This is a genomic window from Paenibacillus sp. TY11, assembly GCF_059772165.1.
Genome location: NZ_JCBAIQ010000006.1, coordinates 1 through 57,671, shown reverse-complemented (window position 1 = coordinate 57,671; position 57,671 = coordinate 1). Strand labels below are relative to the sequence as shown.

Below are 57,671 nucleotides of genomic sequence, written 5' to 3'. Positions count from 1 at the left end.
AAGCCTTTCCACGAATTCAGGCAACCCAAGTTTGAGCACTGATCCACCACCGTTGCAACGTCCATTTAGCGTATGCCAATACTTCTCTTGATTGATGAATTGGCATATTCAGCACTTTGGATTCCGTCAGAGCCATCTGGGGATGATTAAAATTCAAGAATTGAGCAATCTCCATCGCCCGAGGGCCATGATAGCTATGTGTGATGATCACGTTGGAGGTCCAGCCATACTCCTTCATGATGCGCTGGCTATAGAGCAGATTTTCGTAAGTACTGGTCGCATGGTTTTCCAACACAATATGCTGTACAGGGACCCCTCTGTCTACCAAATAGCGTTGCATGCCCTCGGCCTCCGTATACGGAAAATCTGGTTTATCCAGTCCCCCACTTACAATTAGACGCTGCACCGTCCCGTTGCGGTATAAACGCAAAGCTTCTTCCAGCCTTTCCCTCAATCCGGGACTGGGCTCAGCTCCCCACATAGAAGCACCTAGTACGATACCAATTTGCGCTTGCTGGAGCGGAGTGGTAGAGACGGCTGTATTCATGTTCCAAACTTGGATACCTGCCCATACCAATCCGACCAAAATGAAAATCATCAAACAAAGTACAAGACGCTTGGATACCATAAATATTTTCCCAAGGCGACTCTGCCTGCTTTTCAGCTCAGGGCGTTTGGGTCCAGTGTTTCTAATCCACTGCAAAACTTCACCGTTCTTTCTTGAAATCACCGTTGTGAAACCATTCTGCTCGGTGTTTCAGCGACATTTTAAAATAGGGGAACAAGTGGGCATCTATCCGATGTAACACATCAGCCGCCGTACGGTTAGCCAATTCTGCTTCCTGCGTTGAGATATGTCCCCGTTGTAACGCCTCCTCCAGTTCATCCTCATCCACCAGGAAGATTTCACCGTTTTTAAGCACCACAACATCCAAATACAAATCGTCAAACCAAGGGACCCCTTGATCGGTCACACCCTGATTTCGGCAGGTATCAATGTACCATTCAACGATTTGCTCCCGATTGTCAAACATAGCAGTCACCACATAGTGCTCACCTTTTGGATAATATTGCAGCCAGGAATAACCTTTATCGGCTATGCAAAACGTATGACCGCCGTAGCTTTTCCATAAGGGTTCTTTGAGGTTCAAAATAGTATACAGGGTCACATATCCTGTAAACGCGTCACTTTCTACATACCGGCAAGCAAACTTGCGATTCGTGATTCTGCGCCAGTTGGCCCGGTCTCCGAATTTGCGCTTCATAAATGATGTTCCTCTCCAACATTGGTAAAACCAGCTTACCATATTTAAACTGTACACTCAAAAAGAACCCCTCTATTACAGCAAAAAGGTATTCTCAGACCGTGAAACGGTCCGAAAATACCTTTTATTTGAAGCAAAATTCAACTTACATAAAGCAATACTTGCTAATCCCGATTGTGACGTCCACGATTGGAGTTCGAATGACCGTTGTAATTGCTTTCCTGACTTCCATCCGTTGTGGCTCCTGTGGTAGATGTATCCGTATTTTCTGGATTTACCATGGTATCTTCATCAGAAATACCTGCATCCGGTGTAGTAGTCTGACCATTTCCCTGATTCGTGTCACTTCCCGTGCCGGAGCTACCACTATTATTCTCTGGACTGCCATTTCCGCTAGTGTCCCCAGGAGTCGTCGGAACCTGTCCCGGGCTGGTGCCATTATCGGTACCTTCAGGAACTGTATTCCCCTGATCCGTGTCGTTCTGACCGTCTATAGTCCCGCTATTATCCGGTACTGTTCCATCCTGAGTCGGATCGGATCCTGGCTGTGGATCTACCGGAGTGGTCTCTGCTGGAACTTCCACACGGATCGTATTGGAAGCCTCGGATTCTTTTCCATCCGCTCCATAAGCTACTACATAATATTCATACGTGTTTCCAGCTATAGGAGACGTGTCTTCACCGCTCGTGCCCTTCATTGCCTCCATAATTGCCGTAAAGCCTGCATCAGAAGTCCCTTTGCGATATACACGGTACTGCACATTATCTCCCGCCGCCGCAGTCCAGGACAACGATACAATTTGGGTTTCCTGACTATAAGACCCGCTCAGTCCGCTTGGAGCGGTAGCCTGAACCGGCTCGTCTGGCTTCTGCTCAACGGGTGGTTCATATCCCTTCGGCTCGCTGAATTGCGTTACCGGGTGCCCCTTGAGGGCTTCACCCATGACCCTTCCGAAAAAGGCTGCGGACTGCCCACTGTAGTTTCTCAGCATATGCTTGCTGTCCGGCTTGTCATACCCCATCCATACCGCTCCGGTATATTCCGGCGTATAACCGACAAACCAGATGTCCCGGTTACCACTGTTACCGCTGATTCCACTTTGGGTCGTACCCGTTTTACCAGCTACAGGCCAGTCAATACGTGCTTTTCGACCTGTGCCGCTATTGACAACATTTTGCATCATTTGTGTCATTTCATAAGCTGTTTTCTCACTCATTACAGATTTAGTTTCCTCTTCATGAGTATAAACCACTTGATCGTCACTATTGTTAATTTGCTTAATGGAATAAGCCTTTTGGAATTTCCCTTTATTAGCAAAAGCGCTATACGCCTGCGCCATTTCAAGGGTATTTGTTCCTTTGCTTAATCCACCCAATGCGATAGCAAGCGAGTGATCATTTTTGTCCATCGGAATGCCTACGCTCTCGGCGAATTGAACCCCTTTTTCCACGCCGATTTGGTTTAGCAACCATACAGGCGGAATATTTTCAGACTTCGTAATTGCATCGAGCATGCTGATGGTCGACGAGTAACCATGCAAGTTTTTCGGACTGTATCCGTTAAAACTCTGACGTTCGTTACTCAAAGGGGTATCCATCGTAAATTTACCGGATTCGAGAGCTGGCGCATAGGCAACGATCGGCTTGAAGGCCGATCCTGGCTGTCTGCGGCTCTGTGTCGCACGATTGAAGGTTCCCTTTTTGTAATCCCGTCCGGGTGCCATCGCGGCAATTCCACCTGTCTGGTTGTTAATAATGACCATCGAGGCTTGAACAGGCTGATCGTCCGGACTTTTTTCGAACATATCATCATCTGCCATCGCCTGATCAAGTGCATTTTGAGCCTGGGCATCCATTGTGGTATGAATTTTGTAACCACCAATAATCAGATCATTGCCGCTAACTCCTGGGAGTGCATCCTCTGCCTCATCCATGACGTATTCCATAAAATTTTGATACTTTTGAACTTTTTCCGGTTGTTTGTAATTGTAATTTACAGCCTTGGCCTCTTCCATCTCTTGCTTTCCAATCATCCCCTGCTCAAACATCAGCTGAAGAACCACAGCACGCCGGGCCTTTGAGTTTTCCGGGTTACTGATCGGATTATACTTGGATGGCCCTTTCGGAATAGCTGCCAGTGTAGCAATCTGCCACAACTTTAAATCTTTTAAGTTCGTTTGCCCAAAATAGCCTTCCGACGCTGCTTTAATTCCAGAATACGAGCGTCCAAACCAAATCCGGTTCAGATAAAGCGTAATAATCTCATCTTTAGTCAACCTCCGCTCCAGCGCCATTGCGATGGATACCTCGGTCGCTTTACGGAAAAAGGTTTTGTCACGTGTCAAAAACAAGTTTTTGGCCAACTGCTGAGTTAGCGTACTGCCGCCCTCCACTGCAGAACGAGCCACGATATCCTTAACGGCCGCCCGACCGATAGACCAAATATCAACCCCTTGATGCTCCATAAAACGCTTATCCTCGGTTGCGATAAAAGCTTTTTTGAGCAATGGTGGAATTTCTTCACTTTTGACAGGATCGCTTTTTTGCACAGACAACTCACCCATGAGGACACCGTTGCGATCATAAACCTTCGATGTCTCGTTCACTGTAATTTTGTCCTTGTTGGCTTCGTAAATTTTTTCACCATTTACCATGACAAATAAATATCCACCAAGTGCGCAAAAAATGGCTAACGCCGCTGTAATAAACAGCGTCCACCCCACTCGCTTACCTGTTATTTTCTTTTTCTTGCCCTTCGGCTTCTCTTTAGGTGTGTTTCTATTGCGATTGCCGGATCTGGACAATGAATCGTTTGGCATTCCCCTGACTCCCTTTCGCGAATAATCATATGTTACCGAACATAAGCTTCAAGCTTGCTGTCGGCAGCATGAAAGTAAACGGAATGAAAAGAACAACCCTGATCAGGTTGCTCCCGGTCACATTCCTATACAGTTAGACGAGACGGACGCCTGAAAAGTTTCATGAACCCGGGCGACCGTCAAGCCGTAATCAGTTATCGCTAGCGTTATCCTGTTGCTGTACAAGCGATACATTGCGTTGCGGTGTAAAGGTGGAGATGGCATGCTTGTAGATCAGCTGTTGCTTTCCATCCGAGTCGATAACAATCGTAAAATTGTCAAATGCTTTAATCGTTCCCCGCACCTGAAATCCATTGATGAGGTATACCGTTACAGGTATAGAATCCTTGCGCAATTGATTCAGAAACGTATCTTGGATATTAATGGACTTGTTCATTTTAGCCGTACCCCCAATAATCATTTGGATTGTTTTGAAGTATATTCAAGGTCTGTCCGGAACTTTCCTGCTATAATTTCGTGTATTCGGGCTGCATGAGCAGAAAAATTTCCGAAATCAGTGACATCTACCCACTGGATATCCTTCATATGGCGAAACCACGAGAGCTGTCGCTTCGCAAAATGACGCGTATCCCGTTTTAGCCAAGTCACCGCCTCTTCCAAAGACACCTCTCCCCGCAGGTAGGAGGATATCTCTTTATAGCCTAGACCTTGCATGGAGATGGCATCGCTTCGCACTCCCCGTTCCAATAAGGAGGTTACCTCAGCAACAAGCCCTTGATCGAGCATCCCGTCAATTCGGTCTTCAATACGTTTATATAGCATTTGCCTATCCATTGTCAAACCTACGATGCAGAGTTGGTAGGGAGATTCCTTTTTTTGACTGGCAAGTTGAGAGCTAAGTGTCGTTCCGCTAACATGGTAAATTTCCAGCGCCCGAACGACACGACGACGATCATTAGGATGCAGACGAAGTGCACTTTCGGGATCAACCGCCTGTAGTCGCGCATGAAGCGCCTCGGCTCCAAACTGTTCGGCATAGTCAAGCTGTTCCTGACGAAAAGCTTCGTCAGCACCCACCTCGGAAAACTGGTATTCATAGCAGACTGATTCCACATATAGTCCCGTTCCGCCTACGATAAACGGTAGCTTTCCTCTGGAGTGAATGTCAGGTATGAGACGCCGACAATCTTCCTGAAATTGAGCTACTGAATATGGGTATTCAGGCTCATGAATATCAATTAAATGGTGCTTGATTCCTTCCATTTCCTGTTCGGAAATTTTGGCAGTTCCAATGTCCATATGACGGTATACCTGCATGGAATCCCCGGAAATAATTTCCCCGTCAAATTGTCGTGCCATCTCGATGCTTAGTTTCGTCTTGCCGACCGCAGTCGGGCCAACAAGAACAAGTAATTTAGGCTTAGGTGCCGCTGTCAATATCAATCACTCCGTACACTGTTTTCGTTGTGCCCCGTTGCTCCACACGGAAGCCGAGGCGGGCAAACTCCCCGCTACCTCGTTTTTCTTTCAATACTATTGTTTTTCGTGCAATCCGTTTCGCATGAACAATACTTTCCTCATTCAACGCGTCTGGGTTAGCCAGCCCTCTCAATGGACCGATTGCGCTGGAATCGAGCAACGGATCACGGAACATCGGGTCAAAATAAATAATATCTATACTGCGATCCGGCAAGCTACGCAAATAGTCCAAATGATGACCAAAACGAACGTCAATGTTAGAAAAGGCCTTATCTACTACAGCGTTGCCTGAACGGTAATGCCTCATTCCATCCTTGATTAAAGCATAGACGGGGAAAGAACTCTCCACAGCCGTGACTTGTCCAGAGCTTCCCGTTCCAATTGAAAATAGAAGAGAATCCGTACCGAGTCCTGCGGTGCAATCCAGTACGGTATCACCCGGGACGAGCCGGGCAGCCGTCAACATCGGGTCAGGTTCACCCTTTAATACCCGTTTGGCGCGAATGAAACCCATACTCGGGTGAAAAACCATCGGTGGCTGTTCCGGGCTAATCAGCCTCACTCCTCCCTGCACCAGTACCAAAGCCTGGTGGACTCTGTGAGCCGCGATTAGCTTAGCTACCGATATGCCGCGACGAGGGGCATACAGCACCCCCAACTCGGCTGCAAGCAGCTTCGCTCGCTCCACAACCTCAGCCGAGGGGGAATCCCCTGTCGTGACCAGTAATTCGACTTGCTTCTCCCGTAGCCTCGACCGTTTTTCTTTTTCACGGTTTTCCCGATCCTGCAACATAAATAAACTCCCTTACATTACTCTTTTAAACAGCTTCTCTAAATCATATGTGGAAAAGGAAACCACAATAGGTCGCCCATGAGGGCAAGTATATGGTTGTTTGCACGCTGCCAAACGCTCTAGCAGCACGACAGCCTGTCGGTCAGTCAGCTTCTGGTTTGCTTTAATCGAGGCCCGGCAGGAGCACATGATCGAGGCTGCTTCTCGCAGCTTAGCAAGATCAATGGCTCTTTCCTCCAGCACCCATCCTGCCATTTCCTCAATTACATCCGCTTCTTCTCCTTGGGGGAGCCAGTACGGATAAGAGCTGACACGGAAGGTTTGACCGCCAAAATGCTCCAAATACACCCCTGCCTGTTCAAACCAGTGCAGCCTTGTTTTCAACTTTTCCGTTTCGGAAGGCGTAAAATCCAGTGTAATTGGCAGTAGCAGCTCCTGCGATACTGACTCGGGATTGCCGAATTTTTCATAATAAAATTCGTAATTGACCCGTTCATGCGCGGCATGTTGATCAATTAAATACAAGCCCTGATCGTTCTGCGCAATCAGATATGTCCCATGGTGCTGACCGATTAAATTCAGCTCAGGAAAAGTAGGCAACTCTGGAGCTTCTCCCGACACCGCTGCCAATTGTCCGGCATTCAGACGTTGCTGACGCGGCTTCTGATCCGCGAAATGACGGGAATCAGTAGCGTTTTCTGCAATCGGCGACACAGAAGTTTGGTAAGCAGCAGAAGCAGCCGTTTCCTGTATCCCTCCGCTATACAAGGAAGATGTACCAATTGCGGCAATATCTCCTTCGGACGATTGTACAGCCGTCCTATCAGGGAGCGACATTCCCTCTCTAACTTCACTCCCGATGTTTTCTTCCACAAAATCTGCATCCAGTTCATCATCACTAACACTTTTACCTGAAAGAGTGTTTGCCTGTCCAATGGCTGAGAGGCTATCCCTGCTCGGACGTTGCTCACGCTCCTGGCTCTCCGACGAAGCCTCGGAAAGTGGCAGTGCTCCTTCCCGGTCTTTGCCGGAAGAAGTATCCCCTTCCGCACCATTTCCCTTCGAGAAGTGAAACTGCTCCTGCACGAACGAGCCACTATCCTTGGCGCCGATTTCGCGTTTGACTGCCTTGGGGATCAACACCTGCTGCCCTAAAACAGCTTTTACCGAATCCTCGACCAACTGAAACAGTTCGGTTTCCTTGCTGAACCTCACCTCTAGCTTGGCGGGATGAACGTTAACATCCACCAAAGAAGGATGCATTTCCAGTTGGATCACAGCCAGCGGAAAACGATTGATCGGCAATAAGGTATGATACGCCTTGAGCAACGCCTGATTGAGCCCGTAGCTACGCACAAAACGTCCATTCACTACCGTCGATATCGCATTCCGATTCGATCTGGTCCACTCTGGGCGGCTGATATAGCCGCTAATTCGGTAATCGAGGCTCTCTCCTTCCAGCAGTAGCATGGACTTCGCCGCAGAAGTTCCATAAATAGCGGCAATCACCTGGAGCAAATCACCATTACCCAACGTTTGCAACAATGTATTGCCATTATGCCGCAATGTGAAGGCAACTTCCGGGTGCGAAAGCGCCATTCGGTACAATACATCCGAAATGTGTCCCAGCTCCGTCTGGATTGTTTTCATATATTTCAGCCGTGCAGGCGTATTATAAAACAGCTCCCGTACGGTAAAATCCGTCCCTTGCCTACTAGCGGCATCCTCGTAAAGCACCAACTTACCGCCCTCAATCACCAATTTACGGGCACGCCCGTCATCTCCGGCTGCTGTAAGCAGCTCTACTTTCGATACAGCCGCTATACTTGGCAACGCCTCTCCCCGGAAGCCGAGACTTGTGATCTGAAACAGGTCGCGACCATGTCCGATTTTGCTTGTCGCGTGCCGATAGAATGCCGTTTCCACGTCTTCAGGCTCAATGCCACTTCCATTATCCGTCACCCGGATACTTTGCAGGCCGCCCTCTTCTACCCATACGTCCACCCGCGTACCGCCTGCATCAATCGCATTTTCCACCAGCTCCTTCACGACGGAGGCTGGACGTTCCACGACCTCACCGGCAGCAATCTGGTTCGCAATATGCTCATCCAGTACTCGAATTTTAGACATCCTTTTAACCTCCTCCTGACTTCAAAGTGTGATGAAAAATAGGAACGTCACTTATTTTTACTACAGGCCATTGGCCTTGTTTTTTAATTCATTTAACAGCTGCATCGCCTGTAAGGGAGTCATATTCATGACATCAGCGTTTTTCACCTTACGCAAAATTTGGCGCACAATCGGATTAGCCTCTACCGTCTCTGGGTGTAACTTGGAGGCGGTAAGCTCCTGCTCTCCGAAAATGGACAGCTGTACCACTTCGGTTGCTCCTTGCTCCAACGCGCTGGAATCTTCCACAGTCTGTAGAGTATCTTCTTTTACCAGAGTGGCCTGCTGTGATAAAGACTGGGCTTGTGATGCAGTTTCTCCGCTTTCTCGCAATGTCTGGCCTGAATTATTTTCGGTCAAAGAAGAAACATCTTCTGTCCCTGAAACTGTACGAAGGTCAGTCCCTTCCTTCCCTCCTGCTACTGTATCGGTGCCTGCCGTTACTTGAGCCGCCGCCTGCTCAAAACCATACAGCAGTCCATTCGCTCGCTCAATAATGTTATTTGGCAAACCTGCAAGCCGAGCACAATAAATACCGTAGCTACTACTAGCTGCGCCTGGTATGAGCTTGCGCAGGAAATTCACCTTGTCGCCGCTTTCCTGCACGGCCATGGAGTAATTTCGCAGCGAAGACAGACCTTGCTCCAAATGCGCCAGCTCATGGAAATGCGTAGATACCAGCGCCTTACAGCCGATTGTGTCATGGACAAATTCGATGACTGCCTGTGCAATCGCCATCCCTTCACTGGTGGACGTACCTCGTCCCAGTTCATCAATAATGATCAAGCTTCGCGGAGTTGCCTTGTCCGTCATTACTTGGATATCTGCCATTTCGACCATAAACGTACTCTGCCCGCCGATGAGATCATCCGCAGCGCCGATCCGTGTGAAAATGCGATCCAGCATCGGCACCTTGGCACGTGCAGCCGGGACAAAGCAGCCAATTTGAGCCATGATTGCAATGAGTGCGACCTGACGCATATACGTGCTTTTCCCAGCCATATTCGGACCAGTGATAAGTAGAATATGCGCGTCGGCTTCCTCCAACACCGTGCTGTTGGCGATAAAACCGCCATCTTTCATTACGGCTTCCACAACGGGATGCCGCCCCTGTTCCACTACGAAATCATATCCTGTTGTCAGCTCAGGCTTAACGAATCCTCGTTCCGCACTAACCGATGCCAACGACTGATACACGTCAATTTCAGCTACTTGCTCTGCCAGCTTTTGCAGACGGGGAATTTCAGCGTTCAGTTTACTGCGAAGCTCGGAGAAAAGCGAGTATTCCAGATCAACCATTTTATCCTCTGCTTCCAGAATCAGAGATTCCTTTTCCTTCAACTCCGGTGTGATATACCGTTCCGCATTCGCCAACGTCTGTTTGCGTTCATATCGACCTTCCGGTAATGAAGCCAAATTGGATTTGGTCACCTCGATATAATAACCAAATACTTTGTTGTATCCAATTTTGAGCGACCGGATGCCCGTTGCTACACGTTCCTTGGCCTCTAGCTCAGCGATCCAACGCTTACCATTCACACTCGCCTCGCGCAGTTCGTCCAGACGCTGATGGTAGCCTTCCTTAATAAGACCTCCATCCCTTACGGAAATCGGCGGTTCATCCGCCACTGCTTCCTCAATCAACGCGCACAGGTCTGTACAACTATCCAGTGTTTGTGCAATCCGTCTCAGCGTCTTCGAAGGAGATTCAGCGCACAGCTCGCGTAAAGACGGAATTCGGGCCAGCGACAGCTTGAGAGCGATCAGATCACGTGCATTAGCACTACCAAAGGCGATCCGTCCAACCAGACGCTCCAGATCGTAAATCTCTTTAAGCTGAGCACGTACATCCTCACGGAAAATAAACTGATGGTATAGCTTGTCCACCGCCTCCAACCGTTCCTCAATTAGACTGCTGCTCAACAGCGGCTTGTCGATCCAACGACGCAACAGGCGCGCTCCCATGGATGTCTCTGTGCGATCCAACAACCACAGCAGCGAGCCCTTCTTGGAGCGTTCGCGTACCGTCTCCACTAGCTCCAGATTCCGGCGGGTAAACGGATCCAGAATCATAAAATGGTTTGGCTCAAACACCGAGATTTGGGTCAATTGGCCCAACGATCTTTTTTGCGTTTCATTTAAATAGGAAATCAGGCGCGATACACACCGTCTGCGTTCCTCCGTAAGCCTTGCCCACGTGGCTTCGCCAAATTGATCTCGCACAAGATCATCCTTGGATTTATCCCAAGCCGTATACACAACACGCCGTCCAACGGGGGACATACGGGATGTCACGAAATCGAGCAGATGGCCATCCCCCAACATTTCAGACGGCTCATAAATGTTAATTTCATCTAGCAGCCATTCTTTCGAATCAGGTACGGAGGTCACATATAACTCACCTGTTGACAAGTCGCACGCCGCCAGCGCCAGCATCCCGTCCGTCTCCGTGACACATACCATGTAGTTGTTGGATTTGTCACCCAGCACCTTACCTTCCATTACCGTACCCGGGGTTACAACGCGGACAATATCCCGCCGCACCATCCCCTTTGTAGCTGAGGCTTCCTCCATTTGCTCACAGATGGCCACCTTATAACCCTTCTCAATGAGGCGCTGTATGTAATTTTCCGCTGAATGATAAGGCACGCCGCACATCGGAATTTTTTCCGTGACGCCACCCTCACGACCCGTAAGTGTAATTTCCAGCTCCTTGGATGCAAGAATTGCATCATCAAAAAACATCTCGTAAAAATCTCCCAGGCGGAAAAACAAAAATGCATCTTTGGCCTGCTCTTTTATGGATAAGTATTGCTCAATCATCGGTGTATATTTAGACATACCGTTTACTAACCCCCACACTTTGTTCCGTTTAAACTTATAATTACCTCTCATTATATCAAAAATGACAGTCGATAACATGAAACCATCTTGGGTGTCGACACTTGACTTTACGAAAGCTTCCAATACGGGCGCAAATCCCGCGATTCATCCCATTGTTTCCCCTCGCGGAGGCTGTCCAGCAATGGCCCTACATAATCTTCATATTGCGAGTATATCTCCAGTGAAACCATATCCAAAATAAGAGGTTCCATATACTCCTTAAGCACAATCTGGTTTCCTTCATAAAAAGCTCTGTGAGCCTCCTCTTCACCCAGCGGCCTACGTTGCAAACGGGGATATTGAGAAGCAATGAGAAACGCCATTCCAATCACACCTTTCGCTAGCTGTGGCGAGATTAGAAAACTGGGCAGTGTACGATATTCAAAGCCTCCGTACGATTGGCGGCGAAAATCGCCCAAATTGCCATAATGCGGTCTGCGCCGGGCCGCGCGCTTGTCTTCCAGTAGCGCCAAAGGCAGCGCCAAATAGTTATCTAGTGCCCGGAGCAAGGCACCGTTTAGCGGAACCCCGCTGAAATGCAGATGTCCACCCAGCGGAAAACCTGGTTGCGGCATTCCACCCGCCTGCCAGATGAGCGTACGATCGGCAATGCGCCGGGCTGCTGTTGCAAAAGCTTGACGCAGGTGCTTCAACAGACGGGCCGGATCTCCACTCGGCGCAGGACGAAGCTCAGCTACCGGATAGAGTGTTCGTCCCCGACGGGTAACGGCATCGCAGCCTGCTATGCCTAGACGGCCCAAATATCTTGATGCCGGAACGACCCGTCCCTCCGGCATACGAACCAGTACAAATTCGGGGTCCATTCCGATTAGTAATCGATCTCTCCCTCGTTCCGCTGAAAGATCCTCCCCCTCAACATCCCCTTCACGCGCAGCAACTTCATATAACGTGGCCAAACGTCCATCGTTCAGCCATGGCTGTGCCAAGACTACGCGCACCTGACAGTTACGCTCCCCCAGCGGCGTGAGCACCACCTCACCACTGTCCAAACCCAGTGTGTACAACGCACGTACAGCCAGCCGCTCCATCCGGACATAGAGCGGTGAATGTTGATCCAGCGCAGACAGATCATATGCGCGGACTTTGGAAGGCCCTTCGATGGCACGTCTACGAATTTCCAGCACCCGCAGTTGATGGATTTGCACCGCGTAGCCTATCGCAAAATCTGCTGTGCTGCCATCCATCCAACGAACTGATATGCCTGAACGCTCCAGTCTACGCTTTTTTTCATCATTCGGCATCTGTCTGAAGCGTCTGAGCGCCTGTCCCGGCTGCTGCATCATATTCCCCCCTACGGACTACGTTACAGATTTCAACCCATAACAACAAAAAAGGAGGGCCTTTGCCCCCTGCGCAGAATCAGCCGGCGCAAAGAGTAAAGCGGCCCTCTTTTTGGTTACTTCTGTCAGAGCTCGTCGTCAATGAGGTCGGGGTCGAGCTCCTCATAGTCCCCCTCTTCCGCTCCAAAATCAAAGTCCTTGTCAAAATCGTCACTGCTGCCATTCGGGAATACTTCTACAACAATCTTCGTTTCCGCCACCAGCTCCACCGCAAATTCCCGCTCGACCCGGATCATTACGCTGCCACCCCCAGAAGACACACTGGCCTCGACGCAACTCGGCTCCTGTGTAGCTTCGGCGGATACTTCCACTGTAGACGCCCGGTGCTTCGGATCAAGATACGAGAGCGGCACATTTTCTACGTACGACACCGTTTCTTTAGCCACATCGGTCTGCGAGTTTTTATCGTATGAGTACCAAATATTGATATCATACGTCCCGACGACCTCAATGCCGTCCCCAGCCGCCACAGCTTCATACTGGTGGTTAATAATCCATGCCCCCAATATGCTGGTCGGATTATTCGGCGGAGTTACGGTATGGGTTACGGTAGAGAATCTGCGACCTTTACCACAGATCGCTTTGGTAATAATCTCTCTACGATTTTTATGACTTAATGCCATTCTTGAACCTCCTCCATACAATCAATCATTCCATACATATGTATGCAGGTTGTGGGCGAATGTTGAGTGAATAGGCGAAAAGGAAAAAATATTATTTGTATAAGCATATGCCGCAATGGCTTGAACTCATGCACGCCAATGTGTTACATGCTGCTCAACGATCTGTAAAAATTCGCTGAGAGCCGGGGATTTCCACTTTTTCGTGTGATAAGCGACCTGAGTAGCCACCTGCTGTTCACTGTCATCCCAAGCTAAACGCGCCATTTTACCTTCTCGCAGCTCATTTTGTACCGTAACCAGAGGAAGCAGCGCAATACCCAATCCAGCCATGACACACTGTTTGATGGCTTCAATGCTCCAAAATTCCAGGCTAGGGTCTGCAAAAATACCGTGTTTGTTCAAATACTGTTCAAAAAGGATACGGTACGTACATCCTGCCTCCGTATGCAAAATGGTTTCGTCCTTCAAGTCGGCAGGCTCTACCCGTGTATAGGTAACCAGCGAATGCTTAAGTGGCGCAACCAATGCCATCGGCTCGTGAATAAGCGTGGTGACATTTAGTTCCCTGTCCTCCGTCTCAGGCTGAAGCAAAAAAGCCAAATCCAGCTCACCAGAACGGATCAAATCGCGTAATTCCCAGCATTCGCCGGGTTTAAGGACAATTTTAACCTTCGGATACCGTTCCCTGTATTCACGGATCAGACTCGGTAGACGAAAAGCGGCCAGCGACTCTGGTGCTCCTATTTTCAGCGTGCCCGCCAATTCTGTTTCTGAACGTAGTGCATCCTTAGCCATAGCATGCATCTTGGAAATTTCCTGCGCATAGGGCAGCAGACGTCGTCCGGCATCCGTCAGCATGATTTTTTTGCCAATGCGATCAAAAAGCGGCGTACCCAACTCTGTCTCTAGCGCTTGAATTTGAGCAGTGATACTCGACTGTGCATAATCCAATATACGCGCTGCTCGCGTAAAACTGCCTGCCTCAACCACATTTAAAAAGGTAAACAAATGCCGCGATTCCATAATCCGCTCCTTCAATCGTTTTTTTCGATGCAAGCAATCGTTATATTCCGTTTTTCCGATAGATTGATTATCTGATAAGCTGAAGGAAATAACAAGAGAAAGAAGGCTTTTCTGCATGACAAATGAAAATAAACTTCAATCCACCATTGGTCTTCCGCAGGCCATTGCACTCTATATCGGAGCTGTGCTGGGTTCGGGAGTATTGATTGTACCTGGTCTTGCCGCCCAAATGGCGGGACCGGCATCGCTGCTGGCATGGGGCTTTATGACCCTGCTCATCCTGCCAATGGCACTTTCCATGGGGCTTCTATCCGCCAAATTCCCGAATGCGGGAGGGGTATCGCATTTTGTCACGTTGGCCTTTTCACCACGTGCCGGTGCTTATATCGGGTGGTTTTTTCTCATGTCGGTTCCGATTGGGGCACCTGTTGCCGCACTCACCGGAGCCGGCTATATGACCGCTGCCATGGGCTGGGGAGAGGAAAGCCGCATTATGTTGGCCGCTGCTATGCTGGCGGTGGGTCTGATCATTAACTGGATCGGCATGAAGGTCGCGGGACGTATTCAAATCGCTGTCGTCATAGCTATCGTTGCTGTCCTTATATTCGCCATTGCCGCAGCACTTCCTCAGATGAAAACAGTGCACTTCACGCCGTTTGTTCCACATGGCTGGCTCCCTGTCGGTCAAGCGGCCGCGATTCTGTTCTGGTGCTTCATCGGTTGGGAGGCCGTATCCCATATGTCGGAGGAATTCACCAATCCCCAGAGGGCGGCTGTTAAAGGCGTGACCATTGCGGCCGTCATCGTCGGTTTGCTTTACTTCCTTACTGCGCTGGCTACTGTCGGTACACAAAGTTACCTTGCAGGGGATTCGGATGCTTCGCTCGTATGGGTGATCAGTCGGGCTATCGGGCCATGGGGCGCAATAATTGCCGGCTTGACGGGTATCTTTATTTGTACCGCTACTATTATTGCTTATGTTGGTGCCGCCTCACGTGTCGCTTATGCTTTATCCCGGCAAGGACAGGCCTTTCGCTGGATGGGCATGTTATCCCAACGTTTCCATACTCCCATCGGAGGCATCGCTTTTCTTAGTGTTTGCTTCGTGATCATTATGGTTTTGTACGGTAGTGGTGCTGTTTCACTCACTAACCTGATCCAGTTCCCGAACGCCACCTTCATTCTGACCTATCTAGGCGGTTGTGCAGCAGGAATTAAGCTTCTACGTGGTAGTCGCTGGGGGGTTACCATTAGTTGGATATCGTTCATCTCTACAGCGGTCGTTTTTCCCTTTGTCGGGTGGGCTATGCTTTACCCTTGCCTGATTACCGCTATCTTATGGATCACAGACCGAATTCGGCACAAACGGACTTTGTCTATTCCGGCTTCTGCCATCACAGAACAAGAAAAGGCTACTGTCCGTCATTGACAGTAGCCGCTCAAGGCCTTTACTCTAATTTTTCACTGGAGTAGGGGCCTTGTCCTTTTTGGCAATTTTCAAATACTGATGCAGCTCATGTGTAAGCTGCAATAGTGCCGAACGAATCTCGAACTCCTCCCGAGTCGCGGGAAGCTCCATTCCTTTAAATTCCTCACGAACCTGCTCCAGTAGCTTCTCGGTCTGTCCCGTATAATGTCCAGCCAAAACGTCATTGCTGAGCTGGTCAAACAGTTCGGCCAGAAGCTTGGCCTGCGGCATGTGCTGATACATTTGCGCGATTAACTGCATCATATTTTGAATCGAATCCAGCTGTTCTTTGCGCATATAAAAATACACATTCCAGCCCTCTTGAGGACGAAGCATCTGATTTTCCAATGAACGCCCCGCCTCAGTTACCCCTTTGGCTATAACGCTGTTCGCCTCAATAACTTCCTTGCCATCCCATATGTATGCCGGACTACGCAGCGTATTGGCCATATTTCTGAATATAACGGAAAATGTCCGATCCACCTCCTGCCGGATTTGTTGCATTGTATTATCAGAACGCGGCATATAGGCCAAATTGACGACCATTGCGGAACCCAGTCCAATCACCAGCAGAGCTAGCTGGGTCAGCAGAACCTCCATATCAATCACACCGCCGCTAAATACACGAAAAACCACAACCGAACCTGTGACGATGCCTTCCTTAAAGCCCACCCGTACAATGACCGGAAACGCCGTTAAAATATATAATGCCAGTACCCAATCATGGAATCCGAATACAACAAACAAAACACAAGCAAAAAGAAGCCCCACGACGGATGCAAAAAATCTCGCCGAAATGGTCCGGAGACTTCTCTTGCGTGTGACATCCACCCCTAAAATAGCCAAAAGCCCTGCCGAGGTGGCTCCATGAATGCCAACACCCTCCGCAATAAGTACGGCCATTAATGCGGCAATAGCCGTTTTAATCGTACGAAAGCCCATGAAAAAATTCTGTCCTCTCTAGATGAAATCTGTTTCCGCATTTTGCATAATTCGAAATTTATGCAAAATGCTCATTTTCATAAATTTTAAGTATTTTCATTTTTCATGGTACTTTATTTTCACGTTTTACACAAATATTCAGAAATTTATGATTACCGATGAGGACGACCAGAAAGCAGACGATGCTCCACATACACGACCGCCTGATACATCAGTGTAGCTACGACAGCAATGATCAACAGACTGGACATGACCAGCGTGAAATTGAATACCTGAAAACCATAAATAATCAAATAGCCCAAGCCGTTTTTAGCCACTAGAAATTCACCAACGATCACCCCAACCCATGCCATACCGACATTCACTTTCAGCGTAGAGACGATTGCGGGAAAGGATGCAGGCAAAATCACCTTTTGAAACGTATCACGGCGCGATCCTCCAAACGTGCGAACCACTTTGATCAGATTCGAATCGACTTCCTGAAAGCTGTTGTACACGACTAACGTCGTAATGATGACCGTAATGGAGAGGGTCGTCATTAGGATAGCGGTAAATCCCGCCCCAAACATGACGATAAAAATCGGACCCAGCGCCACCTTGGGCATACTGTTGAACACGACCATATAGGGGTCCAGCACCTTTGACAAAAACGGTGACCACCAAATAAGTACAGCCAGCAGCGTACCCAGCAGTGTTCCGAGTAAAAAACCCGCCATGGTCTCTCCCACAGTGACACCTACATGCCCCCATAATTCACCACTGACCGCATCCTTGCCAATCTGGATAAATATTTTGCTCGGGTAGCTGAACAACAATACATCAATCCACTTCAAACGCCCCGCAATTTCCCATAACACAAACAAAAGCACTAAAATAGCTGTCTGTACACCTGTCACTAACCACCGTTGCGAACGCCTGCTACGTAAATACGCCTGATGCAGTCCTTGAATCCAACGTTGCTCAAGCTGATCCGCTTCGTCCTTCATACTTTAACTCACTCCTTTGCTCCCGAAGCCTCCAGTTCACCCCATATTTCATGAAAAAGCTCATTAAAGCCCGGCTGCTCGCGTGCATAAAAAGGCTGAGCTTCCCGGATGGAGTCCGGAATCTTGAAGGTACGTCGTATATGACCAGGATTTCGACCCATCACTATAATTCGGTCACTGACCGCAATGGCCTCGGCCAAATCGTGTGTGACTAAAATAGCCGTTTTCCCCCGCTCGCGCAAGGTTTCCGCAATCAGGTCTTCCAGCTGTAACTTGGTTTGATAATCCAGCGCGGAGAACGGCTCATCCAGCAGCAGCAGTCCCGGATTGGTCGCCAGCGTCCGTACCAATGCCACGCGCTGGCGCATTCCCCCAGACAACTGGGACGGATGCAGATGCTCTTTTCCTCCCAGACCCATGCCTTCCAGCAACAGCCGCGTCCGCTCACGCGCAGCTTCATCTACTCTGTTGCCTAGTTCCAGACCCAACAATGCGTTATCCATTATCGTCCGCCACGGGAACAGATAATCCTGCTGCAACATGTAACCGACCTCTGGACTCGGACCACTTACCGGCTGACCTTGTAACATGACTTGGCCTGCCGCTGGACGCAGCAGCCCGGCGATCATGGACAGGATCGTCGTTTTGCCGCAGCCGCTTGGACCGACCAAACTGACAAACTCCCCTGTCTCTACGGAAAAATCGATATTCTCAACCGCCAGCGAAGCTTCCCGATCCGTTACATACACATGCGTCACTTGCTCCATTCTCACCATCGGGATCGTCGCGTCCGAAGTGAGAGAACTCCGTTCCTCCATCATGACGAACCTCCAGCGTCAATACCTGCATCCGTAGCTTCAGTTGGGCTCTTTTTCACAGACGGCTCTGTATTCCCGGTAGAGTTTGACGAAATCGCCTGTTTTGCAAAGCCTGGGTTCACCAGCTTATCCAATGCAACTGGACTTTTCAGCTCTCCTGCCGAGGTCATGACATCCTGTAAGTTCTTCCATTCCCTTTCCTCAATCACCGGGTTCAAAGCATAGGTACTCTGTTCCTTGTAACGCTTGATACTACTCGTCAAAATAGCTAATTCTGTATCTTTAAAATAGGGCGTGATCGCTTCAGCAATCTGTTCAGGTGAATGCGTAGCAATCCACTGCTGTGCCCGATATACTGCGTTTGTAAATTTCTGAGCGGCCTCGCTATTTGTGTTCAGGTAGCTTTGCTTAGCCATATATACCGTATACGGCAACTCGCCACTCTCCACGCCGATGGAGGCAACTACTCGCCCACGGCCTTCCTTTTCAAAAATAGATGCCTGTGGCTCAAACAGCTGCACATAATCCCCTGTACCGGAGCCAAAAGCAGAGGCAACATTGGCAAAATCAATATTTTGAATCAGCTTCAGATCCTTATGAGGATCAATGCCGTGTTTGCGAAGCGTAAATTCAAGTGACATTTGTGGCATTCCGCCCTTGCGTTGCCCCAAAAAATTTTGTTCTTTCAGCTTTTCCCAGTCAAAGCTATCCTGCGTTTGACGGGCAAACAAAAAGGTTCCGTCCTTCTGCGTCAGTTGGGCAAAATTAATGATAGGGTCCTCTGCTCCTTGCTGATACACATAAATAGATGTTTCCGCGCCGATAAGCGCGATATCCGCCTGATTGGACAACAACGCCGTCATCGCCTTGTCCCCCCCAGGTATCGTTGCCAGTTGGACATCCAGTCCCTCCTGAGCAAACATCCCCTGGCTCAAGGCTACATACTGCGGCGCATAAAAGACTGTACGGGCTACCTCGCCCAGTCTGATCTCAATCGTCTGCTCCCCTTTAGGGGCGCACCCACTGAGCAACAGTAATCCGAGTAGTGCCGCAGCCACCACAGCTTTGAAACGAGCGCCGTTTTTCATCCTTGTTCCCTCCCCACCTTTTTACATCGTTGACTTCATATATTGTTATGCGGCTGTCGATATAATCGTTAATCGCATACAAAAACCCCGCGTTCGCCCAAGGAACGCGGGGTAGATGCATATATGATTACTTTAGAGTTTCTAAATCACAGCTTGTATATGGAGGTATATTTCTCTTCCAGATAGTCGGCGAGATAATCCGGGTTCAGCTCCTCGCCCGTAATGGCTACAATTAACTCGGACGGCGTCCGGCTCTTGCCGTAACGATAAATCCGTTCGGTCAGCCATTGCTTGATTGGCTCAAGCTCTCCAGCGGCAATCAACTCATCCAGATTTGGCAACTCCTTGCGTAGCGTCGCCAAAATTTGCGCTGCATACATATTGCCAAGCGAGTAAGAAGCAAAATAACCAAAATCACCACCAGACCAGTGAACGTCCTGAAGTACGCCCAGCCCGTCATTCGGTGGAAGAAGCCCCAGGTATTCCTTATATTTCGCATTCCACACCTCGGGGAGGCGCTTCACGTCCAGCTTTTCATTAAACAGCATTTTTTCAATTTCATAACGGATAATGATATGTAAATTATATGTTAGCTCATCCGCTTCAATACGAATCAGTGAATTTTCCACACGGTTGACTGCCCGGTAGAATTGCTCTGCCGTAACCTTTGCCAAACGATCAGGAAAATGCTTTTGCAAATCATCGTAATACCGATCCCAGAAAGCACGACTGCGTCCGATTTTATTTTCCCACAAGCGGGACTGGGATTCATGAATCCCCATAGAGGTTCCTCCAGACAGTAGTGATCCTGCCAGCTCTGGAGCAATATTTTGTTCGTACAGCGCATGACCTCCTTCATGCAACGAACTGAAAATAGCACTGGTTACATCATCTTGCAGATAATGAGTTGTTATACGCACATCACCTGGATTTAATCCTGTTGCGAAAGGATGTACACTCTCATCCAAACGACCTGCGTCAAAGTCATACCCCATCTGTCCTAAAATGAATAGGCTGAACTTCTCCTGCTGCTTCACATCAAACACACCATCTAAAAAGCTCTTATCCGGCTGGTTCGATGAAGCCTGAATTTTAGACAATAGGGGCACAAGACGCTTTTTGAGACGATCAAACACAGCATCCAGCTTTTCAACCGTCATCCCCGGCTCATATTGATCCAAAAGCGTGTCATACTCTGTATCCTTAACACCCCAGTAGCCGATAAACTCACGCTTCATGTCTACGATTTTAGACAAGTACGGTTCGAATCCAGCAAAATCGCTATGTTCCTTTGCGTCCTCCCACTTGCTCTCTGCCTGCGCCGCAAGAATGCTATAATCCCGATATCGGTCTGCCGGAACCGAACGATTCAGGTCATAATTTTTGCGGCATTCCTCCACCAATCTGCGATCATTGTCCTCCAATTGCTCCAGCTTGTCTTCTGCGGCAAAAAATTGCAGCAATTGTCCCATTTCATCCGAGATCATCAGCTTGAACATTTCAGTGGACAGCATACCCAACGTCTCCGACCGAATGTCAACGCCCTTGCGCGGAGCACCTGTCCGTAAATCCCATTGCAGCAGGCCTACGGCTTCGCCATAACTGCTGACTTTGTGTGAAAGTTCCTTTAAAGCCGTCAATTGATCCAATGTCTGTTGCGCCATAATAGAGGTCACCTCTTTAACTTAAAATGATTAAAACTTTACAATTCCTATACTTGATGATACTTATATTAAAAAGTATAATCAACACACACCATGTACGACCAGCTCCTAAGACCTGAAACAAACGTTGGGCTGTACACATCAAACTTTATTAGAATCTGGAGGGAACAATCGTGGATCACATCAAAGAAATTTTGGAGTACAATCGTGTTTTCGTAGAAAACAAAGAATACGAGGCCTATAGAACAGGCAAGTTCCCCAATAAAAAAATGGTCATTATTACTTGTATGGATACACGGCTAACGGAGTTACTCCCTAAAGCTATGAACCTGCGCAACGGTGATGTGAAAATCATCAAAAATGCGGGTGCGATTATTTCGCAGCCCTTTGGAAGCGTAATGCGCAGTGTGCTAGTCGCCCTGTATGAGCTGGGAGCAGACGAAGTAGTCGTCGTAGGCCATTATGAATGCGGCATGGCTGCATTAAATGCTGACCACATGATCAATGAAATGCTCGATCGTGGAATTTCGCAGGAAGTGCTGAATACATTAGAAAATTCAGGTATTAAGCTAAATAAATGGTTAAAAGGTTTTGACAACATTGAAGAAGGGGTAAAAACTACGGTGAAGCTTATTAAAAATCACCCCCTTCTCCCCCCTAATGCGCCTGTTCACGGCATGGTTATTCATCCGGATACAGGAGAGTTAACGCTTGTCGTTGACGGGAATGAACAGTAAACAGTATGCGCTTCGGTAGAAAGTTGCCAGGGTAGATTAAGTTCGTACATACGAGCTTAATCTACCCTCTTTTTATGAAAAAAAGCGCATATACGTGCAGAATGACTGGAGCCAATTTTGGCTAACCTGTGAACGACCTGTCTGAAAGTTGTCAAACCATACAGTTTCAGTGTACACTTTTCATGAAGCTGCAGAATACCTGCGCAGAGCTGTTACAACCGTTACTTTGATGGATGAAGGAGATAAGATCTATGAATTTACTATCGTATGGTCTGTTGGGGCTTCTCGCCAGAGAGGAATCCTCCGGCTATGATCTGATGTTGCGTATCCAGCCTTTTTGGCAGGCCAAGCACAGTCAGATATATCCGCTACTGGCCCGTATGGAGAGCAAGGAACTGCTAGCCTCCCGTTGGATTCAGCAGTCTGACAAGCCCGATAAAAAAATGTATACCATTACCGACAAGGGAATCCATATGCTTCAGCAATGGTCTCAGGAAGCGTTGGCTGCTCCGGTTACACGGGACGAATTAAGTCTTCGACTGTTCTGTCTCTGGTTGACGGACAAAAGTAGTGCCAATCGCATGCTGGAGGAACGCAAACGTCATTTTATTCAGAAAATCCGGCATCTGGAGGATATTCTGAACGACATTCCCGCAGAGAATTTACATTTTGGCAGTAAGAACTTCGGTGACTACATTTTAGTGCAAAAAGGGCTCATGAATGCTAAAGCAGGTCTGGAATGGTGCCAAATGGTTCTGCGCATGCTACTTGCCGGTGATGTCAGAGCGGACACTAATCCGTTTTCACTTAAACCGCAAAGCTGAATGCTTTTGTCAATTCATGCATAGGATTATGTAACGTTATCCTTTAATTTTTAAAATTTTAAATTCTTTGAAACCCTTTTCCATGCAATTCGTATTACTGGTAAGCGGTTGTTTAACCTATAAAAACAATTTACTAAGGGGGATTCTATTTACATGAAAAAAACATTTACTTTGAAAAATATGATGATGCTGATGATGGCTTTTACCCTACTCATTGCTATGATCGCACCATCTACAGCTGATGCAAGGCGAGGCGGCGGGTTTAAATCCGGGCCAAAATCATACCAATCCACACCAAGCAAGGCGAATGACAGCAATGGCATCAATAAGTCAGATAGCGGAACCAAATCAGGGGCAACTGCTGGTAATACAAGCAGAACTGGTGGATTCCTTGGCGGTGGCGGCGGATTCCTGAAAGGTATGATGCTGGGTGGTTTGGCAGGCATGCTCTTCGGTGGATTGTTCGGCAACATGGGCGCATTGGGTAGCTTGCTTGGCCTTGCCGTCAACGTTCTCGCCATTTATGTCCTGATCATGATTGGAGTTGGTATCTACCGTGCGATTAAAAATCGTCGCAGACCAGATGATTCCCGTGGAGGACGTTACTAAGCTATGATTTTGAGTATGGATGAGATTGTCAACGCCATTTGCCTGCATATGGCTGAACGCAAAGGTGTCCAGCCCACCGATGTGACAGTAGAATTAAGCTGGGAAGAGGATACAGGTTATTCAGCAGAAGTCCATGTACAGGGCCGCAGCCAATATCTGGTGGAAGCCAATATGATTGAAGCTATTCTGAGATATCTGTATTCCGAATACAACATTCGTGCCTATCGTGAGCAAATCAGATTGGATCTGGATGAAGAAATTACCGCAATTGTCCAAACTTGATTATATCGCATAGGATAGTCGTACAAACTTGATATAAAACAGAAGAACCGACCTTTGCTTGATGCAAGGGGCGGTTCTTTTTTTGCTCGTTTCTCTAACAGATATCATGGTTGCTAGGAGTATTACATCTAGACCAAGGAAAGCCCCAAATATGAAGGCTGATTTAGTAAGGATACCCGCGAGCGTCCTTTCCATACATATTTTTGGGTTATATGGATTTATTTCCTCTATGAATAGCATGTCTACTAAACGTGTGAAACCGAAGATACCTGTACCTGCGGCACCCTTTCAAGCAAGCCACTACCGTACATTTCCCGAAACGGCTGCTCCTCCATATGAATATAGCCGATATAGCAGCCGCATTCTTTCATCCGGCACGGCCGCTTGGTACTCAGACCCTCAAGACCATCCCTGTATAAGTGTCCAAGCACCCGTCGATCCTGATAGCAGTGTTTTACTCGTCCGTCCCCTTGGACATAAAATACATCTTCTCCGGCGCGACATGCTCGTCCCTGACTGCTATAATCCTGTAAATTCCATGGAAAATAGGGGTCTATCGTAGTTAATTCAGCAACCTCAGCATCTGTATAATAATGTGGTCGATCCTTGTAGGCGTTGATCCACAAATAAACATCCTTTGGAAGTTGCGATCGCAAGGAACGAATAGCCGGGAATGCCTGTCTTAATCCGACGGTACCAACACTATAGGAAATACCAATTTCATATAACTTCATAGCCTGCGATATAAAAGTTTGCTCTCTCGTCTCTCCAGGGTGATATGTAGCCCACAGTGCAGCAGCCTCTGGATTTAATTCTTTCGTCCAATCCAGCTTAGTCGATAGATTCGTCTGTACCGCCACTTTTTCCACATGCGCCATGTGGGAAAACTCAATCATGGCTGTGCGATACCAGGAATGAATCAAGGCTTCTCCATACGGATTAAAAAAAATGGAGAGACGATGTCCCAAAGCGCCCTGTTCCCGTACCCAATCGGCAAAACGTTCCAACTGCGCCCGATCCTTGTTCAACGTTTCCCGACTATCGACGTTTTTGCTGAACGGGCAGTAAGGGCAAGCATAGTTGCACGAGGTCAACGAACCACGATAATATAAGGTCGCTCTCATGCGCCTACATATCCTTCCATGCGCTCACGTACTGAGGTGGAGATCATCCAGTCCCCAATCGCATCGGAATAGGCTATTCCTTCCTCCGTAAGTCGTAGCGTGCCCCCCTCAACAACAGCCATACCAGATTCCAGCAGCAACGACATTCCTGTAAAATCGTCCGGTAGGGAAACACCGAAGCGCTCTGCATAGGCAGATAGCCCCAAACCTTCCCGATGAAGAAGTGCCTTCAGGATAAAGCGTCGCTTACTCTCATCCTCATTTAAAATAAAGCCGTAGTCAGCCAGATCATGGCGTTCCGCAGCAACATAATCTGCGATAATACTACGCGTAGCTGCTGCACTAACACCATAACGGCTGGCATAGTGGACATTGCGTGTATAGGAGCGTGCACCACACCCCAGACCAGCCATACCTTCCTCCTGACAACTATAGGGCAAAAGCTCTTTGCCGGATATACTATCATTTTTAGCAAAACGGCGCATTGAATATTGTACATATCCTGTCTGTCTGAGCCGTTCGCGTGCTACTTCATACAAGCTTAGGCGAATATCATGATCCAGCCCGGTATAGCCCGGCTTTAAAATCGTATTTTCTCGAATATATAACGGGTAAAGAAAAATCTCTCCTGGCGAGTAAGACAGGGCTTCCTCCAAAGAATACAGCCAGGTTTCCACCGTTTGACCGGGCAGACCGTAGATCAGATCCACGTTCAACAAAGGAAAATTGTATTCCACCAGCCGCTCAAGTGCTTCTCTAACAAGCTTGGGCTTCTGAGGTCGGTATATGGCGGCACTTTCTGATTCCACAAAGCTCTGGATTCCCATGCTGACACGATCTGTCCCGCGGCGCTTGAGCACTTCAAGCCTATCCTCGGTCACAGTATCGGGAGAGGTTTCCACCGAAATGGAAGCTCGTTTAGGGTCCAGTCCCATAATATTTTCCGCAATGTTAAACAAGCGCTCTACCAAAGAAGCCTCCAGTAAGGTCGGTGTACCGCCGCCGATCGCAAAACGCGAAAAAGGCCTGCCGCCCATAATTGGCGCCCATTTCCGGGCTTGTCTTTCTAGCGCATCCACATACTCCTTATGCACATCCAAACGCTTGTCCGGCAAAGTGAACAGGTTACAAAATCCACAGCGAGCCGCGCAAAACGGAATATGCATATACAAAAAATAGCTTTCTAACTCCTCCTTCTCCCACAACTCCTGCAATGAGAGCGGTGTATCAAACGAACGATAGGCCGTTTTATGCGGGTAGGAGTACAGATAGGAGCGGTAGGGAGCTTCACGGATCGTGCGCGCCCATTCAACAGGACTTTCAGGCCAATGAAACCTAGACGGTGCTAAGTTTGTGTCCATCCCCGAAGAAGTATTGGCTGCTGCTCCCGTTGGAAGCGGGTGATTCAGATTCATGGCTTTCATTTCTGCTCCCTCCTCGCGCTGGATTGATTTTTCGATATTTTACCAGTGCAGTCTATGTTTCTTTTTGTCCTACAGTATAAATTCGCGGTAAGGCACATTCCATACGACCTCATGCGCCAGACGATGCCCTTCATAGCCGTCCTCCCCATAAGCCGTACCATGATCGGAAAAAGCCATACAAAACGTCTTGCCCCGATTTCTAAAAGCATCAAACAAGCGTCCAATTTCACCATCCACATACCGCAAGGCTGCTCGTTGAGACTCCACTGAATCTTTTGCAGAGCCCTTCACAAAATAATGATTAGGCCCGTGGATCGCTGATACATTCAGAAACAAAAACAAGCGCTGTGCCGGGTCCGTCTTCTCGAGCAGCTTCAAGGCATGATTCACCTGATGCTCCGTCGAACGGGGATTGGTAACGCCAAAGTTCATACGCCAGTAACTTTCTTGAAAATACCCCGGCAGCACCTTGGCCAGCTTATTTTTCTTTGTAAAAAAAATAACGCCACCGATGCAGATGGTCCGATAACCTTCACCCTCTAGCCCGGACACGATATCCGGGGCATCGAACAACCACGTATTTGGATGCGTGCGCAGTCCCGTATCCTTTGTGTGAAACAAGCGGATGTGTGAAGTCTTATCCGTATTCGCCGGAGTCGGCAAAAATCCGCCAAAAAAAGCATGATGTGCAGCATAGGTAAAGCTACCCGGTGAATGGCGCTTTTCCCACGAGCCGGAGCCGCACAAATTCGGACAATTCTCTTCCTCCAGCTTTGCTACATCATAACGCAGTGTATCAAGCGTAATCATGACAATATCATGAGAGCCGACAATTTGGTTCATATCAATCATCATCTGTCTTTCCTTTCCAAAGCCACACTCCTATTCGCGAGATGCAACATTTCCCATTCATACGGATTCCAACCCTGATGTTCAACCCGGTACAGTAAATCACCGAACGGATTTACATCCAGCACGTAAGGTCGACCGCCATGAGCCGGAACCAGCACATCCAGTCCAGCAACCATGGAGGCCGGAAAAACATTCATGGCGGCTTTCGCAGTAAGCTGGACCGATTCCACCGTACTCTGTGGTAATCTAGCTTCCTCTAGCGAGAGCCGCTCATTACGCAAATGCAGATTGGTAATGGGGCTGTGGCTCAAACGTAAAACCGCATGGCAAGCTTCTGATCCGCACACGAGTTGTCGCACATCATAAACTCGTCCGTTAAGGGTTGCTTTGGGAATCCAGCGCTCCACATGTACCCCTTCCAGGCATAGCCAGTTAAGGATGGCATGAATGTCCTGCTTATCCGTATAACGACGCAATCGTCCGGCATTATAATACACACGCTGTCCGTGTATGATTTCCGTTCCAATCGTGGTCACCGCCAGCTCTGCGTGTGTCTGGGGATGTACCTGATAGGCCATGACACCAGAAGCACCCGACCCGCAAAATATTTTCACAAATACGCGGTGAAACCCACTCTCCTTCATCGCCGTGTGCAGATCGACAACATCACGAAATGCACCGCCTGAAGATGTAAGCACTGGCGGGACCCTTATGTCCGCCTTGCCTAATACGACGCTACAACGCCGTTTGTCGAACATCACGGCCACTTCCGCCGGATCGTTCATCCAGCGCGACGAGGGCCATAGCAGAGCCACTTCATGCCGCAGCCAGGCCAGCAGACGGCAATAACCCCGGAACCATTGTGCCGGGTGCCAAATACGACCGTGCTGCTCCTGCAGACGTCGCGCTTCCGCCGCCGATATACCTGTGCCTTGTGTCCATTCGGGCCATGGCAACAGAGAATCGTCCCCCTCACCATCCGAGGCGCCCAGAGCAATCAACTCACGCTCTACCTCAAAGCTTTCGCCCGGTGCATCCAGACGAAGCAGCGGACCACTGCCCACCTGCCCCGCTAGTAACTGATCAATGCTCTCTTGCACAAAGGCACTGCCATTCACGCTATCTTGCGTAGCTTGTGCAGCTATTCGCATTATCAGCTCGCTCAGACCTTGTTTCTGCCCAATGGCTTCCAGCACATCTTTATAGGAAACCTCCAGAGCGGGCGGAAGCATTAATCTGCTTCGCGCCTCCTGCAGCCCCGTAGTTCGACGATTCCCCGGATTACCGAACAAGATAAACGGCTCGCTGACATTACAGTCTGACATCCTAACCATAGAGCCGCCTCACTTTAGATCATTTTAATTTTGAAACAGTCCGTTTTAGAAATCCATTTGAACAAATTACTCAGTCAGTGATGGATAGCGCCAATCATCTTCCTCATCCGCTTCTTGTTGATCTTCCACGTCCACAGATAGACCCGAGCTTTTCCAACGTTGCATCATTTCAGTAGACATATAATGATAGCTCAAATCCAGATGCTTCAGCCCTTTTATACTTTCACTAGCCAGCAGCGCTTCCGCACCTTTATCAGACAACGTACCTTGTGAGAGATCCAGCACTTCCAGTTGTCCAATCACAGGGGCATTAGCTGCTGCAATTGCAATTTTATCCTGTATTTCACTATCTTTGAGTCCCAAGTATGTAAGTTTGGGAAAAGGATTGCTGTCCAAAAACGGCAAAACATCTTTCAGGTTACCGTCAAAACCATAGTCCTCGACACCCAAATACAGTTCCAGCTTGCGCAGTTCAGGCAGTTCGGCATTACGTATTTGCTGAAGAACCCTCACAGGCAGGCCCCCACAAATAATAACCAATTCCTGAAGATGGTTATGACGAAGTGGCTCCAAGCTCAGGTCCTGGCTTCCTTTGATATGAAAGGACTCCAACGCTGGAAACGCTTCTAACAGCGGGGACAGATTCGTTTGGTTAATCCATGAAACCTCACACTCATCATATTCCATATCACCGATAAACAGCTTGCGTAACTTAGGAAATTGATCTTTAAGCTTCACTAACACCGGGATAAAATCCTCTGGTGAATTTTCATAGGCTCCGCCCCAATCCCCAATGATCAGATCCGTAACTTCCGCGCTCTCCGGCTTGGCTGCCAGTTCCTCAATCGATTTTGCCATCGTTTGGCCATTCTCATAAGCTTCAAAATCCACTACCAATTTAACTTCCATCTTACAATTCCTCCGATCACTTAGCTGAGAATGTAATAAATCTCGTAAACTATCTATTTCCAATTTAGTCTATCTTATTATACTAATGTTCGTCAAAAATAGTCCCTTGCCGACATCAATCCTATGTAAAATGTGCTCAATGAAATAAAAACAAGACAGACCGCTAACCGGGCTGTCTTGCGCATATGTCCATAATAAACTTCTACTATTATATAGTACGTAAGTTTAGAGCCAAATTATTGGCTAATTGTAATCGGTGAGTTATCGGACAGCAATGCCAGATTATTCACGATCACATTCTCTTCATTGCTCAATCCACTGGTAACCAGTGTTTGTGAACCTGTCGTCTGAACGGTCTTCACTTCCTTGCGTTTCGCATGGTCTCCGTTTACAACATATACATATTCTTTACCTTGATCCTTTTGAACTGCTGCAGTAGGAACAACAATGCCTTCTTGCGCATTGGCAGCGACAAAGCTGATATCAGCCAACATGCCGGATTTCAGTTTTATGTCTGGATTCGCTACTGAGATTTTTACAGGATAACCTTTTCCATTTGCATCCAACGGGCTTACATTTTTAACCGTACCTGTTGTCACAATGTTGGAAGCTGCAACACGAACCTGTACCTTGTCACCTGCTTTTACATTGTTGATCTGTTCCGCTGGGACATAGATCAATGTATTGACCGTACTCAGATTTGCAATGACCAGCGCAGGAGACTGAGCGGATACCATTTCGCCTACTTCTGCATTTTTCGTACCCACAATACCGTTGATCGGTGATGTAACGACGGTATCATCCAATGCATCCTGGGCAATGTTCACATTCAGCTGAGCCTGCTTGAGAGATTGTTGGCTAGACTCGATGACCGCAGTATTTTGAGATACTTTGAGCTGATTTTGGGCATTGCTGTAGCCACTATTGGCATTACTGTAGCTATTTTTTGCTGAATCATAGCTGTTGCGAGCTGTAGTTAGGGCCTTCTGAGCAGCTACCAACTGATCTTGTGCATTAGCCTGTGCATTTTTCGCATTATTGTAAGCCGCTTCCGCATTCACAACAGCTGTTTTTGCTTGTTCTAATTGTGCTTGGGTGCTCGCACCTGCATCAAACAGACTTTGTGTACGTGTTACATTTTTCTGTGCATCTGCCAAAGCTTGCTGCGTTTGTTTCAACGTATTGGCTGCCGAGGAGACACCATGTGTCGCTTGTTCTACGGCTGTAGTGGCTTGATTAATAGCCCCCTGTGCCTGATTGATTGCGCTTTGGGATTGAATCACACCGCTCTTGGACTGCACTAAGCCCGAGTTCGCTTGAACCATCGTCGATTCGTGGGATGCTTGAGCGGTACTTACTCCGGCTGCTGCCGCAGCAGCTGCGGCGCGGGCTTTAGCAACATTATTCCGCATATCCTTATCATCAAGCTTGAACAGTACTTGACCTTTTTTAACCTCCGAGCCAATATCCACAAGCAGCTCAACCACTTTACCGCCCACTTTAGGCACGATGTTCACGGTCTCCGAAGGTGTTACCGTTCCTGTATAAATATTTCCCTGTCCGATGATACCCTGCTGTGCTTGGCTGATTTTAACCGGAACGACCATCTCCTGAGCCGTCCCGCTATTACTGGAGCAGCCTGCCAGCACTGCGCCGCCGAGCACTAAAGCCGCTAATGTACTTTCTACTCTCAATATTTTCATGATAATTCCCTTTCTTTCTGTCCGTGGAAATAATGTAAGCCATCCAGTCGTATTTTATAGTTCTTTGATTATGCTTCCGGCTGTGTCTTTGCTTTCTTCCTCTGAATAAACAAAAAGATTAGTGGAATCGTGCAAAACAGCGGTATGGATGAAATGAGGAACGTATCCCCAATTCCTCTCGATGTGGCATCTAATGTGATTAAACTACTTACGGATGACACCCATGAACTGCCGAGCGTCGCTTGAAGCGCATGAGCCGAGTCAGGTGTAATGGTCTCCGAAATTTGTTGGGCATGAGATGCCGAACGACTTTGCATGATCGCGGTCAGCACTGCAATCGCCATAGATGCGGCAACGGTACGTACCAGATTAGATGCTGTAGATGCATTGGCTACCTTGCTCGGATGAACAGCGTTCATACCGACCGTAGACAGTGGCATCATACAAATACCAATTCCCAATCCACGAAATGCCATTACAGTTTCCAGCCAAATATGCGGTGTATCCGGCGTAAGCTGATGAAGATGATACGTCATAAAGCTGGTCAGTGTCAGACCCACAAGTCCCAATGGCACAATGCCGAACTTATCGAACAGCCGCCCGGCAATTGGCATCATAGCTGCCATTGCAACCGCTTGTGGAATGAGGATAATACCAGTATCAATTGGCGATACACGCTGAATATTTTGCAAAAACAACGGTGTTAAAAACGTTCCTCCATACATCCCCATCATGACAAGACTAGAGGCAATAACACTAATCGTATATTTCGAATTCTTGAATAATGAAATTTCAATTACAGCATTATCTTTGCCACTTTCTACATAAATGAGAAAGACAAGTGCCCAGAAAGCAACAAACAGCAAAGATACAATTTTAAAAGAAGTCCAGCCATCATGCTGCCCGTTTGTCAATGCGTACAAAAGTGTTCCTGCACAAGTTGCGGCCAGCAAAAAACCCGGTAAATCAAACGGCTTTGGTGTTACTTTAGGCGGCTCCTTGATCAGAAGAATAACCATTAAAATTGCAAATAAAGCAACCGGCACACTGACAATAAACAAGAACCGCCAGTTAAACCACTCAATTAAATATCCGCTTAGCGTTGGCCCTACAGCTGGCGCTGCCATTGCGGCGATCCCCCATATACCAAGGGACATACCGATTTGTTCACGCGGCATGATTTTGTAAATAATCGTCATACTCAGCGGCATAATAACACCGCCGCCCAGACCAGCGAGTACCCGTGCTGCGATCAGGGAAGAATCACTCCATGCAAAAATACATATTCCCGTTCCCAGCGAAAATACGCTGAGCGCAAGAATCAAAAACTTTTTGTATCCGAGGCGCTGCTCCATATATCCGGTAATCGGTACGATTACACCAGATGCAAGCGTGTAACCTGTAATAACCCACTGAATACGTGTCGTCGTAGATCCTAAATCTGTCGTCAATCGAGGAATGGCGACATTGATCAGACTGTTGTTCAGAATGGCGACAAAGGCGCCTAAAACGATAGCGAAAAAGGCAAGCCAGCGTTCTCTGGAAGAATCTGTCGAAGGAGCAGCAGCAATATCATTGGCAGCCACACGGACCCCTCCTTTTTAAGGTGTATGAATTTTTACTTCCACGTTCGTTCCAGGAATAAGCTTCAGATCCTTCGGCTTGTTCACTGCAATTTCTACAGGCACACGTTGAGTCACCTTGTTAAAGTTACCACTTGTGTTCACTGCAGGAACGAGCGAGAACACTGCGTTGGAGGCTTCGCCCACTTTGCGAACCTTACCCTGAATCGTCTGGTCACCTGCTGCATCAAGCGTAATATCAACAAGCTGCCCTGGTTTAATACGGTTAATATCGGTTTCTTCAATATTCGTGGATACATACAAGCTGTTCATATCAACCATAGTTGCAACAGCGCTACCCGGCGATCCGATTTCATGCTCTTTCGAATAAATCTTAATGACGGTTCCGTTGATCGGCGCGCGCAGTACAGACTTGCTGATCATACTCGCATCCAGCCCCGATACATCCTGCTCGGCAATCGGTTCATTACGTTGAACCACATCGCCTTCTTCTACATCAATATGGCTAATCTCTCCGGAGATTTGCGGCATTACCTTATATTGATCGGCTTGAATACGCGCATCGTCACTTTTAACAAAGTGTGTTGCCTGATACCAATAATAGTAGCCAATAGCTCCACCGCTCAGAATGAGCAGTGCAATGAGGATTGGCAATACAGTTTTCTTACTCACTTCTTCCACCCCTGTTGTCCAAAAAATTTTTATTATTCAACGCTAATATTTTAAAATTGAAATATTAGGCCATTAAACCAAATGTAGAACGTAAATAAACGCATAGCAACATGCCATGCAAAAGACAGGGCTTATTTTATGTACATAGGATAAGTAGATCCATGGTCCACAAACCGTCTTCTTTATATTTAAATATTTTCATATAATTATTGTACATTGAAATATTATAGATATATTTATCTATTCAGGCAACATAAATTTTCAGTTTTTTCATAATTTTTTTCACAAAAAAGAACCTTGTTTCCAAGGCTCTTTCACGAAAAGGAATAGTTTACATTTAAAGGGTTACATAATAATACTAAGAGAAAGGCGTAGACCCAACTGACCGTTCTTTGCAGTTTTTCGCCTCCTGCCCTTCCTTCTTGTTCTTATTCGTTCTGTTCCCCTGAGAACCTTGCTGTCCCATGCAACCCCCGCAACGGCAGTGTTCTGTCGTCCCGTGTACATCCTCTCTGGAATCTCGCAATAGCCGCACGTAATCCAGAGATTGCTGTAAAGAAGCAGGCCCCGGAATGAAGCGGACCTTCTTGCCTTCTAGCAGACAGTATACCTCAATAAGCTGAGGAAGAGCTCCAAATGCATAATAACAAAATACATTCGTCAAATGTTGAAATGTACTAATAACGTTAGGGTTATAGTCCACGATATACTTTTGAATCAGCAAGGAATCCGCTTCTGCTGATAGTTGCCAAGCAGCCTGAATAATAAGCGAAATATCGACTTCTAATTCAGGCACCGGCGTACAAAATTGTTCATACAGCATCACCGGCAGCAACAAATCATTATTTAAGGCACAAATTTTTGACAACTCACCGGAAACTTTATTTTTGACATCCCAGTAATGGAACAACGATTCAAAACTGTTTGACTGCTTGGGCCACCATTTCTCCAGCACATACTGGACAGGGACTTCCCGCCGCACCTCTACTTCCATTCCAAAGTATTCGTTCAGCGCATGCCCTATTGCATATTGAACCCGTTGCCGCCAATTCCAACCCTCACGCCCTCGTTTTCCCTGTGATTGACGGATTGGCTGTGGAGTTCTCCACATCTCCTCAAGCTGATAGTCGTGCAGAAGAGGAAAACCGCTTAAGCTATCGCTATTGCGCATACCTATCCCTCTCTCTCATCTCAGGACACTCCAATACCAGCCTGTGCAAATTGTCTTCCGTAAGCTCGACAATTCTCCTTCTCATCATCCAATGGATTAAATTCAATCTTCAGACTCTCCTGAATGACAGATGCGCCGCGTTCTTTGACTTTTTCCTCTACCAAGTCAACCGCGCCACAGAATTGCGTATAAGATGTATCTCCACTGCCAAATACAGCAGTCTTTTTACCGGACAGATCAAGCTCGTCTAGTTCCTCGTAAAAATCCAAAAATTCATCAGGAAGCTCACCATCTCCCCATGTATATACACCCAACAGGAACCCGTCATATGCGAGCAGTTCTTGCGCGCTGCAATCATACGAAGCCTTCAACTCCGCCTCATGCCCTGCCTGACGGACTCCCTCGGCGATCAATTCCGCGATTTCCTCTGTATTACCGGTCAAACTGGCATAAGCAATCATGATTTTACCCAAGTTCATCCCTCACCTTTATTTGAAATATGGGATGCTTTCACTCCCTGTTACTCAAATAATATTTGATAATGATTCTCATTGTCAAATGTTAATTTCAAAAACTAGCTTTAATCTTGGGGAAATATACGCAAAACAGCCGCATTACATGCGGCTGTTGGCTGTTGGCTGATAAAATCTATGGATAAACAATTTATTAGTTACAACATAGGACAATACTGTATGATGCCCTTCGCCGACATGATTCCACGCTTAGACAGATGCTTCGAACGAAGGCTCCGACTACCACGAAACGCTGGCTACGGCAGTTTAGGCATTTTGTGTTTAATTAAGTAGACTTCAGCTGTGTTGATAGAAAAAATATTATGTACGTACAATCCAATCCATTTTTCATTATTATGATAAAAAACGGATGGTTGTACGTACAAGTGGGATTGAATTCATTTTAATATGGAAGCGCTATAATTACAAGTACATGCGAGAAAAAATATTTTTGGCCATTTGACTACTTACTTATTTATGTAATCATTCGATTGTTGCTGAGGTTTGTTGTACAATAGACTCCATATGGGGATTTCTGTGTAGCTTGCTGCCTGAATCCTGAATTGACTGCTGAAGGATGGATTGTACATGTATGTAGCACAAGAGTGGAAAGACTATGAAGTAATGGATACAGGCGGCGGTGAAAAACTGGAACGTTGGGGCGATATTGTCCTGCGTCGTCCCGATCCGCAAATCATATGGCCTTTGACCCAGGAAACAGCCGACTGGCGTAATGTTCATGGGCATTACCACCGCAGTTCTTCCGGGGGCGGCAACTGGGATATGAAAAAACCTATCCCCGAGCGCTGGACAATTAGCTATGGACCGCTTAAATTCCACATTAAACCCACCAGCTTCAAGCATACTGGTCTTTTCCCAGAGCAAGCAGCAAACTGGAGCTGGATGATGGATAAAATCAAAGGCGCAGGCAGACCGATTTCCGTACTGAACCTGTTTGCATACACGGGAGGAGCCACTACTGCCGCAGCGTATGCCGGAGCCAGTGTAGTTCACGTGGATGCCGCCAAAGGCATGGTACAGTGGGCAAAGGAAAACGTTCAATTGTCCGGTCTGGCTGACCGTCCCGTACGCTTCATTACAGACGACGTATTCAAGTTCGTGCAACGAGAACAACGTCGGGGCAACCGTTATGATGCAATTATTATGGACCCTCCTTCTTACGGACGCGGACCTAACGGAGAAACCTGGAAACTCGAAGAAAGCTTGTATCCGTTTCTCGAATCCTGCATGAGCATCATTTCGGATCAACCGTTGTTCATGCTGATCAACTCCTATACTACAGGTATTTCGCCTACTGTATTACGCAACATGCTGAGCATGACAATGCAACAAAAGTACGGCGGCCAAATTAGCGCTGGCGAAATCGGATTGCCGATCACACGCTCGGGATTGAATTTGCCTTGTGGTATTCTGGGACGCTGGGAGGCTTAATTCCTCTTATGACTCAAGATAAACTTACCCGGCATGGGCATGTACAGCCGAACATTCCTGTCCTATATGAGGACAATCATGTTTTGGCGGTTGTAAAGCCTGTCAATGTTCCGACGCAAGAGGATGCCAGCGGTGATCCTGATCTGTTGTCTTTACTCAAGGAAGATCTAAAAATCAGACACAATAAGCCTGGTAACGTCTTTTTGGGTTTAGTTCACAGACTGGATCGACCTGTAGGTGGAGCCATGATTTTTGCTAAGACGTCCAAAGCTGCTTCTCGCTTATCAGAATCGGTGCGAAGTCGCCATTTTCACAAACTGTATACAGCAGTTCTGAATGGCATTCCTACGGCTCCACAAGGCCGTCTAACCCATCACCTGCTAAAGGATAGCCGTACCAACACTGTTCAAACTGTTCGGCCTGGCACAGCTGGTGCCAAGGAAGCCATTTTGGAGTACCGCGTGATCGGACAAGCAGATGGACTCAGTCTTGTGCAGATTAAGTTGCACACCGGACGCTCACACCAGATTCGTGTGCAGATGCAGGCGATCGGCTGCCCTCTCTACGGGGACCAAAAATATGGCGGTAATCTAAGCCGTCCCGGTCAACAGCTGGCGCTCTGGTCCTTACTCGCTAGAGCACCGCATCCGATCAGCAAGGAGGATATGAGCTTCCACTCGTTACCTCCCGTCCAATTTCCATGGAATGAGTGGCCCATGTCGCTTTATGAGAACATGATAACGTCTGAAAATTGAGCAGGCAAGCTCTGCTCTATTTGGATTTCGACATCTTCAACTCCATTTGCACAAAGAACCCGCATCGCATGTAAACTAACATGCATTGCGGGTTCTTTTTTGCAGAAAATTAAATTAATGCGTTATCCCATCCTTATGACGAGGAAGCCACGGACTGTCCCTTCTTGCTGTTTACCAGCTGTTGACGGGGGAGAACGTTTTGTGCATTCGTATTTTTGATAAAAAACGCTAAAACCAGAGCTGCCACACTCAACAGTGTTGCAATGATAAAAGCCGAGTTAATACCATAAATCGTAGCTTGATTGCCTGCAGCCAGCATCCCCGCTTTGTCCGTGACGCTTAGTCCCTCGGATGCAACAATCGTTGTCAAACGGTTGCTGCTTTGCGTAGACATCACCGTCACCAGAATTGCCGTCCCAATCGAGCCGGAAATCATACGCAGCGTGTTACTCATCGCAGTACCATGTGCATTCAATCGTTGCGGAAGCTGGTTTAATCCGGCCGTCTGGATCGGCATCATCAGCAATGACATCCCAAACATCCGCACCGTATAATTAATTAACAGTGTCATATAGGTGGTTGATTCGGTCAAGCGTGTAAATTCCCAAGTCGTTATAGCCATAATCAACAAGCCAATTACAGACAACCAGCGCGCTCCGATTCGGTCAAAAATAGCTCCCGTCACAGGAGACATGAGCCCCATCAGAATCGCTCCCGGTAACATTAGCATACCGGACTGGAGCGGTGTAAAACCGCGAATATTTTGCAAATAAATCGGTAGCAATATCATACCGGCGTACAAAGCCATCGTCACAATCACATTAATGATTGTCGTCAAGCTGTACACATCGTATTTAAAGATACGGAACTCCAGCATAGGCTCATCTACCTTCAGTTGACGGACAATAAACAAAATAAGCGCAATCGTCCCAACGATAAGCGTAGACAGGACCGGAATACTTCCCCAACCCGATGTTCCTGCATCACTAAAGCCGTATAACAGTCCGCCGAAACCGAGCGTAGACAAAATGATACCGGGAATGTCCAGCTTAGGCTTGGACTGCTCCGTTACATTTTTCAGAAAAATAAATCCGATCACAATCGAAATCACTGAAATCGGCAGGATGATCCAGAACAGTACCCGCCAGTCATAATGCTGGACTATATAACCGGATAAGGTTGGTCCAATGGCTGGAGCAAAACCCATCGCAATCCCCAGCGTTCCCATCGCCCGGCCACGACGCTCTATTGGGTAGATGTTTAAGATAACGACCATCATTAAGGGCATCATAATACCTGCACCCGCAGCCTGAATAAGCCTACCGATCAGCAATATGCTAAAGCTCGGTGATATAGCACATAACAGCGTACCGATTGAAAATATAGTCATCGCGCTAATAAACAATTTCCGAGTGGAGAAACGGGCAATCAAGAATGCGGTCACCGGAATCAATACCCCGTTCACGAGCATAAAACCCGTGCTAAGCCACTGAGCTATATTGGCATCTACATTCAGATCACTCATCATTTTCGGTAAAGCCACACTTATCAACGTCTGGTTTAAAATCGCAACAATCGCGCCAATCAACAGAGCGGCCACAATGGGTGCTCTGCGTACATTACCTGGTAGTGTCATTTGAGGACTGCTCAAGTTGATTCATTCCCTTCGGTGTCAATTTCATAATCATTTGTTTATGGATATCCAGGACCATCTCCAGATGCTCCTTCGGTATGTCCAGAATAGGCAAGACGCGCTCCATCCACATGGCGTCTACTTTTTGCATGATGTCTTTTCCTTCCGGCGTAAGCGTTAGCACTAAAGATCTGCGATCATGCTCATGCCGCCCGCGAGCGATATATCCCGCCTTGGTCAAGCGCTCAACCACCCCGCTCATGGAGCTGCTTCCCACATGTGCTATGTCTGCCAGCTCGGATAACCCGATGTTGGGTCGTTTATTCAGAATCGCCAAAGCCATGTGCTGAATGGCCGTCAGATCCAAATGCTGCTCCTCATTCCAGAAGGCATAAAATATCGTTTTGTTAACCTCCCTTACCGATTGAATAATCCGGTACACCTCAAGTCTGTCTTCCTCTCTGTCACTCACTGGAACCATCCTTCTTCCCAATACCCAATTCACAATCCATATACATAAACAAGCAACTATTTGTATACGAAATGTTATTTATTTATAACTATTATTTTATCATCTCTTATGTAAATGTCAACATTCACCCAAACAACACCTATGCTTCAACACAAAAAACGCGGAAATGAACACCCAATAGGCATTTACATCCGCGCATTCCTATTCACCTTAAAGAGATAGTCTGCTGCGTACAGCTACTTTTCATGTATCTACAATTCTAGTTATTCTGCTCGCTCTATTTGTTCCTTGACTCTCTCAGCCTCACTTGCCGATACTGAAGTTTTCGTTTTCGTTGTAATTTTCCCCAACAAATAAACCAGCAAATTTTGATTGTGCTGAGAAATCCGGTTTAGTGCAGAACCCAGAAAATCATCCCGGATTTGCAATCCACGCTCCACTTCTTCTCTGCCTTGATCCGAAATGACAATCCATACAATTCTACGGTCCTTTACGTCTCTAAAACGGGTGACCAGTCGATTCCGCTCCATCCGATCCAGTAGCATCGTAACCGCCGCAGGTGTGGTGGCGAGATACGGGATTAGTTGAGACGGCTTCATGCGGCCGTATTCGTTCAGAACCTCCAACACTGTGAGTTGAGCCTCAGTTAGTGATGGAGCCAGCTGCTGCTCCATATGAACCTTGTAATCCTTAGCCATTCTGGACCAGATTTTCGCAAATTCGGTCGTTTGCATTTTGCCTCACTCCTTTGAATAACAGGGTCAGTAAAAGCATCAAAGTTACCGTATGGGCCACCGTCCGGATTGTATTTCATCACATTAAATTTTCGCCATTCAGCCCCGGTTTCCTGCCGTTTTTGGAGCACCAAATGAAAAGGGGAAGGAAGTCTCACTTCGGTTTTGGAGGCTGGTCAAGGTTCGACAGCATGACGGCAAAAAGGTCCTCATTCGTGCCGGAATGGCATGAGAGGACCTCTCTTTTTCGAGCTAAAAAACGCTTGACTTTACAATTATTCTACTGACTGTGAAATCTGCGGCTCACTGCGCGGGAGCACATTCACAATTTCGTCCTTCTTCTCCACTGGAGCCAGCAGCTTGCCTGTATCCTTGCGGTCGGTCAAAGGAGCTTTTTCCGAAAGGAAGGACATCGTCTGACCTTCTGCTGTGATCGCAAATAATTGAATAGCTTCACGACAATAGAAGGCAGCCACGATCCGAGTTCCGTTGGAACGTACTCGTTTGCCTTCCTTGAACTCAAAGGTGGTGATTCCTTTACCGCCTCTTCCCTGAGTAGGATAATCCAGCAAAAGTGTACGCTTGCCATAACCGGACTCGGTCAGCACCAACACTTCTCCTTCATCCTCTTCTACCCACAATGCCGCGACAATTTCATCGCCTTCCGCCAGCTGTATACCTTTGACACCAGCCGAGACGCGGCCCATCGCATTAACCTCTTGCTCCTTGAAGCGTATGCTCATTCCCGCGCGGGTAATTAGCATAATATCTCTGGTACCGTCGCTCAACGTTACTGATAATACCTCATCGTCCCCTGCTACCTTGCAGGCTGCTACAGCGCTGGATCGTTTTGTAGCATATTCTTTCAATTCTGTACGCTTTACTTGTCCCTTCTTTGTTACAAACACCAGACTTTTGCCGATTTCCTCAATGTTTTTGATTGGAATAACACTCACGATACGATCTTCCTTGGATAACGGAATGACGTTGACAATCGGAGTGCCCGGCTCTTTCCACTTATACTCCGGCACTTGATGTACAGGCAGTAAAAAGTATTGTCCACGCTGGGTGAAGACGAGCAATACATCCAGCGTATTCACATCAAGCAATTGGGTGACGTAATCCCCTTCTTTAACGCCAGAACTTGAACGTTCCCCACCGGAACGAGTGAACGACAACATACTTGTACGTTTCACATAGCCATCTTTGGAGAGTGTCAGCAGCACATCCTCCGCTCCAACCATGACCTCCAGGTTCACCTTAATCTCTTCTACCTCGCCTTGTATATCTGAACGACGGTCAATGCCGTACTTTTCGCGAATTTCCAACAGTTCCTTGCGGATCAGGCTGATCAGCTTGCGATCACTTTCCAGAATTGAACGGTATTGTGCGATTTTTTTCTGGATATCACCCAGTTCTTTTTCAAGCGTGGTGATTTCCAGATTTGTGAGACGATACAGCTGCAAGGTCAAAATAGAATCTGCCTGACGTTCGCTAAAACCAAACATCCATTGCAAATTATTTTGCGCGTCCTGGCGATTTTTGGAAGCTTTAATGGCTGCGATGACCTCATCCAGAATGTTAAGCGCCTTGACCAAACCTTCCAGCACATGGGCACGATCCTCCGCCTTTTCCAGTTCAAACTGGATACGGTGAGTGACAACTTCGCGTTGATGGGCGATGTACGCTTCCAAAATGGACTTTAGTCCAAGCTGATGTGGCGCTTTGTTCACAATGGCTACCATGTTGAAGTTATATGCGACCTGTAGGTCGGTTTTTTTCAGCAAATAAGCCAAAATCCCTTCCGCATCGGCTTCCTTCTTCAGCTCCACAACAATGCGCAAACCATTTCGCCCACTCTCGTCACGAACCTCGGCAATCCCTTCCACCTTTTTCTCAAGACGGATATTTTCCATGGCGGTTACGAGTCTTGATTTGACGATCTGGTATGGAATCTCGGTAATGACCAGCTGCTGTTTACCTCCGCGCAAAGACTGAATTTCCGTTTTTGAACGGATATAAATACGTCCTTTTCCCGTGCGGTAAGCGTCCTTGATGCCTTCTCCACCCATAATGAGTCCGCCAGTCGGGAAATCAGGACCTTTAATAAAGGTCATAATCTCTTCCAGCTCAATCTCCGGCTTTTCCATCACTGCAATGCTGGCGTCAATGACTTCGCGTAAACTATGTGTAGGAATCTCTGTGGCAAAGCCCGCCGATATCCCACTGGAACCGTTAACCAACAAATTTGGATAACGGGACGGCAACACCACGGGCTCTTTGGCCGAGTTATCAAAGTTGTCCTTGAACAAAACCGTACGCTTTTCAATATCGCGCAGCATTTCCATTGCGATCGGAGACAGGCGGGCCTCCGTGTAACGCATAGCTGCCGCCGGATCATCATCCTGGGAACCCCAGTTGCCGTGACCATCCACCAGCACGTGACTCATTTTCCAAGGCTGCGCCATCCGTACCATGCCGTCGTAAATCGACGAGTCACCGTGAGGGTGGTAATTACCCATAACGTCCCCGACAGTTTTGGCGGATTTACGATATGCTTTATCCGGTGTATTGCCCGAATCGTACATCGCATAAAGAATACGCCGTTGTACGGGTTTTAATCCGTCCCGTACATCGGGTATCGCCCGGTCCTGAATAATATATTTGGAATATCGGCCAAAGCGGTCACCGACCACTTCCTCCAGAAAAGCTGGCAAAAATTGCTCCGATAAGCTCATGTATACACCTCATTTGATAGCACTACTCTACGTATTCCGTGAAATCTACGTTTTCCACGATCCAGCGCTTGCGCGGATCCACCTTATCACCCATCAAGGTGGACACCCGACGTTCAGCCTTGGCCGCATCCTCTATCTGAACGCGTAACAAGGTGCGTGAATCGGGATTCATCGTTGTTTCCCATAACTGATCAGGGTTCATTTCCCCGAGTCCTTTATAGCGTTGAAGTTCAAAATTCCGTCCAAATTCTTTTAAGTAATTATCAAGCTGCTCGTCAGTCCAGGCATAACGCACCGTTTCGAGCTTACCCGACTTGCGGGTTATTTTATACAATGGCGGCTGAGCAATAAATATGCGTCCTGCATCAATGAGCTCTTTCATGTACCGATAAAAGAACGTCAGCAACAGCACTTGAATGTGCGCGCCATCCGTATCTGCATCGGTCATAATGATGATTTTGGAATAATTGCTGTCTTCCAGCGAAAACTCGGTTCCTACCCCCGCACCAATCGCTGCAGTAATAGCACGATACTCATCATTTTTCATGATATCCGCCAGCTTGGATTTTTCCGGATTCATCGGCTTGCCTTTTAACGGCAAAATGGCCTGAATTTTGGAATCCCGTCCCTGCTTGGCCGATCCCCCGGCCGAATCGCCTTCCACAATAAACAACTCATTACGTGTAAAATCCTTGGACTGCGCAGGCGACAGTTTACCATTCAAATTGGAACTTTCACTGCGCTTCTTGCCAGAACGCATTTCATCCCGAGCTTTACGTGCAGCTTCACGCGCTCTGGATGCTTGAATTGCCTTCTTGATCAAGGTTTGCGCTATCTGCGGGTTTTCCTCCAAAAAACGCTGCATCTGCTCAGATACGATGGCATCCACTGTACTCCGTGCCGACGCGCTACCCAGTTGATCCTTTGTCTGACCGACAAATTCAACCTCAGCCATCTTGACACTGATTACAGCCATCATGCCCTCACGTAGATCGTTGCCCTCCAAGTTTTTATCCTTTTCCTTCAACATCACCGTTTTGCGCGCATAGTCGTTCATGACACGAGTGTAAGCGGTTTTGAATCCCGTTTCATGCGTACCCCCGCCGCGTGTCGGAATGGAGTTAACGAACGAAGCAATCGTCTCTGTATAACCCGCATTGTACTGGATGGCAATCTCCACTTCAATGTCTTCTTTCTCGGCATTAAAGTGAATAACGTCATGCAGTACATCCTTGCCCTCATTCAGAAAAGCGACAAATTGACTTGCTCCACCCTCATAGAAATACTCATCTGACTTCCCGCTGCGTTCGTCTTTAAGTTGAATACGAAGGCCGGAATTCAGAAAAGCAATTTCCTGAAGGCGCTCAGCCAACGTATCGTAGTTAAAATGAATGCCTGCCTGAAAGACGCGAATATCCGGTTTAAATGTAATTTTTGAGCCCGTCTTGTTAGTATTGCCCAGCACTTCAAGGCCTGTGGTCGGTTCCCCGACATGCTCCACGCCCTTCTTGTCCTGCCAATATTCAAACCGCTGACGGTGAATCTTGCCGTCCCGGTAAATTTCCACTTCAAGCCATTCCGAAAGAGCGTTCGTTACAGACGCGCCTACACCGTGCAGACCCCCGGACTTTTTATATCCAGAACCGCCAAACTTACCTCCGGCGTGCAAAATGGTGAATACAACCTGAGGCGTAGGAATTCCCGTTTTGTGCATTCCCGTAGGAATACCGCGCCCGTTGTCTGATACCGTAACGGAACCGTCTTTATGCATTGTAATATCAATGCGAGAGCAAAACTTGGCGAGATGTTCATCCACCGCGTTGTCTACAATTTCCCATACCAAATGATGCAGCCCCGAAGAACTGGTGCTCCCGATGTACATGCCCGGCCGTTTGCGAACTGCCACAAGCCCTTCGAGCACTTGAATGTCGTCCGCGCCATATTCTGAAGCTCCGCTCTGTGTGCCGGACGCTCCCGCAGACAAGTCGATTTTGTCGACCATTCATGCTCCCCCTTTGTCTAATCGTAACCGTGTTTTGCCTTATTCTTGATGATTTTCACCAAAAATGCAAACAGATGTTTTCTTTTACCTTGTCCATTTTAATTCAATATATCCCGTTTCGTAAAGACGGCGAATGAAACAATCAATGCCGCAGCCCCCCAAATGCCCAGTACAGCTAGTGAAAAGGGTAAGGTCATTCCCTCAATCGGGGCGGGGCTTCCAGATAAATAATCGGTTAATTCGAGGTTAACCATAAATAAATATTTAGCACTCTGCCAAGATGAAGCCATGTTTGTCAAAATAGTGCCCGAAATGAGCGCAGCCATCATGACCACGATACTTGCCGCCGTACTTCGTACCAGGACAGATACCATAAAGGCTAACGAAGCTACCACAAGACTGACGAACCAGATCAATCCGGCTTGCAGCATCAGATAATACCATTGTGGAATCGCATGTACAGCAGACAAATCCACTGTCGATCCAACAATTTGAAATCCGGTAAATACCGGAACATTAAAACCACGAAAACCAAAAAACAAGCCTGATATGAGATAACTAATCACAAATACAGCCAAAATGATGAGCGAAACGAACATATACAGTGTCAGCAGCTTGCTCAGCAGTATTTTCCACCGCCTGACTGGGCGGGTCAGCAACATTTTTATCGTGCCTGTCGTCCGTTCTCCTGAAACCAGATCGGAGGCAATAGCCATAATCAACAGCGGAACGAACAGATTAATGGAATTATCCATAAACTCTCTGGTAAAGGTGACACCACTCGGCTCATTAGGATTCACGTCATTTTCCAGATAATATTGCATCTGCTGCACAAAAACCCGTCGGTAGGTCTTCCATTCCTCGGGAACCCGGTCGCTGCCCAGCGAGTTTTGGTTATCGGTAATCGCCTGACGCAGCTCAAGCCGCCAATCATTGCCGAATTTTTCGCGATTGTTTTCTGCCACTTTCATCTGAGCGTACGTAAAAATCGGCACAAGCACAAGCAAAACAAGTAAAATGACATAAAATCGTTTCTTCTTGATAATTTTAAGTGTTTCATTTTGTACGAGCGGTAAAATGTTATTCAAGTATCTCACCTTCCGTCATTTTCAGGAATAGCTGCTCCAGTGTAGGGTTGATTTTGGTTACACCTTTAACGGAAATACCGGAAGCCGTCATTTGTCCGACCAGCTCCGCAATATGCTCTTCACCCATTTCTGTAAAAATAGCGTCGGCTCCGCTGCCTGCAACAATGCTGTCATCAATTAATTCATCGGCATTCGTAATGATTTGCACATGCGGAGATTTTTGCAATAGGGAGAGACCCTGATCACGAGGCTCCAGTTGCCATACGGCCATGTGCGAGTGCGTCTCAACCAGTTCCCGCACACCCCCTACAGCTAGCACCTTTCCCCGACTTATAATTGCCACACGATCACATAGCAGCTGGATTTCGCTGAGCAAATGGCTGGAAACAAATACAGCCATGCCTTCTGCCGCTAACAAACGGATAAAAGCTCTCATTTCCTTGATCCCTTTGGGGTCTAACCCGTTCGTTGGTTCATCCAAAATGAGCAATTTCGGTCTGCCGAGCAAGGCTTGAGCTATACCAAGACGCTGGCGCATTCCGAGAGAATACGTACTTACTTTATCATGGATACGGCGATCGAGCCGAACCAGCTCAACTACTTCGCGGATACGCTGTTCGTCTACACCAGGTTGCATCCGGGCAAAATGTTCTAAATTCTCCCACCCTGTCAGGTAGCTGTACACCTCTGGATTTTCCACAATAGAACCAATATGCCGTAAAGCCTGCTCAGGGTCACGATTTACATTATGACCACAGACGGTAATTGTCCCTTCCGTAGGCTTAATTAAATCGACCAACATACGAATAGTCGTCGTTTTTCCTGCTCCATTGGGACCGAGAAAGCCGAAAATTTCACCCGCACGAACGTCGAATGTTACATCATGAATGATCATTTTGCGTCTGATACGTTTCTTAACGTGCTGAACAGAGAGAACTGTTTCGTTATTACTTCTGTCTCTGCCTGCGCTTCCAACCTGATTGATGGAATGGAAACTGGACACTGCATCTATAGATGTCGAATCATTGGTTACTCCAGCCCCGGTCTTGTCAGCAGATTGGATGCTCATTACTTGTTCCCTCCCTTCTTCACTTCAGCGGGTTGGCTGCCTGTGGGCTGTTGCACATCCCCCGTTTTGTCACCTTCCGTAGCCGCTGCTACCGCAAACCCTTGAGCGATACGCTCAGCAATTGCCTCATATCCCTGTCCGTTGGGATGAAAATGATCAGATGATAAATAGACGGGCAAATTTTGCTGGAATAAATCGAAAGTTGGAACCAGAGTCATATTGCTGTTTTGGTTGGTAATTGCCATAGCAGCCAGATTCCATTCTGTTACCACAAGATTACCGGGAATTTTCATTTCCTGCAGGTCACTGAATGGATTATATAATCCGACATAGATAATTTTAGCATTCGGATTGATTTTCCCTACTTTTGTCAGCACTTTTTGCAGACGTTTGGCGGCATCAGGCAGAGCTTTGCGCAATCCGCTGAGTGTAGGTGGCTCTTTGCCGGTTTGGGCAGCCTGCGCCCCCTGAAATAAATCATTTCCGCCAATCGAAACAATAATGACGTTAGCCTTCTTCAACACATAAGACACACCAGGCTCATTCAGCTTGGTTAATAGTCCTTGAGTCGTAAGTCCATTAATCCCCAGATTATTTATGAGCTGAGCCTTATGGCCTTCCTGATCATTTAACAAGGTCACCGACCGACGCACAAAACCACTTCCGGAGTCATCCCCCGTTCCTTTGGCTAGCGAATCTCCAATGGCAACTACCCGAAACTCTCCCGTCTGCGTATTAGCCGATGGCGCGGTTTGTGTCTGCGCTGAACCGGAATTTACAGGTTGAGTGCTAACCAATGGCTCTGGAGTCGTGATACTTCGTACTGCTGCAACAAATCCGTACAATAATAGCAGTGTGGCGGCAATGGAAACGGAACCGACAGACCGCCAAATCCATTTTGATGAATTCACTCGTGTTCCCTCCTGATAGCTTGGTGAAATAAACATAAAGCTTCTCATATCATTTTGCAAATAAACCGTTCTGGGTCAAACGACAATAAACGATTATAATCACATATAATTTTCCATGAATACGCTAAAAAAGGATGGCAAATTGCCACCCTTTTATTATACTTTCTTGTGCGAACAGCTTATCCTCTCATCCCCAGTCAGACAAAAAAACTATTTGCTATCAGGGATGAAACTTTTGATCCATTGTCCGAAACTGCCCGGATTTCGGCTTTGGATCAGTACCGTTCCTTCACCGCGAAAGCGGCATACAAGCGCTTCTCCACTCGTTACGCTGGACAACCAGCCTTTAGATGCTTTTTCAATTTTATAATCCATATAATCCGGCCATGCCACCAGATGAGCATTATCAATAATACGCTCCTCCCCTGGCGCGATATAAATGGGATGAATGGCTCCATAAGAGGATAGGAATACCGTACCTCGACCACTGATTTCTACGATAAAAAACCCTTCACCGGAGAATAAACCTTTCATCAGGTTTTGAATTTTGGTACTAACCTCAATGCCTTCCGTACAAGCCAGAAAACCGTCCTTTTGGACCAACAGCCTATACGTGCCATCCAGTTCCACTGCTTGTACATCGCCTATACTTGCAGGGGCTAGCAACACTTCTGCCGGTCCCCGAGCTGCCCTCAGCTCTTGAAAAAAGACTTTTCCCCGCTCAGCATCCTGCCTAAACCACGTAACAGTCCACCGTCTACCGTCCCCTTTATATCTACACTGGAAGACATGGAAACCATCGCTCCCATTTCCGCTTTAATGGTTTCTCCAGGGTTCAACTGCATCTTAAGCATAGCAAAGGCACCTTCATGCACGATTTCGTAGCTCATTTGTTCACCTGGCTTTCCATAAGTAGTCTGCCTATCCAATCAGCTTGCTGCTATCATACTATAATTACGTCCCTTATGTCTTTTCTGGTATAAAACAATGGTCTATGCCAGAGGAGGAATAAGCGACATAAAAAGACCCGCTGAACGTGGCAGCGGGCCTTCAAATTAACGTTACGTCACTACCATTTCATAACAGCGACATGACGTTTGGAACGTATTTTTTATGATCTAGTTGCGTGTGAACTCTTGTACCCAATATCCATTGTAGTAAGCCACACCGATTTGTGTAAATTCTGTCTTCAAGATATTTTCACGATGTCCCTGACTGTTCATCCAGGCTTTCATCACTTCTTGTGGTGTTTTTTGTCCCATTGCAATATTCTCACCCGCATACGTATAAGTTACACCGAATTTTTTCATCATATCAAATGGTGAACCGTAGGTCGGAGATGTATGGGAAAAGTAATTGTTCGTGCTCATGTCCTTCGCCTTGACTAAGGCTACTTCTGTAAGCTTCGCATTAGATGTGAGAGGCTTCAGACCTTTTTGGCTGCGCTCGTTATTTACAAGCTTTACAACCTCAGCTGCAAACTGGGACTTGCTGAGTTGTGCTCCAGATCCTGCAGACTGACCCGCACCTGAGTTTGTATTTTGTGTTTGGGTCTGTTGCTTGGTAGCAGACTGTGAAGCCTTTTGGCTACCCTGATTGGTCGTATTCTTGCCAGAAGAAGGATTTGCTGTTTTTGTTTTTGTTTTAGCCTTGTCCTTTTCAGAATAATCCTTAATTACAGTCTTCGTTATTGTAGTCGTCCCGTTGGACATATTGACTGTATATCCGTTATTTTGAAACCATTGTTGTAGTTGGGCAGACAAATCGTCAGCTGGTGAAGCTGATGCCGGAACGATGAATCCTGCGGATAAAATGGCGCTTAGACTTCCCATCACCAGTGTTTTTTTCAACATATTCTTCATTTCGTCATCTCCTTGTTGTATAAGTGCCTTGGTGTGAACGTGCTAGGTTACAACTTTGTAATCTTTACTCTAGCAGTATATCATGTTTTACCGCATCATCAATGGTATAAAAGTTGGAAAAAAAATAGCCCCGCTCGGCAATGGCCGACAGGACTAAGTTCACAATAGTGAGGTTTTAAGTATTAGATTGTCTTGATACAGACTAATTATCTAAGCTTTTTGCTGAAACGGTAGCCTTGCTTCTCAAAGCCGATTCGGTTATAGAAAGCTCGGGCCTCTACTTGTTTGATGCGGTTATTTGCTCCGGTAATGAATAAATGATAGCATCCTTGCGCACGCCCCCATTCTTCACCACAAGCCACCAAGCGCTTGCCAATGCCCTCGCCGCGACACTCCCCGTTCACGACCAGCATGGTGATTTGTACGGCAGGATCAGGATAAGCCAAGCTTTGAGCCGTATGCATGCCGATTACTCCGACAACACGACCATCCATTTCTGCAACCATCATATTCGCTTGACTGTCCTCCTGCGCTGTTCCCATAACTTCTTTCATTACACCACAAGTCATCGGGTATCCGACTTCTCTTAGTAGTCCAGTTACGGCTTCGCAATCGCCAAGCTCTACGGAACGAATTGTCAGTACTGGAATCATCACATTGTTAGACATGATTTACCTCCACTTTCAGCATATTGGCAGCTTCTTTGGCTGTCTTCCGTGCTGTTTCCACATCTTCTGCAGCGCTAAGCGCTACAGCCATCCGGCGTCCCGGCTTGGTTTCAGGCTTCCCGAACACTCGCACCTGTGTCCGGGGTAGCATTAATGCATCATGCAGACCGCTTATTACGAAATTCCGCGTAGCCACTTCTGCCTTCAACGTAGCTGAAGCTCCTGGTGTAAGCAGCGTGACGGATGGTATCGGGAATCCGAGAATGGCCCGCACGTGAAGCGCAAATTCCGACAAATCCTGCGTAATCATGGTCACCATACCTGTATCATGCGGACGAGGGGATACTTCACTGAATATAACGCCATCAGCCGTTAAAAATAGCTCTACGCCAAACAATCCGTAACCACCCAGTTCATCCGTAATCGTACGGGCAATGTCCTCCGCCTCCGAAAGCTGCTTGTCCGTCATGCCATGAGGCTGCCAGGATTCGACATAATCCCCATCTTTCTGAATGTGGCCAATCGGTGGGCAAAAAGTCGTACCTGATCTTGATCTGACGGTCAATAAGGTGATTTCGCTCTCAAATGGAACAAAAGCTTCAACAATGACACGTGTCGTTTTGGCACGTGCGCCTTCCAGCGCCGTATTCCAACAGGATTCTGCATCTTCAAGTACCCGGCATACAGACTGCCCTTTACCTGACGAACTCATCAAAGGCTTGACCACGCAGGGCGTGCCCAGCTCTTGAACCGCCGACCGCAACTGCTCAAAATTATCTGCAAAACGGTAGGCAGCGGTCGGAAGCTGTAATTTCTCGGCAGCCAGCCTGCGGATACCCTCCCGGTCCATCGTAAGACGGGCGGCACGGGCCGTTGGTACTACGTAAAATCCCTCTTGCTCTAATTCTTCCAAAGCACCCGTAGCAATAGCTTCGATTTCAGGTACAATTATGTCGGGCTTTTCCTTGCGAATTAGTGCCTTCAACGCCTCAGCATCCTGCATATCCAGACAGTGAGAGCGATGGGCCACTTGCATTGCTGGAGCCAGTTCATAGCGATCTACAGCAATACATTCCACGCCAAGCCGCTGAGCTTCAATAATTACTTCTTTTCCCAATTCGCCGCTACCCAGCAGTAGCATCTTCTTAGCCTTGGCAGAAAAAGGAGCACCCCACATCTTGAACTCTTCCCCCTCTGACGATATTGCTCTGATCTCTTTTCATCTTTATTTTCAGGGTTTAGCTCCAAGAATGCAATAGTGCTCGGCATTTTAATTTACAAAAAACGCGATTTTTTGATCTTTTTTTTACAAAAATCTGAACTGTGCTTCCACGAGCCCCCGATATATTCCATGTTTTTTCATCAATTGTTCATGATTACCACTTTCTTGGATCTCTCCGTGATCCAGCACAACGATATGATCAGCATTCCGGATAGTGGACAAACGGTGAGCGACCATAAAAGAAGTTCTGCCTTCCAGTAGAACTTGAAGAGCCTCCTGAATTTTCAACTCTGTTTCCGTATCAATGCTGGCTGTGGCCTCATCCAAAATAAGAATTCGCGGATTAGCCAGCAAGGCACGGGCAAAGGATAAGAGCTGGCGCTGGCCCATGGACAGCATACCTCCCCGCTCCTCTACCTCTGTTTCATAGCCAGCTGGCAAGTGAACGATGAATTCATGAGCATTAACCGCCTTCGCAGCCGCTTCAATTTCCTCATCTGTTGCATCCAAACGACCAAATCGAATATTATCGCGTATCGTCCCGGAAAAAATAAATGTATCTTGAAGCACGATGCTAATCTGGCTGCGCAAGCTCTCCACTGTAACATCACGCACATCATGACCGTCAATCGTAAGCCGCCCTGACGTAATGTCATAAAAACGGCTGAGCAGATTGATAATTGTACTTTTACCTGATCCGGTATGACCCACAAGCGCTATTGATTGACCCGCCTCGACAGAAAGATTAATACCTTTAAGCGCCTGACGTCCCTTTTCATATTCAAAAACGACTTTTTCAAATTGGATTTCGCCCCGAATGGGCGGCAAGGCTTTTGCTCCTGGTTTGTCTGCAATATTCGGCTGTTCATCCATAAACTCGAAAATTCTTTCTGACGAAGCCATCGCAACTAGTAACTGATTATACATTTGACCCAGTCGATTAATCGGCTCCCAAAAGTTCCCTACATAGTTGGCAAACGCAACCAGCAGCCCTACCGTAAGCTGATCTGTCTGAATTAAATGCGCTCCAAACCAGAATAGCACAAGCGTACCTAATCCTCCGGTAATATCAATAAGTGGGCCAAAGACCTGATTCATGGCGGAAGCCTTATCCCACGACTTTTTGCTGGAGCTATTCATGTCGTCGAAATAAGCCATGTTTTCCTGCTCCTGCGTATACGCTTGTGTGACACGAATCCCCTGAATGGACTCATTCAAATGAGAGTTGATACGCGAGTTCTTCATACGAACTTCTTGCCAAGCGCGACGGATGCGTACTCGCAGCTTGGTCGAGATCAAAAACATGATCGGAACGGTCACAATCACCGCCAAACCTAGCTTCCAGTTAATAAGCAGCAAAATGACAATAATTCCGATAAGCTGTACGCAGTCAATCAGGACATTCACTGCACCGTTCGTAAATAAATCCTGAAGCGAGTTAATGTCATTCGTCACACGTACTAATACTGAACCCGCCGGTCTTTTGTCAAAAAAATTGAAGGAAAGCTTCTGAATATGCTTGAACAAATCTTCACGCAAATCGTAAATAACCCGTTGACCAATAATATTGGTGAATTTAATACGGTACGTGCTGGCTGCCCATTGAATTAAATATAACAGGAGCACGGCACCCGTGATGAGCAACAGCAACTTTACACTGGGCAGTGCGGGCCATGCGGGCGCAATTGCCTTGTCAATGGCCAGACTGATCAAATAAGGAACCGTCAGCTTGGTGATGGTACCTAGAATCATCATGACCAGAAGAATCGGCAGAATTTGACGGGCATAAGGCTTCATGTATGCCAGCAAACGTTTGAATTCTGACCAGTTAAATGGTTTATCAATGACCTCATCATCTTGGTAGACAAAGCGCTCATTGGTTGGCTTTTTAAACGGTTTGGCTTTTTCTGCGGGTATATTCATGGTCTCACCTGCCCTTCGGATACACCGTCTGGAGCCTGAGCTATGTAATCGGCGTATTGAATATGATACACATCCTGATATGGACCTGGAGTAGCAATGAGCTGTTCATGTGTTCCACGCTGGACGATTCGCCCTTCCTCAAGCACCACAATTTCATTGGCATGACGAAGCGAAGAGATTCGATGAGCAATAATAAACGTTGTGCGTCCACGCATAACCTCTTGAAAACCGGTCTGAATCTCATGCTCCGTCTCCATGTCGACCGCACTGGTGGCATCATCGAGTACCAGAATTTTCGGGTTTTTGAGTAAGGCACGCGCGATCGCAATCCGTTGTTTCTGTCCTCCGGACAGTCCTAGTCCACGTTCACCGACGACGGTGTCGTAGCCCAGCGGTAGTTCAGTTATGAATTCATGCGCTTGAGCCAGCTTGGAAACGCGTATGATGTCATCCATACTGACATGACTTAAACCATAAGCAATATTGTTACGTATGGAGGACGAGAACAGAAACGTCTCCTGGAACACGGAAGAAATTTGAGCACGCAAATCGCGAATCTTCAAATGGCGTATATCCTTTCCGTCCAACTTGATGCTTCCTGCACTGACATTATAAGCTCGCATGAGCAGTTGAATAATGGTAGACTTCCCTGACCCAGTTCCTCCTAAAATCCCAATGACTGATCCCGGTGGTGCGTCCAAATTGATGTCAACAACAGCGGGTAGTTTATTTCCGTAAGCAAAGGTAACATGTTCAAACGTAACATGTCCCTCCACCTGATCGGCATTGAGTGTAAGTGCGTCAGCTTCATCGGTTACATCTATGGACTGATTCAGCAGTTCCAAGACCCTTTCACCGGAAGCTTTGGACTGCGTATAGTTATTGATATGAAAGCCAATGCTCCAGATGGGACCGATAATATACCAAATTAAGCTAAAGAAGGCGACGAGCTGCCCCAAGGTCATTGACTTCTGAATGACCAGATACCCACCCATGCCCAACAAAAGAACCACACTGACAGAAGCAATCAGTTCCATAGCGGGGAAAAACCGACTCCATAAGGAAGCAGCCTGAATTTGATTACTTTTGTACTGCTCATTCCGTATTGAAAATTTTTCAACCTCATATGATTCGCGGGCAAAAGATTTGACGGTTCGCACACCTGTTATATTTTCTTGCACCGCTGTCGTCAAGGCGCTGAGGGCAATCCGCATTTCCTGAAAGGTGGGATGAATCCGGGATTCAAACTTAAAGGTGACGAAGAGCAGCAATGGCATGCTGATCATCGTAAAGAGGGTGAGCTGCCAGTTAATATACAGCATCATCATAGAGCCGAATACGACCATCAGTAGCACATTGAGGAGTTGGGCAAAACCAAACCCGATAAAGTTGCGAATCGCCTCCAGATCCCCAGTCAGGCGGGACATGAGATCCCCCGTTTTGGCAGTGTCATAATATCTGAAGGACAGAAATTGCAGCTTTTCGTAACAAGCATTGCGGAGTCGGTACGCCAGATAGTTACCTAGCCGTCCACCAAAAAAACCATGTAAAAATTGCATGAACCCTTTGATGATTACTACTCCCAGCACAGTCAGAGCCAGCGCCGGGACTTTCCCAAAGTCACCGGGGATGATAGCGTTATCAATGAGCCTTTGGAGCAGGTTCGGATACACTAGTCCCAGGGCCGTCGCTATCGCAAGGCATAAAATAGAAAGAAACAGATAGTGTCTCCTCTCGCGAAAAAAAACTTGCAGTTGCCTGAGCACTTCCATGTCAATGTCCCTCCATTAGTTGCACGACGTTGTTATATGGCTTAGTGAAGTTTACCATTCGCATTCCATGGCGGCAAAGAGGATAACGAGCCGTTTTCAGGCAGGTTAGCAATTGGTGGGTGATTAGACAAATTAAATCGCTTTCTTATTATTGAATGTGACTATTTACTCAGTATTGCTTACTTTTTGGAGCATGCGTAAAACACCGGGTTGTCCCACAACCCGGTGTCCTGAACTTAAATCAATGGTGTACATATTTATCTTTACTCCAAAGCCGCGATCTGGCCAGCAAGCTCTTCCCAAACCTGTGGCTGCTCACCGCCCATAAGTGCATGCTCCATGCCACGAGTCGTCTCCAGCATTTGCTCTCGAAGCTGTGCTTTCTGCCACGTTTGTTCCTCCTGCATCAGCGTAACGTAAAAAGAAGACATTCGTTCTCGTTGCTGCTCCACAGCTTCCGCGATTCGATCGCGTAATATCGGTTCCAGTTTGGTTTGTAGATTCGCACGACCAGTTCCTTCAAAAAATAGCTTTGGATTTTTAAAGCTATTCCAATAATCCTTCCAATGAACGGATTCCTGCAGGGAAATTTCAATGAGTTCGGGAACAGCCCATTCTCTGGATTCAGGAACCGTGCAGTCCAGTCCTTTCAACTGTTGGTTCATGTCTTCTACACACTGTTGTATAGTCTTGCGTACCAAAACTTGTCCCGTTTTTTCCAGCCTGAGTGTGGTTACCAGTAATTCCTGAGACAGCTCCAGTTCGATCAAGCGCATCAGCTCACGACCACAAGATGCAAAAGCCGAACGAAGATCACCTACTCCTTCACGCAGAACTGATGGATGAAACGCCTCTGCCATAAATTCTCCAGTCCGGTAGGCCAGCCTTTGACGCACATGATACAGCAGTTCATCAGTTTCGTCCGATAACACAGATGCACTGTTGCTGTCAGTCAGGCCTAGGAGCGTATGCTCCAGTTCCCCACGGATGCGAGTTAATCGCTCTAATCGGATCTCACGTTCTTCCACGCTATACCGGGCATCAGCTGCATGCTGCTCTATCCGGTTCCGCAGCCGTCCCAGTTCCTGCATAGCTGAAGCAATGGACAAACCCGCTAGCTCTTCGGCTGCGAATGTCGAGAAATCATCTTCAAATGCATCAAAACGTGAAGCTGAACGCAGCGAAGCCTCTCCCTGTTCGGCTGCTTCCAACGCCAGCATACTGGAAAGCGGATAAATACGTGGCTTTCGGATTCCGTTTGCCTGTAGTTGTTCCTGTACATGCCGGGTTACAGAATGTAGTTCTTCTTCAGAAGAAGCCAGATCTGATGCATTGACAATAAAAAAAGTCTGATCCAGCGCCAATGTCTCTTTGACTCGGCCCAATTGGTTCAAGAACTGCCGATCTCCTTGCGTAAACGCATGGTTATAATATGTGACAAATACAAGAGCGTCCGCATGCTTCATATAATTGAAGGTCACGCCTGTGTGCCGTGCATTTACAGAATCCGCTCCTGGCGTATCCACTAGCACGATGCCCTGACGGGTCAGAGCGCAATCATAATAAAGGTCGATATGCTCCACGAAGCATGATTTGTGCTCGGACGCGACAAAATCCCGATACTGCTCTAAATTCACCTGAAGCTGTTGCCCCAGCAAGCTTTCAGCTTCTTCCCATCCGGCTGCGGCAGCCTTCAAAAAGCTGTAATGGGGCCTGCCTGCAGGATGAATGCCTTCCGGAGATAAACCATGTACGGCTTCTTGCCAGCCCACTGCCGCTGGATCGCCCAATCCTAATAACCGAAACGAGTATTTAAGATCTTCCCGTAATGCGTCCACTGATTTCATATGGACGTCAGCCGTGGCATGGCGCTCAGGACTTGCAGGTGCCATAATGCGGTTAATCGCCGCTGTCGTCGGATGCGGCGATACGGGCAACACCGCTTCGCCCAGCAAAGCGTTGGCGAAGCTGGATTTCCCGGCGCTGAACGCTCCGAACAGCGCCAGCGTAAACCGCCCGCCCTCCAGCGCAGCGGCGCGGGCATGTAAATCCCGTACCGCCGCCTGCATCGCAGGGTACGGGCTTACCATTGCAGCGGCGGCCTTCAATCGGGCCGCTGCTGCATCCAGCCGCGTGCGACGGCCTCCGGCGGCAGGCTGTGCTGTCGCCGTGCCTGCTAGCGGCTGCACCGATGCATTGCGCGAGCCAGCGATGGCGGGACGTGCAATGCCCGTTGGTGCTGCTAAAGCTGGC

Annotated in this window: 47 protein-coding genes and 1 pseudogene; 7 read left to right on the top strand and 41 right to left on the bottom strand. The window is 47.5% G+C overall.

Annotation, left to right across the window (positions count from 1 at the left end; genetic code table 11):
• Window positions 1–16: 16 nt before the first annotated feature.
• From AC6EJC_RS07840 to AC6EJC_RS07790, 11 genes are all read right to left on the bottom strand, one after another.
• Window positions 17–703, bottom strand: coding sequence for a YdcF family protein (locus AC6EJC_RS07840; protein WP_498474508.1), 687 nt, complete (start codon window positions 701–703; stop codon window positions 17–19).
• Window positions 704–707: 4 nt separating this feature from the next.
• Entirely contained in the window at window positions 708–1,265 is a 558-nt protein-coding gene (locus AC6EJC_RS07835) for a ribonuclease FAU-1 family protein (protein WP_444953470.1), read from the bottom strand.
• A 164-nt stretch (window positions 1,266–1,429) separates the two neighbouring features.
• The gene (locus tag AC6EJC_RS07830; RefSeq protein ID WP_444953469.1) at window positions 1,430–4,084 is read right to left on the bottom strand and encodes a PBP1A family penicillin-binding protein; all 2,655 of its coding nucleotides are present in this window, start codon (window positions 4,082–4,084) and stop codon (window positions 1,430–1,432) included.
• Between the two features lie 190 nt (window positions 4,085–4,274).
• A complete protein-coding gene (gene hfq / locus AC6EJC_RS07825; RefSeq protein ID WP_023989043.1) occupies window positions 4,275–4,520 on the bottom strand; it encodes an RNA chaperone Hfq in 246 nt (81 codons plus the stop codon).
• A 20-nt stretch (window positions 4,521–4,540) separates the two neighbouring features.
• Complete coding sequence (miaA, locus tag AC6EJC_RS07820; RefSeq protein ID WP_444953468.1) at window positions 4,541–5,521, bottom strand: tRNA (adenosine(37)-N6)-dimethylallyltransferase MiaA; 981 nt, start codon at window positions 5,519–5,521, stop codon at window positions 4,541–4,543.
• Window positions 5,505–6,356: a class I SAM-dependent methyltransferase gene (locus AC6EJC_RS07815; RefSeq protein WP_444953467.1), complete on the bottom strand. Its 852-nt coding sequence runs from the start codon at window positions 6,354–6,356 to the stop codon at window positions 5,505–5,507. The genes miaA and AC6EJC_RS07815 overlap by 17 nt, the downstream gene beginning before the upstream one ends.
• A gap of 12 nt (window positions 6,357–6,368) precedes the next feature.
• On the bottom strand, window positions 6,369–8,486 hold the full coding sequence (mutL, locus tag AC6EJC_RS07810; protein WP_444953466.1) for a DNA mismatch repair endonuclease MutL: 2,118 nt from the start codon (window positions 8,484–8,486) through the stop codon (window positions 6,369–6,371).
• Between the two features lie 60 nt (window positions 8,487–8,546).
• Complete coding sequence (gene mutS / locus AC6EJC_RS07805; RefSeq protein ID WP_444953465.1) at window positions 8,547–11,366, bottom strand: DNA mismatch repair protein MutS; 2,820 nt, start codon at window positions 11,364–11,366, stop codon at window positions 8,547–8,549.
• A gap of 110 nt (window positions 11,367–11,476) precedes the next feature.
• Window positions 11,477–12,712: a putative amidoligase domain-containing protein gene (locus tag AC6EJC_RS07800; protein ID WP_444953464.1), complete on the bottom strand. Its 1,236-nt coding sequence runs from the start codon at window positions 12,710–12,712 to the stop codon at window positions 11,477–11,479.
• A gap of 122 nt (window positions 12,713–12,834) precedes the next feature.
• Window positions 12,835–13,392 (bottom strand): outer spore coat protein CotE, encoded by a 558-nt coding sequence (locus AC6EJC_RS07795; RefSeq protein ID WP_013310588.1) that lies wholly within the window; start codon window positions 13,390–13,392, stop codon window positions 12,835–12,837.
• A 126-nt stretch (window positions 13,393–13,518) separates the two neighbouring features.
• Entirely contained in the window at window positions 13,519–14,415 is an 897-nt protein-coding gene (locus AC6EJC_RS07790) for a LysR family transcriptional regulator (RefSeq protein WP_444953463.1), read from the bottom strand.
• Window positions 14,416–14,530: 115 nt separating this feature from the next.
• Here AC6EJC_RS07790 and AC6EJC_RS07785 point away from each other — a divergent pair, with 115 nt between their 5' ends.
• Window positions 14,531–15,844 carry an amino acid permease gene (locus AC6EJC_RS07785; protein WP_444953462.1) on the top strand — a complete coding sequence of 438 codons (1,314 nt, stop codon included), beginning with the start codon at window positions 14,531–14,533 and terminating at the stop codon, window positions 15,842–15,844.
• Window positions 15,845–15,868: 24 nt separating this feature from the next.
• On the opposite strand, the gene AC6EJC_RS07780 is transcribed toward AC6EJC_RS07785, so the two are convergent.
• The 5 genes from AC6EJC_RS07780 to AC6EJC_RS07760 form a co-directional block, all read right to left on the bottom strand.
• A complete protein-coding gene (locus AC6EJC_RS07780) occupies window positions 15,869–16,825 on the bottom strand; it encodes an aromatic acid exporter family protein (RefSeq protein ID WP_444953461.1) in 957 nt (318 codons plus the stop codon).
• 152 nt (window positions 16,826–16,977) lie between these two features.
• A complete protein-coding gene (locus AC6EJC_RS07775; RefSeq protein WP_444953460.1) occupies window positions 16,978–17,811 on the bottom strand; it encodes an ABC transporter permease in 834 nt (277 codons plus the stop codon).
• Between the two features lie 8 nt (window positions 17,812–17,819).
• Window positions 17,820–18,632 carry an ABC transporter ATP-binding protein gene (locus tag AC6EJC_RS07770; RefSeq protein ID WP_444953459.1) on the bottom strand — a complete coding sequence of 271 codons (813 nt, stop codon included), beginning with the start codon at window positions 18,630–18,632 and terminating at the stop codon, window positions 17,820–17,822.
• Window positions 18,629–19,717: an ABC transporter substrate-binding protein gene (locus tag AC6EJC_RS07765; RefSeq protein ID WP_444953458.1), complete on the bottom strand. Its 1,089-nt coding sequence runs from the start codon at window positions 19,715–19,717 to the stop codon at window positions 18,629–18,631. Before AC6EJC_RS07765 ends, AC6EJC_RS07770 begins: the two co-directional genes overlap by 4 nt.
• A gap of 146 nt (window positions 19,718–19,863) precedes the next feature.
• Complete coding sequence (locus AC6EJC_RS07760) at window positions 19,864–21,381, bottom strand: carboxypeptidase M32 (RefSeq protein ID WP_444953457.1); 1,518 nt, start codon at window positions 21,379–21,381, stop codon at window positions 19,864–19,866.
• Between the two features lie 173 nt (window positions 21,382–21,554).
• On the opposite strand from AC6EJC_RS07760, the gene AC6EJC_RS07755 reads away from it, so the two are divergent.
• From AC6EJC_RS07755 to AC6EJC_RS07740, 4 genes are all read left to right on the top strand, one after another.
• Complete coding sequence (locus AC6EJC_RS07755) at window positions 21,555–22,118, top strand: beta-class carbonic anhydrase (RefSeq protein ID WP_444953456.1); 564 nt, start codon at window positions 21,555–21,557, stop codon at window positions 22,116–22,118.
• A 251-nt stretch (window positions 22,119–22,369) separates the two neighbouring features.
• Complete coding sequence (locus tag AC6EJC_RS07750; protein ID WP_444953455.1) at window positions 22,370–22,942, top strand: PadR family transcriptional regulator; 573 nt, start codon at window positions 22,370–22,372, stop codon at window positions 22,940–22,942.
• Between the two features lie 153 nt (window positions 22,943–23,095).
• Window positions 23,096–23,551 carry a hypothetical protein gene (locus tag AC6EJC_RS07745; protein ID WP_322252551.1) on the top strand — a complete coding sequence of 152 codons (456 nt, stop codon included), beginning with the start codon at window positions 23,096–23,098 and terminating at the stop codon, window positions 23,549–23,551.
• Between the two features lie 3 nt (window positions 23,552–23,554).
• A complete protein-coding gene (locus AC6EJC_RS07740) occupies window positions 23,555–23,833 on the top strand; it encodes a YxcD family protein (RefSeq protein ID WP_013310599.1) in 279 nt (92 codons plus the stop codon).
• Between the two features lie 245 nt (window positions 23,834–24,078).
• Here AC6EJC_RS07740 and AC6EJC_RS07735 read toward each other — a convergent pair whose 3' ends face one another.
• The 10 genes from AC6EJC_RS07735 to AC6EJC_RS07690 form a co-directional block, all read right to left on the bottom strand.
• Entirely contained in the window at window positions 24,079–24,957 is an 879-nt protein-coding gene (locus AC6EJC_RS07735) for an STM4011 family radical SAM protein (RefSeq protein WP_444953454.1), read from the bottom strand.
• On the bottom strand, window positions 24,954–26,381 hold the full coding sequence (locus AC6EJC_RS07730) for an STM4012 family radical SAM protein (protein ID WP_444953453.1): 1,428 nt from the start codon (window positions 26,379–26,381) through the stop codon (window positions 24,954–24,956). Before AC6EJC_RS07730 ends, AC6EJC_RS07735 begins: the two co-directional genes overlap by 4 nt.
• 69 nt (window positions 26,382–26,450) lie before the next feature.
• Entirely contained in the window at window positions 26,451–27,233 is a 783-nt protein-coding gene (locus AC6EJC_RS07725; RefSeq protein WP_444953660.1) for an STM4013/SEN3800 family hydrolase, read from the bottom strand.
• On the bottom strand, window positions 27,233–28,567 hold the full coding sequence (locus AC6EJC_RS07720; protein ID WP_444953452.1) for an STM4014 family protein: 1,335 nt from the start codon (window positions 28,565–28,567) through the stop codon (window positions 27,233–27,235). Before AC6EJC_RS07720 ends, AC6EJC_RS07725 begins: the two co-directional genes overlap by 1 nt.
• A 66-nt stretch (window positions 28,568–28,633) precedes the next feature.
• On the bottom strand, window positions 28,634–29,476 hold the full coding sequence (locus AC6EJC_RS07715; RefSeq protein WP_444953451.1) for an STM4015 family protein: 843 nt from the start codon (window positions 29,474–29,476) through the stop codon (window positions 28,634–28,636).
• Window positions 29,477–29,712: 236 nt separating this feature from the next.
• On the bottom strand, window positions 29,713–31,179 hold the full coding sequence (locus tag AC6EJC_RS07710) for an efflux RND transporter periplasmic adaptor subunit (RefSeq protein WP_444953450.1): 1,467 nt from the start codon (window positions 31,177–31,179) through the stop codon (window positions 29,713–29,715).
• A gap of 68 nt (window positions 31,180–31,247) precedes the next feature.
• Window positions 31,248–32,765, bottom strand: a complete 1,518-nt coding sequence (locus AC6EJC_RS07705) for a DHA2 family efflux MFS transporter permease subunit (protein ID WP_134903805.1) — start codon at window positions 32,763–32,765, stop codon at window positions 31,248–31,250.
• A 15-nt stretch (window positions 32,766–32,780) separates the two neighbouring features.
• Window positions 32,781–33,434, bottom strand: coding sequence for an HlyD family secretion protein (locus AC6EJC_RS07700; RefSeq protein WP_444953449.1), 654 nt, complete (start codon window positions 33,432–33,434; stop codon window positions 32,781–32,783).
• Between the two features lie 358 nt (window positions 33,435–33,792).
• Complete coding sequence (locus tag AC6EJC_RS07695; RefSeq protein WP_444953448.1) at window positions 33,793–34,605, bottom strand: hypothetical protein; 813 nt, start codon at window positions 34,603–34,605, stop codon at window positions 33,793–33,795.
• A gap of 20 nt (window positions 34,606–34,625) precedes the next feature.
• Window positions 34,626–35,084 (bottom strand): flavodoxin, encoded by a 459-nt coding sequence (locus AC6EJC_RS07690; RefSeq protein ID WP_103048798.1) that lies wholly within the window; start codon window positions 35,082–35,084, stop codon window positions 34,626–34,628.
• A 621-nt stretch (window positions 35,085–35,705) separates the two neighbouring features.
• Here AC6EJC_RS07690 and AC6EJC_RS07685 point away from each other — a divergent pair.
• Complete coding sequence (locus AC6EJC_RS07685) at window positions 35,706–36,569, top strand: class I SAM-dependent methyltransferase (RefSeq protein ID WP_444953447.1); 864 nt, start codon at window positions 35,706–35,708, stop codon at window positions 36,567–36,569.
• 8 nt (window positions 36,570–36,577) lie between these two features.
• Window positions 36,578–37,324 carry an RluA family pseudouridine synthase gene (locus tag AC6EJC_RS07680; protein WP_103048796.1) on the top strand — a complete coding sequence of 249 codons (747 nt, stop codon included), beginning with the start codon at window positions 36,578–36,580 and terminating at the stop codon, window positions 37,322–37,324.
• A gap of 133 nt (window positions 37,325–37,457) precedes the next feature.
• Here AC6EJC_RS07680 and AC6EJC_RS07675 read toward each other — a convergent pair whose 3' ends face one another.
• The 15 genes and pseudogenes from AC6EJC_RS07675 to AC6EJC_RS07605 all read right to left on the bottom strand — a co-directional run.
• Window positions 37,458–38,960, bottom strand: coding sequence for a DHA2 family efflux MFS transporter permease subunit (locus tag AC6EJC_RS07675; protein WP_444953659.1), 1,503 nt, complete (start codon window positions 38,958–38,960; stop codon window positions 37,458–37,460).
• Window positions 38,944–39,429: a MarR family winged helix-turn-helix transcriptional regulator gene (locus AC6EJC_RS07670; protein ID WP_444953446.1), complete on the bottom strand. Its 486-nt coding sequence runs from the start codon at window positions 39,427–39,429 to the stop codon at window positions 38,944–38,946. Before AC6EJC_RS07670 ends, AC6EJC_RS07675 begins: the two co-directional genes overlap by 17 nt.
• Window positions 39,430–39,692: 263 nt before the next feature.
• Complete coding sequence (locus AC6EJC_RS07665) at window positions 39,693–40,163, bottom strand: MarR family winged helix-turn-helix transcriptional regulator (protein ID WP_444953445.1); 471 nt, start codon at window positions 40,161–40,163, stop codon at window positions 39,693–39,695.
• A 275-nt stretch (window positions 40,164–40,438) separates the two neighbouring features.
• Window positions 40,439–42,901 carry a DNA gyrase subunit A gene (gene gyrA / locus AC6EJC_RS07660; protein ID WP_444953444.1) on the bottom strand — a complete coding sequence of 821 codons (2,463 nt, stop codon included), beginning with the start codon at window positions 42,899–42,901 and terminating at the stop codon, window positions 40,439–40,441.
• A gap of 22 nt (window positions 42,902–42,923) precedes the next feature.
• The gene (parE, locus tag AC6EJC_RS07655) at window positions 42,924–44,903 is read right to left on the bottom strand and encodes a DNA topoisomerase IV subunit B (RefSeq protein ID WP_444953443.1); all 1,980 of its coding nucleotides are present in this window, start codon (window positions 44,901–44,903) and stop codon (window positions 42,924–42,926) included.
• A 98-nt stretch (window positions 44,904–45,001) separates the two neighbouring features.
• Window positions 45,002–45,991, bottom strand: a complete 990-nt coding sequence (locus AC6EJC_RS07650) for an ABC transporter permease (RefSeq protein ID WP_444953442.1) — start codon at window positions 45,989–45,991, stop codon at window positions 45,002–45,004.
• On the bottom strand, window positions 45,984–47,060 hold the full coding sequence (locus AC6EJC_RS07645; protein WP_444953441.1) for an ABC transporter ATP-binding protein: 1,077 nt from the start codon (window positions 47,058–47,060) through the stop codon (window positions 45,984–45,986). Before AC6EJC_RS07645 ends, AC6EJC_RS07650 begins: the two co-directional genes overlap by 8 nt.
• Window positions 47,060–48,007 carry a GDSL-type esterase/lipase family protein gene (locus AC6EJC_RS07640; RefSeq protein ID WP_444953440.1) on the bottom strand — a complete coding sequence of 316 codons (948 nt, stop codon included), beginning with the start codon at window positions 48,005–48,007 and terminating at the stop codon, window positions 47,060–47,062. The genes AC6EJC_RS07645 and AC6EJC_RS07640 overlap by 1 nt, the downstream gene beginning before the upstream one ends.
• A 174-nt stretch (window positions 48,008–48,181) precedes the next feature.
• A pseudogene (locus AC6EJC_RS07635) lies at window positions 48,182–48,861 on the bottom strand (TIGR00266 family protein).
• 228 nt (window positions 48,862–49,089) lie between these two features.
• Window positions 49,090–49,833, bottom strand: a complete 744-nt coding sequence (locus AC6EJC_RS07630) for a CAP domain-containing protein (RefSeq protein ID WP_444953439.1) — start codon at window positions 49,831–49,833, stop codon at window positions 49,090–49,092.
• Window positions 49,834–50,039: 206 nt separating this feature from the next.
• A complete protein-coding gene (locus AC6EJC_RS07625) occupies window positions 50,040–50,501 on the bottom strand; it encodes a GNAT family N-acetyltransferase (RefSeq protein WP_444953438.1) in 462 nt (153 codons plus the stop codon).
• Window positions 50,494–51,678, bottom strand: a complete 1,185-nt coding sequence (gene purT, locus AC6EJC_RS07620; protein WP_444953437.1) for a formate-dependent phosphoribosylglycinamide formyltransferase — start codon at window positions 51,676–51,678, stop codon at window positions 50,494–50,496. Before purT ends, AC6EJC_RS07625 begins: the two co-directional genes overlap by 8 nt.
• Window positions 51,679–51,807: 129 nt before the next feature.
• Window positions 51,808–53,646 (bottom strand): ABC transporter ATP-binding protein, encoded by a 1,839-nt coding sequence (locus AC6EJC_RS07615; protein WP_444953436.1) that lies wholly within the window; start codon window positions 53,644–53,646, stop codon window positions 51,808–51,810.
• Entirely contained in the window at window positions 53,643–55,418 is a 1,776-nt protein-coding gene (locus tag AC6EJC_RS07610) for an ABC transporter ATP-binding protein (protein ID WP_444953435.1), read from the bottom strand. The genes AC6EJC_RS07615 and AC6EJC_RS07610 overlap by 4 nt, the downstream gene beginning before the upstream one ends.
• 263 nt (window positions 55,419–55,681) lie before the next feature.
• Window positions 55,682–57,671: dynamin family protein (locus AC6EJC_RS07605; protein ID WP_444953434.1), on the bottom strand; the 1,990-nt coding region annotated here is incomplete at its 5' end.

Bases quoted from the DNA above. Each gene is read 5' to 3' on its own strand.
- AC6EJC_RS07835 (WP_444953470.1), bottom strand. From the start codon at position 1,265: ATGAAGCGCAAATTCGGAGACCGGGCCAACTGGCGCAGAATCACGAAT.
- AC6EJC_RS07830 (WP_444953469.1), bottom strand. From the start codon at position 4,084: ATGCCAAACGATTCATTGTCCAGATCCGGCAATCGCAATAGAAACACA.
- hfq (WP_023989043.1), bottom strand. From the start codon at position 4,520: ATGAACAAGTCCATTAATATCCAAGATACGTTTCTGAATCAATTGCGC.
- AC6EJC_RS07815 (WP_444953467.1), bottom strand. From the start codon at position 6,356: ATGTTGCAGGATCGGGAAAACCGTGAAAAAGAAAAACGGTCGAGGCTA.
- mutL (WP_444953466.1), bottom strand. From the start codon at position 8,486: ATGTCTAAAATTCGAGTACTGGATGAGCATATTGCGAACCAGATTGCT.
- mutS (WP_444953465.1), bottom strand. From the start codon at position 11,366: ATGTCTAAATATACACCGATGATTGAGCAATACTTATCCATAAAAGAG.
- AC6EJC_RS07800 (WP_444953464.1), bottom strand. From the start codon at position 12,712: ATGATGCAGCAGCCGGGACAGGCGCTCAGACGCTTCAGACAGATGCCG.
- AC6EJC_RS07795 (WP_013310588.1), bottom strand. From the start codon at position 13,392: ATGGCATTAAGTCATAAAAATCGTAGAGAGATTATTACCAAAGCGATC.
- AC6EJC_RS07790 (WP_444953463.1), bottom strand. From the start codon at position 14,415: ATGGAATCGCGGCATTTGTTTACCTTTTTAAATGTGGTTGAGGCAGGC.
- AC6EJC_RS07785 (WP_444953462.1), top strand. From the start codon at position 14,531: ATGACAAATGAAAATAAACTTCAATCCACCATTGGTCTTCCGCAGGCC.
- AC6EJC_RS07780 (WP_444953461.1), bottom strand. From the start codon at position 16,825: ATGGGCTTTCGTACGATTAAAACGGCTATTGCCGCATTAATGGCCGTA.
- AC6EJC_RS07775 (WP_444953460.1), bottom strand. From the start codon at position 17,811: ATGAAGGACGAAGCGGATCAGCTTGAGCAACGTTGGATTCAAGGACTG.
- AC6EJC_RS07770 (WP_444953459.1), bottom strand. From the start codon at position 18,632: ATGATGGAGGAACGGAGTTCTCTCACTTCGGACGCGACGATCCCGATG.
- AC6EJC_RS07765 (WP_444953458.1), bottom strand. From the start codon at position 19,717: ATGAAAAACGGCGCTCGTTTCAAAGCTGTGGTGGCTGCGGCACTACTC.
- AC6EJC_RS07760 (WP_444953457.1), bottom strand. From the start codon at position 21,381: ATGGCGCAACAGACATTGGATCAATTGACGGCTTTAAAGGAACTTTCA.
- AC6EJC_RS07750 (WP_444953455.1), top strand. From the start codon at position 22,370: ATGAATTTACTATCGTATGGTCTGTTGGGGCTTCTCGCCAGAGAGGAA.
- AC6EJC_RS07745 (WP_322252551.1), top strand. From the start codon at position 23,096: ATGAAAAAAACATTTACTTTGAAAAATATGATGATGCTGATGATGGCT.
- AC6EJC_RS07740 (WP_013310599.1), top strand. From the start codon at position 23,555: ATGATTTTGAGTATGGATGAGATTGTCAACGCCATTTGCCTGCATATG.
- AC6EJC_RS07735 (WP_444953454.1), bottom strand. From the start codon at position 24,957: ATGAGAGCGACCTTATATTATCGTGGTTCGTTGACCTCGTGCAACTAT.
- AC6EJC_RS07730 (WP_444953453.1), bottom strand. From the start codon at position 26,381: ATGAAAGCCATGAATCTGAATCACCCGCTTCCAACGGGAGCAGCAGCC.
- AC6EJC_RS07725 (WP_444953660.1), bottom strand. From the start codon at position 27,233: ATGATTGATATGAACCAAATTGTCGGCTCTCATGATATTGTCATGATT.
- AC6EJC_RS07720 (WP_444953452.1), bottom strand. From the start codon at position 28,567: ATGGTTAGGATGTCAGACTGTAATGTCAGCGAGCCGTTTATCTTGTTC.
- AC6EJC_RS07715 (WP_444953451.1), bottom strand. From the start codon at position 29,476: ATGGAAGTTAAATTGGTAGTGGATTTTGAAGCTTATGAGAATGGCCAA.
- AC6EJC_RS07710 (WP_444953450.1), bottom strand. From the start codon at position 31,179: ATGAAAATATTGAGAGTAGAAAGTACATTAGCGGCTTTAGTGCTCGGC.
- AC6EJC_RS07695 (WP_444953448.1), bottom strand. From the start codon at position 34,605: ATGCGCAATAGCGATAGCTTAAGCGGTTTTCCTCTTCTGCACGACTAT.
- AC6EJC_RS07690 (WP_103048798.1), bottom strand. From the start codon at position 35,084: ATGAACTTGGGTAAAATCATGATTGCTTATGCCAGTTTGACCGGTAAT.
- AC6EJC_RS07685 (WP_444953447.1), top strand. From the start codon at position 35,706: ATGTATGTAGCACAAGAGTGGAAAGACTATGAAGTAATGGATACAGGC.
- AC6EJC_RS07680 (WP_103048796.1), top strand. From the start codon at position 36,578: ATGACTCAAGATAAACTTACCCGGCATGGGCATGTACAGCCGAACATT.
- AC6EJC_RS07675 (WP_444953659.1), bottom strand. From the start codon at position 38,960: ATGACACTACCAGGTAATGTACGCAGAGCACCCATTGTGGCCGCTCTG.
- AC6EJC_RS07665 (WP_444953445.1), bottom strand. From the start codon at position 40,163: ATGCAAACGACCGAATTTGCGAAAATCTGGTCCAGAATGGCTAAGGAT.
- gyrA (WP_444953444.1), bottom strand. From the start codon at position 42,901: ATGAGCTTATCGGAGCAATTTTTGCCAGCTTTTCTGGAGGAAGTGGTC.
- parE (WP_444953443.1), bottom strand. From the start codon at position 44,903: ATGGTCGACAAAATCGACTTGTCTGCGGGAGCGTCCGGCACACAGAGC.
- AC6EJC_RS07645 (WP_444953441.1), bottom strand. From the start codon at position 47,060: ATGAGCATCCAATCTGCTGACAAGACCGGGGCTGGAGTAACCAATGAT.
- AC6EJC_RS07640 (WP_444953440.1), bottom strand. From the start codon at position 48,007: ATGTTTATTTCACCAAGCTATCAGGAGGGAACACGAGTGAATTCATCA.
- AC6EJC_RS07630 (WP_444953439.1), bottom strand. From the start codon at position 49,833: ATGAAGAATATGTTGAAAAAAACACTGGTGATGGGAAGTCTAAGCGCC.
- AC6EJC_RS07625 (WP_444953438.1), bottom strand. From the start codon at position 50,501: ATGTCTAACAATGTGATGATTCCAGTACTGACAATTCGTTCCGTAGAG.
- purT (WP_444953437.1), bottom strand. From the start codon at position 51,678: ATGTGGGGTGCTCCTTTTTCTGCCAAGGCTAAGAAGATGCTACTGCTG.
- AC6EJC_RS07615 (WP_444953436.1), bottom strand. From the start codon at position 53,646: ATGAATATACCCGCAGAAAAAGCCAAACCGTTTAAAAAGCCAACCAAT.
- AC6EJC_RS07610 (WP_444953435.1), bottom strand. From the start codon at position 55,418: ATGGAAGTGCTCAGGCAACTGCAAGTTTTTTTTCGCGAGAGGAGACAC.